At 52.4% G+C, this 57,671-nt stretch carries 52 protein-coding genes (2 of these 52 only partly in view); 25 read left to right on the forward strand and 27 right to left on the reverse strand.

Features of this window, described 5'->3' with window-relative positions:
• The 5 genes from FCN45_RS21355 to FCN45_RS21375 form a co-directional block, all read right to left on the reverse strand.
• On the reverse strand, window positions 1-170 hold the start of the coding sequence (locus tag FCN45_RS21355) for a cytochrome c (RefSeq protein WP_137387183.1). Its footprint begins 1,144 nt before the window's first position; 170 of the gene's 1,314 nt are visible here — the first part of the coding sequence; it begins with the start codon at window positions 168-170; its stop codon lies off the left edge, out of view.
• Between the two features lie 2 nt (window positions 171-172).
• Entirely contained in the window at window positions 173-1,942 is a 1,770-nt protein-coding gene (locus tag FCN45_RS21360) for a GMC family oxidoreductase (protein ID WP_137387184.1), read from the reverse strand.
• An 18-nt stretch (window positions 1,943-1,960) separates the two neighbouring features.
• On the reverse strand, window positions 1,961-2,689 hold the full coding sequence (locus FCN45_RS21365) for a gluconate 2-dehydrogenase subunit 3 family protein (protein ID WP_137387185.1): 729 nt from the start codon (window positions 2,687-2,689) through the stop codon (window positions 1,961-1,963).
• Window positions 2,690-2,897: 208 nt separating this feature from the next.
• Entirely contained in the window at window positions 2,898-3,722 is an 825-nt protein-coding gene (locus FCN45_RS21370) for a sugar phosphate isomerase/epimerase (protein WP_101761125.1), read from the reverse strand.
• A gap of 17 nt (window positions 3,723-3,739) precedes the next feature.
• The gene (locus FCN45_RS21375; RefSeq protein ID WP_137387186.1) at window positions 3,740-4,753 is read right to left on the reverse strand and encodes a LacI family DNA-binding transcriptional regulator; all 1,014 of its coding nucleotides are present in this window, start codon (window positions 4,751-4,753) and stop codon (window positions 3,740-3,742) included.
• Between the two features lie 405 nt (window positions 4,754-5,158).
• On the opposite strand from FCN45_RS21375, the gene FCN45_RS21380 reads away from it, so the two are divergent.
• The 3 genes from FCN45_RS21380 (at window position 5,159) to FCN45_RS21390 (ending at window position 7,728) form a co-directional block, all read left to right on the forward strand.
• The gene (locus tag FCN45_RS21380; RefSeq protein ID WP_137387187.1) at window positions 5,159-6,337 is read left to right on the forward strand and encodes a Gfo/Idh/MocA family protein; all 1,179 of its coding nucleotides are present in this window, start codon (window positions 5,159-5,161) and stop codon (window positions 6,335-6,337) included.
• An 8-nt stretch (window positions 6,338-6,345) separates the two neighbouring features.
• Window positions 6,346-7,287: a sugar phosphate isomerase/epimerase gene (locus FCN45_RS21385; protein ID WP_101761122.1), complete on the forward strand. Its 942-nt coding sequence runs from the start codon at window positions 6,346-6,348 to the stop codon at window positions 7,285-7,287.
• Between the two features lie 96 nt (window positions 7,288-7,383).
• Window positions 7,384-7,728, forward strand: coding sequence for a helix-turn-helix transcriptional regulator (locus FCN45_RS21390; RefSeq protein ID WP_137387188.1), 345 nt, complete (start codon window positions 7,384-7,386; stop codon window positions 7,726-7,728).
• Here FCN45_RS21390 and FCN45_RS21395 read toward each other — a convergent pair.
• From FCN45_RS21395 to FCN45_RS21405, 3 genes are all read right to left on the reverse strand, one after another.
• Window positions 7,721-8,911, reverse strand: a complete 1,191-nt coding sequence (locus FCN45_RS21395) for an MFS transporter (protein WP_101761120.1) — start codon at window positions 8,909-8,911, stop codon at window positions 7,721-7,723. The genes FCN45_RS21390 and FCN45_RS21395 overlap by 8 nt on opposite strands.
• Before the next feature lie 131 nt (window positions 8,912-9,042).
• Window positions 9,043-9,351 (reverse strand): CcdB family protein, encoded by a 309-nt coding sequence (locus FCN45_RS21400; protein ID WP_137387189.1) that lies wholly within the window; start codon window positions 9,349-9,351, stop codon window positions 9,043-9,045.
• 2 nt (window positions 9,352-9,353) lie between these two features.
• Window positions 9,354-9,593: a type II toxin-antitoxin system CcdA family antitoxin gene (locus tag FCN45_RS21405; RefSeq protein WP_137387190.1), complete on the reverse strand. Its 240-nt coding sequence runs from the start codon at window positions 9,591-9,593 to the stop codon at window positions 9,354-9,356.
• A 184-nt stretch (window positions 9,594-9,777) separates the two neighbouring features.
• Between FCN45_RS21405 and FCN45_RS21410 the strand changes: the two genes are divergently transcribed.
• Window positions 9,778-10,311: a sterol desaturase family protein gene (locus tag FCN45_RS21410; RefSeq protein ID WP_101761117.1), complete on the forward strand. Its 534-nt coding sequence runs from the start codon at window positions 9,778-9,780 to the stop codon at window positions 10,309-10,311.
• Here FCN45_RS21410 and crtB read toward each other — a convergent pair.
• Genes crtB through FCN45_RS21435 form a run of 5 tightly spaced genes read right to left on the reverse strand, consistent with a single transcriptional unit; the run spans window position 10,250 to window position 16,017 of the window.
• Window positions 10,250-11,179 (reverse strand): 15-cis-phytoene synthase CrtB, encoded by a 930-nt coding sequence (gene crtB, locus FCN45_RS21415; protein WP_137387191.1) that lies wholly within the window; start codon window positions 11,177-11,179, stop codon window positions 10,250-10,252. The two genes, FCN45_RS21410 and crtB, sit on opposite strands and share 62 nt — an antisense overlap.
• Window positions 11,176-12,657 carry a phytoene desaturase gene (locus FCN45_RS21420; RefSeq protein WP_137387192.1) on the reverse strand — a complete coding sequence of 494 codons (1,482 nt, stop codon included), beginning with the start codon at window positions 12,655-12,657 and terminating at the stop codon, window positions 11,176-11,178. Before FCN45_RS21420 ends, crtB begins: the two co-directional genes overlap by 4 nt.
• The gene (crtY, locus tag FCN45_RS21425) at window positions 12,654-13,820 is read right to left on the reverse strand and encodes a lycopene beta-cyclase CrtY (RefSeq protein WP_101761114.1); all 1,167 of its coding nucleotides are present in this window, start codon (window positions 13,818-13,820) and stop codon (window positions 12,654-12,656) included. Before crtY ends, FCN45_RS21420 begins: the two co-directional genes overlap by 4 nt.
• Window positions 13,820-15,097 carry a glycosyltransferase gene (locus FCN45_RS21430; protein WP_137387193.1) on the reverse strand — a complete coding sequence of 426 codons (1,278 nt, stop codon included), beginning with the start codon at window positions 15,095-15,097 and terminating at the stop codon, window positions 13,820-13,822. Before FCN45_RS21430 ends, crtY begins: the two co-directional genes overlap by 1 nt.
• 14 nt (window positions 15,098-15,111) lie before the next feature.
• Window positions 15,112-16,017, reverse strand: a complete 906-nt coding sequence (locus FCN45_RS21435) for a polyprenyl synthetase family protein (protein WP_101761112.1) — start codon at window positions 16,015-16,017, stop codon at window positions 15,112-15,114.
• Window positions 16,018-16,273: 256 nt separating this feature from the next.
• Here FCN45_RS21435 and FCN45_RS21440 point away from each other — a divergent pair, with 256 nt between their 5' ends.
• The 4 genes from FCN45_RS21440 to FCN45_RS21455 all read left to right on the forward strand — a co-directional run bounded on the left by FCN45_RS21440 (window position 16,274) and on the right by FCN45_RS21455 (window position 19,693).
• On the forward strand, window positions 16,274-16,735 hold the full coding sequence (locus FCN45_RS21440) for a helix-turn-helix domain-containing protein (protein WP_137387194.1): 462 nt from the start codon (window positions 16,274-16,276) through the stop codon (window positions 16,733-16,735).
• Complete coding sequence (locus FCN45_RS21445) at window positions 16,735-17,310, forward strand: PIN domain-containing protein (RefSeq protein ID WP_137387195.1); 576 nt, start codon at window positions 16,735-16,737, stop codon at window positions 17,308-17,310. The genes FCN45_RS21440 and FCN45_RS21445 overlap by 1 nt, the downstream gene beginning before the upstream one ends.
• A gap of 141 nt (window positions 17,311-17,451) precedes the next feature.
• Window positions 17,452-18,393, forward strand: a complete 942-nt coding sequence (locus FCN45_RS21450; RefSeq protein WP_137387196.1) for a 2-hydroxyacid dehydrogenase — start codon at window positions 17,452-17,454, stop codon at window positions 18,391-18,393.
• Window positions 18,394-18,511: 118 nt separating this feature from the next.
• A complete protein-coding gene (locus FCN45_RS21455; protein WP_137387197.1) occupies window positions 18,512-19,693 on the forward strand; it encodes an FAD-binding oxidoreductase in 1,182 nt (393 codons plus the stop codon).
• Window positions 19,694-19,733: 40 nt separating this feature from the next.
• On the opposite strand, the gene FCN45_RS21460 is transcribed toward FCN45_RS21455, so the two are convergent.
• Window positions 19,734-21,161 (reverse strand): trehalose-6-phosphate synthase, encoded by a 1,428-nt coding sequence (locus FCN45_RS21460; protein WP_246862568.1) that lies wholly within the window; start codon window positions 21,159-21,161, stop codon window positions 19,734-19,736.
• 442 nt (window positions 21,162-21,603) lie between these two features.
• On the opposite strand from FCN45_RS21460, the gene FCN45_RS21465 reads away from it, so the two are divergent.
• Window positions 21,604-22,095, forward strand: coding sequence for a GNAT family N-acetyltransferase (locus FCN45_RS21465; protein ID WP_137387198.1), 492 nt, complete (start codon window positions 21,604-21,606; stop codon window positions 22,093-22,095).
• Between the two features lie 102 nt (window positions 22,096-22,197).
• Here the strand turns inward: FCN45_RS21465 and FCN45_RS21470 are convergent, their stop codons facing one another.
• Window positions 22,198-22,905, reverse strand: a complete 708-nt coding sequence (locus FCN45_RS21470) for a phage antirepressor KilAC domain-containing protein (protein ID WP_192235489.1) — start codon at window positions 22,903-22,905, stop codon at window positions 22,198-22,200.
• Window positions 22,906-23,242: 337 nt separating this feature from the next.
• On the opposite strand from FCN45_RS21470, the gene FCN45_RS21475 reads away from it, so the two are divergent.
• Window positions 23,243-24,235 carry a glycosyltransferase family 32 protein gene (locus tag FCN45_RS21475; RefSeq protein ID WP_137387200.1) on the forward strand — a complete coding sequence of 331 codons (993 nt, stop codon included), beginning with the start codon at window positions 23,243-23,245 and terminating at the stop codon, window positions 24,233-24,235.
• Between the two features lie 4 nt (window positions 24,236-24,239).
• Here FCN45_RS21475 and FCN45_RS21480 read toward each other — a convergent pair whose 3' ends face one another.
• On the reverse strand, window positions 24,240-25,094 hold the full coding sequence (locus tag FCN45_RS21480) for a helix-turn-helix transcriptional regulator (protein ID WP_137387201.1): 855 nt from the start codon (window positions 25,092-25,094) through the stop codon (window positions 24,240-24,242).
• A gap of 115 nt (window positions 25,095-25,209) precedes the next feature.
• Between FCN45_RS21480 and FCN45_RS21485 the strand changes: the two genes are divergently transcribed.
• Both FCN45_RS21485 and bamA read left to right on the forward strand, forming a co-directional pair.
• The gene (locus tag FCN45_RS21485; RefSeq protein ID WP_137387202.1) at window positions 25,210-26,619 is read left to right on the forward strand and encodes an MFS transporter; all 1,410 of its coding nucleotides are present in this window, start codon (window positions 25,210-25,212) and stop codon (window positions 26,617-26,619) included.
• A gap of 214 nt (window positions 26,620-26,833) precedes the next feature.
• Entirely contained in the window at window positions 26,834-29,266 is a 2,433-nt protein-coding gene (gene bamA / locus FCN45_RS21490; protein WP_137387203.1) for an outer membrane protein assembly factor BamA, read from the forward strand.
• Between the two features lie 205 nt (window positions 29,267-29,471).
• Here bamA and FCN45_RS21495 read toward each other — a convergent pair whose 3' ends face one another.
• From FCN45_RS21495 to FCN45_RS21520, 6 genes are all read right to left on the reverse strand, one after another.
• Window positions 29,472-30,548: a glycosyltransferase family 9 protein gene (locus FCN45_RS21495; protein WP_137387204.1), complete on the reverse strand. Its 1,077-nt coding sequence runs from the start codon at window positions 30,546-30,548 to the stop codon at window positions 29,472-29,474.
• A 256-nt stretch (window positions 30,549-30,804) separates the two neighbouring features.
• A complete protein-coding gene (locus FCN45_RS21500) occupies window positions 30,805-31,890 on the reverse strand; it encodes an ABC transporter ATP-binding protein (RefSeq protein WP_137387205.1) in 1,086 nt (361 codons plus the stop codon).
• 3 nt (window positions 31,891-31,893) lie between these two features.
• Complete coding sequence (locus tag FCN45_RS21505; RefSeq protein WP_137387440.1) at window positions 31,894-32,838, reverse strand: carbohydrate kinase family protein; 945 nt, start codon at window positions 32,836-32,838, stop codon at window positions 31,894-31,896.
• Complete coding sequence (locus FCN45_RS21510; protein ID WP_064739810.1) at window positions 32,838-33,677, reverse strand: carbohydrate ABC transporter permease; 840 nt, start codon at window positions 33,675-33,677, stop codon at window positions 32,838-32,840. Before FCN45_RS21510 ends, FCN45_RS21505 begins: the two co-directional genes overlap by 1 nt.
• Complete coding sequence (locus tag FCN45_RS21515) at window positions 33,667-34,575, reverse strand: carbohydrate ABC transporter permease (RefSeq protein WP_064739811.1); 909 nt, start codon at window positions 34,573-34,575, stop codon at window positions 33,667-33,669. Before FCN45_RS21515 ends, FCN45_RS21510 begins: the two co-directional genes overlap by 11 nt.
• Window positions 34,576-34,584: 9 nt before the next feature.
• A complete protein-coding gene (locus tag FCN45_RS21520) occupies window positions 34,585-35,832 on the reverse strand; it encodes an extracellular solute-binding protein (RefSeq protein ID WP_137387206.1) in 1,248 nt (415 codons plus the stop codon).
• Between the two features lie 799 nt (window positions 35,833-36,631).
• Between FCN45_RS21520 and FCN45_RS21525 the strand changes: the two genes are divergently transcribed.
• The 4 genes from FCN45_RS21525 to FCN45_RS21540 all read left to right on the forward strand — a co-directional run bounded on the left by FCN45_RS21525 (window position 36,632) and on the right by FCN45_RS21540 (window position 40,419).
• A complete protein-coding gene (locus tag FCN45_RS21525; RefSeq protein ID WP_137387207.1) occupies window positions 36,632-37,069 on the forward strand; it encodes a VOC family protein in 438 nt (145 codons plus the stop codon).
• A gap of 869 nt (window positions 37,070-37,938) precedes the next feature.
• Window positions 37,939-38,745, forward strand: coding sequence for a hypothetical protein (locus FCN45_RS21530; protein ID WP_137387208.1), 807 nt, complete (start codon window positions 37,939-37,941; stop codon window positions 38,743-38,745).
• Between the two features lie 75 nt (window positions 38,746-38,820).
• Complete coding sequence (locus tag FCN45_RS21535; protein WP_137387209.1) at window positions 38,821-39,732, forward strand: phytanoyl-CoA dioxygenase family protein; 912 nt, start codon at window positions 38,821-38,823, stop codon at window positions 39,730-39,732.
• A gap of 48 nt (window positions 39,733-39,780) precedes the next feature.
• A complete protein-coding gene (locus FCN45_RS21540; protein WP_137387210.1) occupies window positions 39,781-40,419 on the forward strand; it encodes a LysE family translocator in 639 nt (212 codons plus the stop codon).
• Between the two features lie 419 nt (window positions 40,420-40,838).
• On the opposite strand, the gene FCN45_RS21545 is transcribed toward FCN45_RS21540, so the two are convergent.
• The 3 genes from FCN45_RS21545 to budA are packed head-to-tail and all read right to left on the reverse strand — an operon-like array spanning window position 40,839 to window position 44,105.
• Window positions 40,839-41,612 (reverse strand): (S)-acetoin forming diacetyl reductase, encoded by a 774-nt coding sequence (locus FCN45_RS21545; protein WP_137387211.1) that lies wholly within the window; start codon window positions 41,610-41,612, stop codon window positions 40,839-40,841.
• 16 nt (window positions 41,613-41,628) lie between these two features.
• On the reverse strand, window positions 41,629-43,308 hold the full coding sequence (gene alsS, locus FCN45_RS21550; RefSeq protein ID WP_137387212.1) for an acetolactate synthase AlsS: 1,680 nt from the start codon (window positions 43,306-43,308) through the stop codon (window positions 41,629-41,631).
• 14 nt (window positions 43,309-43,322) lie between these two features.
• A complete protein-coding gene (gene budA / locus FCN45_RS21555) occupies window positions 43,323-44,105 on the reverse strand; it encodes an acetolactate decarboxylase (protein ID WP_137387213.1) in 783 nt (260 codons plus the stop codon).
• Between the two features lie 104 nt (window positions 44,106-44,209).
• Between budA and FCN45_RS21560 the strand changes: the two genes are divergently transcribed.
• Window positions 44,210-45,088 carry a LysR family transcriptional regulator gene (locus FCN45_RS21560; RefSeq protein WP_137387214.1) on the forward strand — a complete coding sequence of 293 codons (879 nt, stop codon included), beginning with the start codon at window positions 44,210-44,212 and terminating at the stop codon, window positions 45,086-45,088.
• Between the two features lie 91 nt (window positions 45,089-45,179).
• Here the strand turns inward: FCN45_RS21560 and FCN45_RS21565 are convergent, their stop codons facing one another.
• The gene (locus FCN45_RS21565) at window positions 45,180-45,419 is read right to left on the reverse strand and encodes a transcriptional regulator (RefSeq protein ID WP_137387215.1); all 240 of its coding nucleotides are present in this window, start codon (window positions 45,417-45,419) and stop codon (window positions 45,180-45,182) included.
• A 347-nt stretch (window positions 45,420-45,766) separates the two neighbouring features.
• Between FCN45_RS21565 and FCN45_RS21570 the strand changes: the two genes are divergently transcribed.
• Both FCN45_RS21570 and FCN45_RS21575 read left to right on the forward strand, forming a co-directional pair.
• Window positions 45,767-45,973: a DUF3606 domain-containing protein gene (locus tag FCN45_RS21570; protein WP_101761078.1), complete on the forward strand. Its 207-nt coding sequence runs from the start codon at window positions 45,767-45,769 to the stop codon at window positions 45,971-45,973.
• Between the two features lie 645 nt (window positions 45,974-46,618).
• On the forward strand, window positions 46,619-48,928 hold the full coding sequence (locus tag FCN45_RS21575; protein ID WP_137387216.1) for an FdhF/YdeP family oxidoreductase: 2,310 nt from the start codon (window positions 46,619-46,621) through the stop codon (window positions 48,926-48,928).
• 179 nt (window positions 48,929-49,107) lie between these two features.
• Here the strand turns inward: FCN45_RS21575 and FCN45_RS21580 are convergent, their stop codons facing one another.
• Entirely contained in the window at window positions 49,108-50,517 is a 1,410-nt protein-coding gene (locus tag FCN45_RS21580) for an amidase (RefSeq protein WP_137387217.1), read from the reverse strand.
• A 131-nt stretch (window positions 50,518-50,648) separates the two neighbouring features.
• Here FCN45_RS21580 and FCN45_RS21585 point away from each other — a divergent pair, with 131 nt between their 5' ends.
• The 6 genes from FCN45_RS21585 to FCN45_RS21610 form a co-directional block, all read left to right on the forward strand.
• A complete protein-coding gene (locus FCN45_RS21585; protein ID WP_137387218.1) occupies window positions 50,649-51,212 on the forward strand; it encodes a TetR/AcrR family transcriptional regulator in 564 nt (187 codons plus the stop codon).
• A 368-nt stretch (window positions 51,213-51,580) separates the two neighbouring features.
• Entirely contained in the window at window positions 51,581-52,243 is a 663-nt protein-coding gene (locus FCN45_RS21590; RefSeq protein ID WP_137387219.1) for a glutathione S-transferase, read from the forward strand.
• 606 nt (window positions 52,244-52,849) lie between these two features.
• Window positions 52,850-54,103 carry a sensor domain-containing diguanylate cyclase gene (locus tag FCN45_RS21595; RefSeq protein ID WP_137387220.1) on the forward strand — a complete coding sequence of 418 codons (1,254 nt, stop codon included), beginning with the start codon at window positions 52,850-52,852 and terminating at the stop codon, window positions 54,101-54,103.
• 548 nt (window positions 54,104-54,651) lie between these two features.
• On the forward strand, window positions 54,652-56,196 hold the full coding sequence (locus FCN45_RS21600) for a methyl-accepting chemotaxis protein (protein ID WP_110866706.1): 1,545 nt from the start codon (window positions 54,652-54,654) through the stop codon (window positions 56,194-56,196).
• Window positions 56,197-56,464: 268 nt separating this feature from the next.
• The gene (locus FCN45_RS21605) at window positions 56,465-56,731 is read left to right on the forward strand and encodes a hypothetical protein (RefSeq protein WP_137387221.1); all 267 of its coding nucleotides are present in this window, start codon (window positions 56,465-56,467) and stop codon (window positions 56,729-56,731) included.
• 145 nt (window positions 56,732-56,876) lie between these two features.
• Window positions 56,877-57,671 carry the 5' portion of an ROK family transcriptional regulator gene (locus FCN45_RS21610; protein ID WP_137387222.1) on the forward strand. It continues 375 nt past the right edge of the window, so 795 of the gene's 1,170 nt are visible here — the first part of the coding sequence; it begins with the start codon at window positions 56,877-56,879; its stop codon lies off the right edge, out of view.

Genomic DNA, 57,671 nt, shown 5'->3' on the forward strand with positions numbered 1-57,671 from the left:
CGTTTAATAGCGGCATCGTCGTTGCTGTGGAAATCGGCCAGCTGCACGTTGTCATCGGCAACGTTGGAGCGCGCGCTGTCTAACACCACCCACAAACGACCCGACGCCGCGATGCCCGCAATCACCGCCAGTGCGGCGAGCGTATAAGTCATCTTCTTTGCTTTCGCCATGATTACGCCCCCACCAGCGGTGCCGGATTATGGATGTACTTCTGGTGGATTGCCTGCGCAGCACGCACCGCCAGCGCACCAATGGTGATGGTCGGGTTATAACCGCCGTTGTTCGGGAAGGCGGAGGCGCCGACCACAAACAGGTTGTGCGCATCCCAGCTTTGCAGATAGGGATTGAGTGCGGAGGTGCTGGGATCGCTGCCCATCACCGCGCCACCAATGGTGTGCGAGCTGTGCTGCTGGTACGGATTCCAGCTCTTCTCCGCCTGGTTATCCACCACGATATGCTGGCCGCCGGTCTCTTTCATGATGTCGATGGCGCGATCGGTAACGAATTTCGCCATGCGCACATCGTTCTGGTTCCAGTCGAATGTGGTGCGGATCAGCGGCTGGCCGTGACGATCTTTGTAGTTGGGATCGAGATCGAGATAGGCTTCGCGCATCGGCATCGAGGTGCCCTGACAGAAGATGGTACCGGCGGTTTGGTAATCGCGCTTATAGCCCGCTTTCCACTCGCTGCCCCAGCGTTTGGTGCCGGGACGCAGGCCGTTCATGTTCTGAATTGGACGACCGTTGGTTGAGAAGCCCATGATGCCCGCGCCGCCGATGAAATTGAGATCGCTGTGGTCGAAGTTATCGCCGTTGAAGTCATCAATCTGCACCGCCAATGCGCCGCCGCCGATGAACGGGTTCATGTATTCGTTATCGAAGAAGCCGGTGACGCTGGAGCAGGTTTGATAGTTGTAGTTACGGCCAATGGTGCCGCGACCGGTCAGCGGATCGTATTGTTCGCCCACGCCGGAGAGCAGCATCAGGCGCACGTTATCCATCTGATAAGCGGTAATGCAGACGATATCCGCCGGCTGGAAGCCCTCCACGCCATCCTGGGTGATAAATTTCACACCTTTCACCGTTTTACCGTCGTCATGCTTTACGGCGTGCAACACTTCCGTTTCGGTCAGCAGCGTGAAGTTTGGACGGCGCATCAACACCGGCAGAATGCACGCTTGCGGCGATGACTTGGAGAAGTTGCCGCAGCCGTGGAAGTCGCAGAAGCCGCAATAGGTGCACGGACCCATGCTGACGCCGAGCGGATTGACATAAGCTTGCGACAGATTACCGGCCGGCACCGTGAACGGGTGATACCCCATGCTTTCGGTGGTTTTGCGATACTTGCTCATCCAGTGCGTATCTTTCAGCGGCGGGGTTGGATAGTCGCGTGAACGCGGGCCTTCGAAGATATTGCCGCCTTTTTGCGGCTGGCCATTAAGATTGCCCGCGATACCGGAAGTGCCCGCAATACGCTCGAAGCGATCGTAGAACGGCGCCATTTCGTCGTAGGTCACGCCCCAATCCTGCAGCTGCAAACCCTGCATCTTCTTCGCGCCGTAACGTTCGCGGGTTTGCTTCGCCACTTCAAAATCCCACGGCGTAAAGCGCCATGACATGCCGGCCCAGTGCGTGCCTGCACCGCCAACGTTCCAGCCAAACTGAAACGCTGACCAGTTACGTACCGGCGCTGCCAGCTGATCGCTGCGGTTGCGGAAGGTGGTGGTTTCCACGCTCATCGGCTGCAGGATTTTGCGACGCGTGTGGAAACGCAGTTCATCGGCATCAATGGCGACCGGGAAATCGGTCGAGGTATCGCGCCAGGCACCGCGTTCAATGGCGACCACGTTAAGTCCCGCGCGGGTGAGCTCTTCCGCCATCACCGAACCGGCCCAACCTAAGCCGACGATGACCACGTCAGCTTTATTTCTTACTAATGACATTGACTCAGCTCCGGCTATTTAATCGTTAGGAATGAGGCTGACGGGAATAAGCGCCAGATTTTCGTTGCGGCGTTCGATATAAGGGCGATAGTCATAGCGTGCGCCGGGAAAACCGATCATCTTCCAACCCACCATATTTTTATTTCCGCCATAAATCGGATCCGCTAAATAGCTTTCGCGCGCGTTTTGCAGCATTAATTCAAACAGCGCCTGGCTATTCACGTCTTTTCCTAAATCGATCTTGCCGTCTTCCATTGCTGTCAGGAATGTATCGATCTGTTCAGCTGATAAGGTATGTAATGAAGCCTGATGCTGTTGCTGCGCCCACTTTTCCAGCGCGGCTAAACCGGTTAAGTAGCGCGCTTTTGGCGGGGTAAGAAATTGCGGGCTGCCCATCAATGCCGCTTCATTTTCCGGATGCAGCGGCGCCTGCAAATAGAGCGCCGCGCCAGAGCCATAATCACCGGCTAACTGGTTATCGAGGAATTCAATCGCGCCCGCTTCACTGGCGGACGGGCCAAGGTCATCGGCGGGGATTAGGCGGTCAAAGATGGCTGCCAGATTCTGGCGATCCAGCGGATTGGTGAGCACCTGATAACCATCTTGCCATGCCGGTTGCGGCAGGTGATCGGTGCTGAGTTGGGTTTCCAGCGGCACATTGTGCAGCTCTTTCGCCCGTAGCTGCGGCGCGACGGCGAGGGATGCCACAATTCCACTGAGCGAAAAGAGCGCTTCTCTTCGGTTCATACTTTTTATCCCTTAAACTTCAACAGATGAATATTGACAGAGCACGACGTTCAGATATTTCAGACGCAATGACCGTGCGCAATTAGCGCGCAGGCGCTAGCGACGAATCTGCGTTCGTTATTGTTTTTTTCAGAGATAGGGTAAATATACGGTCGCCATTTATGGTGAACGTATTTACGGGAAACCCGTTTATCGGGCTCCCTTTATGTTAATGAATATATTTATTCATATCTTCATAGCAGTGACGGGAAATATCCCACAAATCGTCTTCCCAGTTTTGCGGGCTTAATAGTTCCGGTGACCAAACGCCGTCGTAGCCGGTAGCTTTTACCGCCGCCACCCAGGCGGCAATATCCACATCGCCCTGGCCTGGTGCGTAGTCGCGCTGTACCCACTCATCCCAGGCTTCACCCGGCTTGGCCGCGCGGCCATCGCAGAAATGCACGCCGTAAATCAGGTCTTTATCCATGCGCGCCACTTCAGCAGGCGTGGTGCCGCCGCCGGCATGCAGGTGCCAGAAATCCACCACCACGCCAAGATTGTCTTTGCCGCTCTGTTTAATCAGATCCAGCGCGTGTTGCAGCGAATTGAACGCGGTGAAGGCGACGACTTCAATCTGGAATTTAATGCCGTGTGGTGCGCCGATATCTGCGATGGCGGAGATATTCTCCAGCAGGATGGCATCACGCTCGGCGGCGGAAAGATGATCGAGTTCGGTCAGCGCCATGATTTGCACCACCGGACAACGCAGTTCCACCGCGGCCTGGCAGATTTTTTCCGCTTCGCGCAGCAGCTCAGCTCGCGCTTCCGGCTCATGGCGGCCAATACGTTTCAGCGCATTGATGCAGGTAATATCGACGCTGTATTTCGCCATCAGATCGCGGTAGGCAGCATAGCTGCCACCGTTATCCAGATAGCGATACAGATGTTCTGGCAGGATCTCCAGCCCGCTAAAGCCAGTCTCATGGGCGATGCGTAACTGAGTGACGGCATTGCTGTACCAAACAGACACGCCATGCAACGACAACTTCATCTCTCCTCCTTGTTACCTCATGGCTTCAGGTGAGAGCGTCGAATACGCAATTCTCCCTGAGACCAAACGCCACCCGGAGTGGCACGTTCATCAATCAGCCGGTTCAGAGCTTCAGTGATGATCAAATCAATACGCTGGCTGAAGGTGGTGAGCTGCCAGCTGGGCAAGCTGGCTTCATCGATGTCATCGAAACCCACCACCGCCATGAATTCGTTGCCTGCACCTTCGCGCAAGGCCGCCAGCGCGCCGAGCGCCAGCACATCGTTTTCGCAAAACAGCGCTTCAACCCGCTGATCGGGCGCGTGCGCGTTGAGATACTCAGTCAACGCCGCGTAACTGCGTTCGCGGGCGTATTCACCGGCGGTGAGCAGCACTTCCAGCGCCAGGCCAGCTTGGTTCAGCGCAAGTTGCAGACCTTCCAAACGCAGCGTGTGATGGCTGCTGGTGGCCGGGCCCATCATGTACCCGATGCGCGTATAACCTTGCGCCAGCAGCAGTTCGCCCAGCTGTTTGCCCGCCTGCAAGCCATCGATATTGACCACTTCAATATCCGGCTCGTCATTGTTACGGCACACCTGCACCAGCGGAATGTGGTGCATTTCACGCGCCACGGCGACCAGCTCATCACTCAGCACCGTGCCGAGAAACAGCATGCCATCGACCTGCAGCTGATCGGCCAGCGACAGCACCGCGCGGTAGTTTTCACCGCTACCAATATTCAGCAGCAGCGCCATATAGCCGCGCTGCTGTAGCTGGCGGGTGACGGTGTCGAGCATCAGCATCGAGTGCGGATTTTTAAGCTCGTCGATCACCACGCCAATAATCTGTGTCTTCTTCTGCGACAGGCTGCGGGCCAGCAGGTTAGGGCGATAACCCAGCTCGGTGGCAATCGCGATTACGCGTTCGCGCGCTTTCTCGGAAATTGACGCGCCAGGCGTAAAGGCACGCGATACCGTCCATTTCGAGACGCCAGCCAGTCTTGCCACATCGCTGGCGGTGGCTTTGTGGGATTTTGCGGTTGGTTTACTCATAGCACCTGCATAGGGGAAAAAGCGGAGACCCACAGCATTGAACGTGAAACCCAACGGAAAATAAACACCTAAGCGCACGCAATTGGCGTAAAGCGCGACAAATAACCCTGTTTTTAGGATGTTGCGATTATGTTTGATCTTTGCACCCGATTGCAACGTTTTTTGCAATCGGGTGCATTTCATTAACTTTTTGTGATCGATTTCGCTGATTTGCACTTTGCCAGATTGACTAAAAAGTCGTCTTAGCTGACATTTTGCTCACCAGTACAAAGCAAATCTCGTTTTTACCTATCGTGTGCAGCTTATTTTGCACCCGGTAGCAAAAAAGTAAAACGCTAAAAATTAATCTCTGATCTCTTACCTCAAACCATTTTGCACCCGAGTGCAAAGTAAACAGGAGTTGTTATGCTCATCGGTGAAAAGAGTATTCCACGCCCACTGCGCTGGGCCATGATCGGTGGCGGCCGTCTCAGCCAGGTGGGTTATAAACACCGTTGCGGTGCGCTGCGTGATAACACGGCGTATCAGATGGTGGCCAGCGCCTTTGATATCAATGCCGAGCGTGGCCGCGATTTCGGTGTCAACTTAGGGCTCGATGCGGATCGCTGCTACGCCACTTATCAGCAGCTGCTGGCCGAAGAGGCGAAGCGTGAAGATGGCGTTGAAGTGGTGTCCATCGCCACGCCAAACGGCACCCATTTTGAGATCACCAAAGCGGCATTGAATGCCGGTATTCACGTCATTTGTGAAAAGCCGCTGTTCTTCACTACCGCCGAAGCGCTGGAAATTAAAGCATTAGCGGCGGAAAAAGGGCTGATCGTTGGCGTGACCTACGGTTTCTCCGGCCATCCGCTGCTGATGCAGATGCGGGCGATGATCGCCAACGGCGAAATTGGTGATGTGCGCATGGTGGAGCTGCAATACACCCACGGCTTTAGCGCTAATGACAGCGCCGACAAATTTAGCGAAGCGCAAAAATGGCGCGTCGATCCGAAGATTGCCGGTCCGTCTTTTGTGCTCGGCGATATCTCGACGCACACCTTCTACATCTCCCAGCTGGTGTTGCCAGAACTGAAAGTGAAATCGCTGCTGTGCGATCGCCAAAGCTTCATTCCGTCGCGCGCGCCGTTGGAAGATAACGCCATGGTGCTGATGCATTACGACAACGGCGCGGTAGGGCGTATGTGGGCCTCATCGATTAATGCCGGTTCGATGGACAGCCAAAGTATTCGTGTGATTGGTTCGCGTGCAAGCCTGGAGTGGAGCGACTACAACCCAGGCGAGCTGAAATATGAAGTGCAGGGCCAGCCGAATCAGATTATGCATCACGGCATGCCGTACCTGCATGAAAGCGCCCTGGCCGATGAACGCCTGGGCGCGCTGCACACTGAAGGCCTGGCGGAATCCTGGGCCAATATCTATCTGAAATTTGCTATCGCCATCCACGCCACCCAACAGGGCGACCAAACCACGCTTGATAACCTGATCTATCCCGATATTAACGCCGGAATTGAAGGTGTGCGCTGGATTGAAAACTGCGTGCGTTCTGCGGACAACGGCGCGAGCTGGGTTAACTACGAATAAGGATTGCCATGAAACTTTCGTTTTGTACCGATAGCCTGGGTCATCTGCCGTTTGAACAGATGCTGGATAAGTTGCTGGAGCTAGGTGTTTACGGCGTTGAGATGACGACCGGCGGCTGGTCACCAGCGCCGCATCTGCGTACCGAAGCGTTGCTTGGCAGCGCCACGCAGCGTCAACAGTTGTTGCAGGCGCTGGAGAGCCGCGGCATGTCGATTGCGGCGCTGAATGTGTCGGGTAATCCGCTCGATCCAGGCGAATTAGGCAACAAACATAAGCGCGATACGGAAAACGCGCTGGCGCTGGCCGGAGAACTGGGGGTGAAGAAAATCGTCATGATGAGCGGCTTGCCGCCCGCCAGCCCGCACGACACCATTCCAAACTGGATCACTTACACCGTAAGCTGGCCGCCGACGCTGAAAAACTGCCTCGATTATCAGTGGAATGAAGTGGCAATCCCTTACTGGCTAGGGCTGGTGCAACGCGCTAAAGAGAGCGGTGTGGAGAAATTCGCGCTGGAGAATTTCAGTTCGATGCTGGTGTGGAATCCGGAAACCTTGTTCCGTCTGCGCGACGCGGTGGGTGAGATGGTGGGACTCAACCTCGATCCCAGCCATCTGCTGTGGATGGGCGCGGACCCGATTGCAGCAGCACGAGCGCTCGGCCCGGCAATTCATCACTGTCACGGCAAAGATGTGCGTCTGGAGCGCGGGCTGGTGGATATCAATGGTCTGTTGGAAACCAAACCGGTAGAAGATGTCGCCAATCGCGCCTGGAACTATGTTGCCGTTGGTTGCGGCCAGGATCTGCAGTGGTGGAAAGAGTTCTTCTCGGTGGTACGCATGATGGGCTACAACGACTGGGTATCGCTGGAAATGGAAGATCTCACCATGTCGGTGGAAGCGGGCGTAACCTCCTCAATTGCGGCACTCAAGCAAACCCTTAGCCAGTAATGTCAAATTCACGGCGGGCAACCGCTCGCCGTGTTCTGTACATCGAGCCTTGCCTGCCTGATAATCCGTGGTTCACCCACTATTAAGAGGCACGCCATGCTGGAAAACCATCCACCGCGCGACGAAATCAGGCTGGAGAATGTGCTGGCGGCGTTGGGCAACCCGATGCGCATGACGGTAATCAGCATTCTGGCGGACGGCGGCGAACATACTTGCGGATCGCTGCTGAAAGGCGTCTCCAAATCCACGTTGACCCATCACTGGCGCGTACTGCGCGAGGGCGGCATTATCTGGCAGAAACCCTCTGGACGTGAAAACCTGCTGTCGTTGCGACGCGACGATCTCGATGCCCGTTTTCCGGGTCTGCTCGATTCGCTGTTAAGCGCCACCCAGCAAGATCCCCTGACCCGCACCACGCTGGATGATTTCCAGATTAAATAACCCGCGCACGCCCAGCCAGCGTAGCCACAATCATCTGCAACCCCGCAATCACCAACAGCAGCATCAGCGGCCACTGCCAGTTGCCGCTGACATCATGCAGCAGGCCAAAACAGAGCGGGCCCAGCGCCGCTAATCCGTAACCGACGCACTGTGCCATGCCCGACAATTTCGAAGCCTGCAAATGATCATGGGTGCGCAGATTAAACAGCGACAGGCAAATCACCATTGATGCACCGGCGCCCAGTCCCGCCAGAATCAGCCACGGCAGCGCGTATTGCGGTGCCATTAACAGTCCCGCGACGGCGATAAAAATCGATAGCGATGCGAGAAAACCAATCATCCGCTGGTCGTGCATTTTTTTCAGTGCGCTCATGCAGGCCAGGTTCGAAACGATGGCCACAATCTGATAGACAAACAGCATGCCACCCGCTTCCAGCTGGCTAATGCCGCTGTCTTGCGCAAAAGGCGTAAACCAGCCGATCAAGGTGTAGAACACCAACGACTGGCAGGCCATAAACAGCGAAACCTGCCAGCCTAAGGCCGCGCGCCACGGTGAGCGCGTTGATGCGCCGTTGGCGCTGTTTTTGGTCTGAGGCGCAGGTTTTTTCAGGTACGGCAGCCAGGCCAACAGAGCGATAATCGCCGGAATCAGCCACACCGCTAATGAGAGTCGCCAACCCGCGCGACTCAACTCTGCCAGCGGCACCACCACGCCCGATGCAATGCTGGCGGTGATCGCCATGGTCATCGCGTACAAGCCAACATATCGCGCGGTGTGTTCGGTGAAATCACGCTTAATCAGCGGCGGCAGCAGCACGTTGGCCGCCGCAATCCCCGAGCTCAGGATGATCGTTCCCACCCACAACGCATTTTCACTGCCGCTGATACGCAGAATCGATCCCAGCGTGATGAGCAGCAATGCGCCCCATAAACTGCGCTCAAGACCAAAACGGTTGCCGAACCATGCTGCGGGTGGCGCTAAGGTAGCGAACATCAATAGCGGCAAGAAGTTGATCACGCCCGCCGCACTGGCGCTCAAGCCAAACGTCAGACGGATGTTTTCCAGCACCGGGCCAACCGCGGTAATAGGCGTGCGCAAGTTGGCCGCTGTCAGCAGCAGTAAGAACAGGAAAAAACCAGAACGACGCAGAGCAGGATTCGCAGATAAAACGGTATGGGTCATATTTTCGCACCATAGCAATGAGGCAGAGCGAGTCTGCTTATGGTGCGTTGGTTGACGTTAACGCTTACGCAGCGGCGATTAACTGCTGAAAGGAGGGCAATACTAACGAGGGGCTTTTAGGATGTAAAGTATCAAAACCCATCAAAGACAAAATCAACCGAGTCTTTAATCCGCTGGCGATACACACGTGCATCCATCACCTGATCGCCTAGAAGCGACACGCGCACACTGGCCATTTCGTGAGTCATGACCAGAAATTCCTCGCCTTCAACCTTGATTACCGGATTAAGTCGTTCAACTTGCTTTTTTTTAAACTGGTTTAGAGGGTAGAGCGGGATAACGATTCGTGACGCCAGTTCGCCGATAATCTCACTTTGAACGTCTACCAGATAAGGGTACTCGCTGTTCCTATTGGTATTGCGATAAATAAAATATTGCATGTCTAAAACGTCCTGTATTCATCCGACAATAAACCGTGTTCTTCGGTTATGCGATTGAGTTCCTGCAAACCTTCACTGTTTTCACGCTTCCATCTTTCCGCTTCGGTTGTGCGAATTTCATAATGTAAAGCTTTAGATAGGATGGCGGATAAATTGAGCCCTGCTTCTCTAGCCTGCTCGAGTAATGCAGGTTCAAGTGTCACGCTGACAGTTTTTTTTTGTCTTACGGCTGTAGAAGGCATAAATCCCCCGTGTAGTTAACACGTGTATAAATCAGTGTGGTGAGTATGGGTGAAATCTGCGCTTTCTGCAATGCAGCTTTCTAACGAGTTGTGGACTTTTAAAATTTCTAAACATGGTAAACCTTGCGCCATCGCTCATCCGCGTCCACCTTTAGTATTTCCCTTTTCCACAAATGGACGAACAATGATCTGGTTATGGAACGTGCTTATCTTGCTGGCAACCGTGGTGGTGATGGAAATCGTCGCGGCGCTGTCGCATAAATACATCATGCACGGTTGGGGTTGGGGCTGGCATTTGTCGCACCACGAACCGCACAGCGGCAAGTTTGAACTTAACGATCTGTATGCGGTGGTGTTTGCGGTGCTGGCGATCGTGCTGATCTATGTCGGCGTGCAAGGCATGTGGCCGCTGCAGTGGATTGGTGCCGGGATGACGACCTACGGCGCGCTCTACTTCATGGTGCACGATGGCCTGGTGCATCAACGCTGGCCGTTTCGCTATATCCCGCGCAAAGGCTATCTCAAGCGCTTATACATGGCGCACCGCATGCATCATGCAGTGCGCGGGCGTGAAGGCTGCGTGTCGTTTGGTTTCCTCTACGCGCCACCGCTCAATAAGCTGCAAGCCACGCTGCGTCAGCGCCACGGGAGAAAAATCAACGAGGACGCTGCCACAGACCAGCCGGACGTGGCGCCGGACGAGCCACACGCGAAGTGATCGCCAGGCCGGCCCCTTTCACCAGCAGCGCCAGTTTTTCGCCGCGGCTGGTGCGCTGTCGTGAATCCCAGGCGTGAACGCCAGCGTGCTGAACTTTTACCCCGATTTCGCGATAAACGCCGCGTGCCGTCGCGATGGCCCACGCCGAGCGCAGCGGCAAACCCGGCAAGCCGGACCGCGCCGAGTGATAATAGGGTTCCGCTTCTGTCACTAAACGCGCAGCCAGCGTGGCCAGCGCAGCACGATGTTGCGGTGCTGTCAGCGTATCGGCGCGTAATCCCGCCTGATCGAGCCAGGCTTGCGGCAGATAGCAGCGACCATTTTCGGCATCTTCGACGATATCGCGCGCAATGTTAGTAAGCTGGAACGCCAGCCCTAAATCGCAGGCGTGATCGAGCACCGCTTCGTCGCGCACGCCCATTACGCGCGCCATCATCAAACCGACTACGCCCGCGACGTGATAGCAGTAACGCAGCGTGTCGTCGAAACTCGTATAGTGTTCGTCGCGCGCATCCATGGCGAAGCCTTCCAGATGATCAAACGCCAGCTGTTGCGGCAGTTGATGAATAAGCGCCACTTCCTGAAACGCCTTAAACGCCGGTTCATCCATGTGCGCGCCGCTGTAGGCGCGGCGGGTTTCAATCTGCAGATGCTGCATGCGTGCCTGTGCATCTTCGACCGCATGCTGCGTGCCGCCTTCGCCCAGCGTTTGCCCATCAATCACATCGTCACAATGACGACACCATGCATACAGCATCAGCGTGCTGCGGCGTGTCGGTGCATCAAACAGCCTGGCGGCGGTGGCGAAACTCTTCGAGCCCACCGCCATGGTTTGTGTCACTTGCTCGAGTAAAGGCTGTCGATTCATTCAGCGCGATCCTCCAGCATCAGCTGAGCGGTGGCCTTGGCGGAACCAATTACGCCGGGCACGCCCGCGCCTGGATGCGTACCCGCACCCACCAGATAGAGATTGCTGATATCGGCATCGCGGTTATGCGGTCGGAACCAGGCGCTTTGCGTCAAAATTGGCTCCAGCGAAAACGCCGAGCCGTGATGGGCATGCAGCGTGTCGCGAAAATCAAACGGCGTAAACATTCTGTGTGTTACTAATTGCTGACGTAATCCCGGCATGTAGTGCTGCTCCAGATAAGCAAAAATTCGATCGCGCAAGCGCGGTCCTTCCTGTTGCCAGTCGATGTCAGCGGTGCCGAGATGCGGCACCGGCGCTAACACATAAAAGCTGCCGCAGCCGGGTGGTGCCAGCGACGGATCGCTGCTGCAGGGCGCGTGCAGGTAGAGTGAAAAATCCTCTGCCAGTTGGCTGCTATTAAAAATCTCATCAATCAATTCGCGATAGCGCGGACCAAAACAGACGGTGTGATGCGCGAGCTGTTCATGCGGCTGATTGAGGCCAAAATAGAGCACAAACAGCGAGTTGCTCATGCGCTTACGCTTGAGCGATGTCGCACGTTTCTTAGCCTTCGGATGATGGCGTAGCAGCTTGTCGTAGGTATGCACCACGTCGGCATTGGAGGCTACGGCTGCGGCATCGAAGCGTCGTCCATCCTTTAACTGGACGCCGCTAATACGATTTTCATTGGTTTCCAGCTGGCTCACTTCGGCATTCAGTAACAGCTCGCCACCCAGATCCTCAAACAGTCGCGCCATGCCCTTCACCAGCGCGCCGGTGCCGCCGCGCGGAAACCACACGCCCCATTCACGTTCCAGCGCATGAATTAAGGTATAGATTGATGACGTTGCAAAAGGATTACCGCCCACCAGCAATGAGTGGAAGGAAAACGCCTGCCGCAGGTGATCGTCCTGAATAAATTTCGCCACCATGCTGTAGACGCTGCGCCACGCCTGCAAACGTCCCAGCTGCGGTGCAACACGTAGCATGTCACGCACCTGCAGAAACGGCACCGTGCCGAGTTTCAGATAACCCTCTTTGAATACTTCGCGCGAATAGGCGAGGAACTGACGATAACCGGCGACATCCTGCGGATTGAAGGTCGCGATCTGCTGCTCCAGCAGCGGCTGATTGTTGTCATAGTCGAGCTGTTTGCCATCTTCCCAACACAGGCGATAGAAGGGCGTGACCGGCATCAGCTCGACGTAATCGCTGAGCGATTTTCCCGCCAGCGTGAACAACTCTTCGATGGCGCTGGGATCGGTGATCACCGTGGGCCCGGCATCAAAGGTAAAACCGCTATCTTCAAACACATAGGCGCGTCCGCCCGGCTTGTCGCGCTGCTCGAGTAAGGTGGTTGGTATGCCCGCCGCTTGCAGGCGAATCGCCAGCGCCAGGCCGCCAAAGCCTGCGCCAATCACATAAGTGCGTTTCATTTTTTCTTCCCTGGTTCGACAGAATTCAACAGCGCGTGCAGCGCTTCACCGATGGGCACCGGCGGCTTGCCGCACAGAATCCGCGCTTTATCATGCAGACGAAGTTGTCCGGCGTAAAAGCGGCTAATTAACCCGGCATTGAGCCGGTAAAAACGTTGCATTACACGCCAGCGCTGCTGCGGCTTACCGGCCAAAAACAGCATGCGGTTCAGCAGGCGGAAAAATCGCTGCTCGCGCCACTGCTGACGGGCAAAGCGTTCGATGTGTTGACTGAGCGTGCGGGCATCGGTGGGCAACAGCGTGGCTATCAACTCCGCCAGCGCCACGGCGGACGGTAAAGAATAACCGGTTGTCGCGTGAAACAGTCCGGCGCGCAGGCCGCTGCATGGCTGGCCGCGCTGCTGTTGCCAGAATCGATCAATATCGCCGCTCAGGGTAATCGGTAATATGCCATGCTCTTCACGCAGCAGCGTGCCAGGCCGCCAACCTTGCTGTTTGGCATAGTCAGCGATGTGCTGACGAGCGGAGTTCTCCGCTAGCGTAGGTTGATTAACGTAATGCGTATCTTCAATCAGTAACCGATCGGCGCTGAGCGGTAGCGTGTAGACAAAACGGTAGCCCGCTTGCTGATCGACGGTGGCATCCATCAGGATCGGCTGCTGCAGGCCGTGCGGCTGCGCCAGCTGCCACTCTTGTCCAAGAAACACCTGATAACCCAGTTGCAGATGCGGCGTTGGCTGCAGGCCGCGGCCATCAATCACCACCTGCGCATCAAGTTCACGGCCATCCGCCAGCGTCACCTGTGTGGGTTTTACCTGTTTAACGGCAGCATTTGTCCACAGATCGTCACCCATCGCCGCGAGTAGATGCCGGGCAAAATCGCCTGACGCGATGGAACAATAATCCCCGTCCAGGTTGCGGCGCAACGCGGGAAAACGCACCTGATAGCCAGGCCAACGCGCCGTGATCAGCGGTTGCAGCCAGCGCAGCTGATCGGCGCTAAGATCGCTCTGATGAAATGACCAGGTATGATTGCCTGCCGGATGTGCGTCGCTCTCCAGCAACAGGCATTTGAGCTGCGGCTGCAGTTGGCGCAGACGCAGCGCAATCAAACCGTTTGCCAGTCCGGCACCGACCAGAATCACATCGTAGTGCGCACGCATCAGGTGGCCTCCGCCAGCACAACTTGTTGCTGGCACAGCGCTTGTTCGACGATGTCGGCCGCACGCTGGCAACCGCCTGCGCGCTGCAACTGTGCCTGTATCGCTGACATCCGTAACGCGTAGCGATCGTCGGTAAGTAATTGTCGCAGATGCTGCTCCAGTTGATGAACGCGGTTAAAGCGCGATGCGCGCCGTCCAACGCCATGCCACTCAATGCGCGCGGCCACGCCGGGTTGATCAAAGGCAATGGGCAGCGCCAGCATCGGCGTACCGCATTCCAGCGCTTCCAGCGCGCTGTTTAATCCGGCATGAGTAATAAAAAGCTGCGCGTGTTGCAGGGCGGCACGTTGATCGACAAAATCCGTCACCCACGCTGCACCAGCCAGTTGCAACTTGTGCACCTGATCGGCGTTCAATCCCCCACAATGAGCGATCACCAGCGAAAGTTGCTGGCGGCGGCACGCCTGTGCCAGATGCAAAAACAGGCGGAAGCGATGGCCTTGCAGCGTACCCAGCGAGGCGTAAACCACCGGCTGGCGCAGCGCCGGCCAGGGCGCATTGAGCGGCGCTGCCGCAAGCGGCGCGCGCAGTTGTCCGACGGCGTGATAGCAGGCCGGCAGTTGCTGACGCGGAAAATCAAAGGCGGGCACCATCTGGCTGATTTGTGCCAGCGGCGAAAGGCACTGATGCAATCCGCGCCGCTCCGTCAAATTGAACGCCCGCGCGTGTTTGAGGATGACGTCGCCGTGGCGACGCATGATGCGATCATAGATATCGCTGCTGGCCTGAAAACGTTTCAGCGCTTTTTCATCCTGAGCGTAACGGAAGGGCATCACCGCCAGCGGAATGCCGGCTTCACGGTTGACCGGCAAGGCGCAGGCCACCGAAACAAACGGCAGATGCAGCGCTTCAGCGACTAATCCGCCTGCTGCTTCCATTTCATCAGCGATCACACCATCAATGTTCAACGATTTCAGTACCGCTGGTAGTTCTCGGCACAGCATATCGGTGCAGGAGGCGAGATCGTTGATTACGCGGAACAGCGACAGGCCGCCCGGCGAAGCCAGCCGATGCAGCACGGGCGCCAGCGAACCGGCCGGATGCGTTTGCTGGCCTACTGCAACGAAATTAATGCGTTCGTCGCTGAGCAAAGTGCGGGCGTCGGCTTGCTGGATGAAGGTGATGCGATGGCCACGCGCCAGCAGCGTTTGTGCTAACGCCTGCAACGCGTGAAAGTGGCTGTAAAGCGGCGGCGCGATCACCGCAAAGTGGCCCAACGGCTTAGCCGCGCTCAGTTGAACATCGCTAGCTGTTGATTAAACAGCGCGTGCATGTATTGGCGAGTGGCGATGCCGCGATGGCAGGCGCAGGCAAGGTGTGCATCGGCACTGCGCAGATGATCGCGCAGACGACGTTCTGCGCCGTCAGCCCCGAGCATCTGTACCAGCGTGGATTTACCCTGATCCTGATGCACATCTTTGCCGGTGTGTTTGCAGCCGTCGGCGAGGTCGTCGAGCAGCTGAAACGCCTGGCCCAGATCCTGAGCAAAGAAGCTAAGACGTTGCCGCACCTGCGGTGAAGCGTCAGCGGCAATCGCCGCCATTTGCAGCGTGGCGCGAAACAGCACGCTGGTTTTCAGTTCATTGGTCAAGGCGATCGCTTCCGGACTGCGGCTCTGGGTGCCGTCGTGCAGATCCTGAAACTGCCCTTGCACTAATCCCTGCAGGCCCACGGCGGCGGAGAGTTCGGCAATCGCTTCAGATTTGTGCACCGCAGGCAAATCGGGTGCGATGGCAATCACTTCAAATGCGCGGCTCAGCAGCGCGACGGCGGCGAGAATCGCCACGTTTTCACCAAACTCACGATGCACGGTAGGGCGACCACGGCGCATCTGCGCATTATCCATTGATGGGATGTCATCCAGAATCAGCGATGCCGCGTGCACCATTTCCACGGCACAGGCGAGATCGAGAATGCCATTTTGCGTCAGCTCGCAACCCATATCGCGCGCTGCCAGCATCAGTAATAAAGGACGGATGCGCTTGCCCTGCGCCAGCGTACCGGCACGCATCGCGGCACGCACGCGATCGCTTTGCTGTCCTGCAGGCAGTAAATGTTCGAGATGCGCCTGTAAAATTTGCTGCAGCTGAAGCAGTTCGCTTGTCTGATGCGCTGTGCTATCGACATGGGTGGTCATAATGGCTATCCATGGTTGATGAAATTATTATGCTTTTTGATTAACCGTAGACTGCGTAAGGTAAGTTTGCCAGCGAGGGCAGCGTGGTTAAACCATTCCAAACCCGATAATGCATGAGAATTACGTAGAGAAGTAATGCTCAAGCGTCAGCTAAAGAGAGATTATTTCGTTTATTTCGAATATTGATGGTTTCGTTTATTGCGATTATCATTCGGTGACTGCAATTTGAAACCACAAACTATCAATTGGAAAACGCATGAAACACTCAATTCTGGATAGCTTGAGCCTTCCGGCTCCGAAGGAGATTGAGGCCGCTTCGCGCGGGCAGAGGGAGCTCGCAACTTATCTATCCACCAAGCAGGAAACGCAAAAAATATCGATTCAGGATGCGCACAACGAAACGCATCAGATTGAGCTGCCAACGTCTGCCCTGACACTACTCATGGCTGTTTTGGGCGAGTTGGCGGTGGGAAATGCGGTTCAGGTTGTGCCTGTACACGCTGAATTAACTACGCAGGAAGCGGCAAATATTTTAAACGTTTCACGCCCACATTTGGTGAAACTGTTAGAGCAAGGTCAGCTTCCGTACCATAAAACAGGTCGCCATCGTCGCGTGCTTTTTGCGGATCTTATGCAGTTTAAAGACAAGCGTGCGCAAGATAGCAATGATGCAATGCAGGAATTGGCAGACCAGGGACAGGATCTCAATTTCTACTGATGAACCATTCACCCTATGCCGTGGTACTGGATGCATGTGTGTTGTATCCATCCATACTGCGCGATGTACTGCTTCGCCTCGGTCTGACGGGGCTCTACCAGCCAAAATGGACTGCCACCATTCAGGATGAATGGAAGCGTAATTTACGCACTAACAGACCAGATATTGCTGAAGATCAGTTGGCGCGCACGCAGACATTGATGAATAAAGCGCTTCCAGATGCAATGGTATCGGGATTTGAACCGCTTATTTCTGGCATTGCATTACCTGATTCCAATGACTGCCATGTTGTCGCTGCCGCTATACGGTGTAAAGCTGAAGTGATTGTCACAATGAATCTGAAGGATTTCCCGAGAAACCTCATGGCTGAATTCGAAATTGAAGCTCTTCATCCTGACGAATTCATCATGGATCTGTTCGACTTAAATCAGGCGCTGGTTTTGAAGGCAGTGAATGCGCAACGCGCGAGTTTTAGACAACCAGCAATGGGCGTTACGGTTTATCTGGATTCGTTATTACGCCAGGGTTTACCGATGACAGTAAGCGCATTAGATAAGTTTCGTTTTCTCATTTAGCAACGATTAAATCATTACGCTGCTGCACGGCATGCCATCTATTTCCGCGTGATCTTATCAGCGAAAAAAGTAACAGCAACGCCGTAACATAAATAACTCCGTTAGGCTGGTGGTCAATAAATACCGCTAATGGAACATAAAATGACGAATACCAAACCTGCCGTGCTGATTATTCAGCCGCTAATGCCGCAGTTAGATGAAAAGCTCACGCAACATTTCCATTGCCATCGTTTATATGAGCAGCATGACGCAATGCTATTTATCCAGCAGCATGGCAAAGCGATCAATGCCATCGTTACGCGCGGCGATGTCGGGGTGGAAACGGCACTGCTGGAGCAACTGCCGGAGTGTAAAGTCATTACTGTATTCGGTGTCGGCACCGATCGTATTGACCTGAAATACACTGCCGAAAACGATATTCAGGTCAGCATTACCCGCGACATTCTGACTGACGATGTTGCCGATTTGGCAATGACAATGACGCTGGCGTTCTCGCGTAATTTGGTGGCTTACCATCAGTTTGCGAAATCCGGGGCATGGGAAAATAACGGCGTCGAACTCTCCAGCCGCGCCAGCGGAAAAAGAATTGGCATCGCCGGGTTGGGCGCGATTGGCTTAGCCATCGCGCGCCGTGCCGAAGCCTTTGGTATGGAAGTGGCATATACCGCGCGTTCGGCGAAAGACGTCAGCTATAAGCGCTGCGATACGATCGAACAACTCGCCACCTTTAGCGATTTTCTGGTGCTGGCACTGCCGGGCAGCAAAGAGAATGTGCAACTGGTCAACGCGAAGGTGCTGGCGGCGCTCGGCCAAGAGGGCGTAGTGATCAATATTGCGCGTGGCACAGTAATCAATGAACCCGACTTGATCGCTGCACTGCAGCAGGGAATCATTAAAGGGGCTGCGCTGGATGTGTATCCGGATGAGCCAAAAATTAATCCCGCGCTGCGTGAACTAAATAATGTGCTGTTAACGCCGCATATTGCCAGCGCAACTCACGAAACGCGTGCGCAAATGACCAATAATGTGCTGGAGAATTTACGGGCCTATTTTGCCGATGGGAAGATTCTGACATCGGTATAATTTAAGCATCCGGATTAAGACGAAATTCTTATATCCTGCGTAATAATCCCTATTTAGCGATAGCAATTTTCGTTCAGCCAGGCTGTTATGATATCGGCACTTAATTCAGGAGCCCATTATGACAGCACAGAAAATTGCAATTATTGGCGGCGGCGTTATCGGATTAGCGGTGGCGCGCGCCTTAGCGTTGCAGGGCGTTGAAGTCACCGTTTTCGAACAGCAGCACATTGGTGCGGGCACCAGCAGCACGACGTTTGCCTGGGTGAACTCCAATGGCAAACAGCCGCGCAGTTATCACCTGCTTAATGCGCTCTCGATGGAAGAGCACCTCAAACTGCAGCAAGCGCAGCCGAACGGATTGCGCTGGCTGGAAACTGGCGGTACATGGGAGTGGGCCGCCGAGGGCGATGCGCAGCAACGTTTGCTGCAGCGTGCCACGTCGCTGCAATCAGCAGGTTATGCGGCGCGTGAAGTGTCGCCAGCAGATGTGCTGCGCGATATTCCGGAGCTGCGGGCGCAGGCCATCAGCGGCAGCGTGTGGCATTTCCCGACAGAATCGGTGCTGCATCCGGCGCTCTATCTGGCGCGCTTATGGTCAGAAGCCAAAGCGCGCGGTGCGGTGCTATACCAGCATCAGCGCATCAATAGCATCAGTGAAAGTGCCGATCGGGTTACGCTGCAGCTGGAAAATGGCGAGCAGTGGCAGGGCGATCGTATTGTGTTAGCCACCGGACGCTGGGCCAATCAGCTGCTAAATTCACTGGGACTCAATCTGGCGTTGCTGGATACCAGCAAACCGAACGCGGTGGCTTGTAGTTTCCTGGTGCGCACCGCGCCGCAGCCGTTATCGCTCAATGCCAATCTCATCTCTCCGCAACTTAACGTACGCCCGGACGGCGGCGGACGTTTGCTGCTGCAAGCCTTAGAGTTGGATCATCTAGCCGATTCTGCTGCGCCACCCTTAATCACCAGCGATATCGCCGCGCAATTCCGCGCGCGTTATCACGCGCTGTTTGCGGATGCGGGCGAGTTGCAGATTGAACAAATTGTGGTGGGGCAACGTGCAAGACCTGCCGATGGTTTACCGGCGCTGGGCTATGTCACCGCGCATCAGCGCGTGTATGTGGCGGTGACACACAGCGGTATCACGCTTTCGCCATTGATTGGCAAGCTGGTGGCTGAAGAGCTGATCGGCGATGTGGCAAGTGAGCTGCTGAGCGATTTCCGTCCGCAGCGTCTGCTGGGGAAAAGCGTGGAAGCGTTTGCGCCCATCAAGCGTAATTTCCCGGCGGCGCAATAACGCTATGATTGCCGTTCGCAGGCGGCCTCATCCATTTGCATCAATAACGCAGTCGCCCACTGAAACCATTCGAAATTATCGCACCTGATTTCAGGGTTAAATCGCATTCCTGTTCTCGCGGCTGCAGCGCGTTGATGAAGCTATCGGCCCATTTGTGGCAATCATGCAGATGCAGGTTTTTTAGCAGGCTGGCGTGACGTTCGCGACGCACCGAAAGCGGCATGATAAGCGCGGTATGAATGGCATCGGCGATGGCATCGGGATCGTAGGGATTGACCAACAGTGCGCCCTGCATCTGTTCGGCGGCGCCGGCAAACTGCGACAGAATCAGCACGCCGGGATTAGCGTGATCCTGCACCGCCACATAGGTTTTCGCCATCAAACTCATCCCGGCTATCAGCGGTGTGACCAACGCCACACGCGCTGCACGGTAAAATCCGCACAGTTCTTCATGTGAATAATGGTTGCTCAAATAACGCACCGGATACCAGTTCAGCTCGCCATGCACGCCGTTCATTTCGCCACAGCGGGTTTCCAAATCGCGCGATAACTCTTTAATGCGATGGCTGTAACCTGACGCCGCTGAAGCCAGCTGCACCATGGAAAACTTGTGGTGATACTCCTCGTGTTGACGCAGTAAAACTTCTATGGCGCTGATGCGGTAGGGCGTGCCGGTGCTGTCGTCAAAATGGCCACCGCTGAGGATCAGATTCTCCGGTAAGGTTGCGCGACATTGCTGCTCCATATACTGGCAGCTGTTGCTTTCAGCTAGCGCGCTGGTTTCCACGGTATCAATGCCTACCGGGAATACGCCTACGCGAATATGACGGCCGTGGATACGCAGCGTGTAAGGCGTTAGACGCTCGCAACGGAAGCGGGATTCAATCCAGGCGGTGAAATTGTTCATGTCTTGGGTGGTCTGAAAGCCAATTAAGTCGGCGCACAATAATGCATCGGCCAGATAGCGCCAGTTCGGCACCGATTCAAAAGATTGTCCTGCTGGGAAAGGCTGATGGAAAAAGAAGCCGATACGATTTATCAGGCCGGCATCGCGCAGCATTTTAATGCTGGGAATCAGGTGATAATCCTGCAACCAAATATCATCATCGGGCATGGCATATTCACTAATGGCGCGCGTATAGGTTTCATTCAGTTTCATATAACCGATTTGGCTGCTGGTGGAAAAACGCGCCATGTCGGGGCGCTGATGAAATACCGGCCACAATCCCTGATGAATATATTGATGATAACCTTCTTCATATTCTGCTTTGGTTAAGCGAAATGTCAGCGTGTCGAATGCTTTGCCGCTAGTAAAATTCAGCTCACGATGAGGTTCAGTGGTAAATGATTCAAACTCGCCACTCCATTTCACCCACATGCCACCGCGACGCGTCAATATGCTTTCATAAATGTTAGAAAGCGTTGAGTGATTATTTTGATTGTGTGATACCAAAATCAAGCCTGACATAGTTTTGACCCGTTGCTTAATCTGCCCATGAATCGTTGGCAGAGAATTTATAAAATGTTGGCGCAGTATAAATTGCAGCATGCCGCTCATGATTTACGCTCACAGGCGTTAATGGACCGGTGCGTGTTGACCGCTGACGTTATGCGGATGAACCGCTATTAGTGAGTTCGATACTTTTCATCTCGCGCTACCTCTCCGAATCCTTCAGGGCTGTCGATGAAATTAATCTAACCGACCAACCCGTAAAAATGTCGTAAAAAAGACGCTGAGAGTTATAAAAATTTAATAGATTTTATTTAGAACCCAGATAAATGTTGGCATTAATTTTTTTTGATCACTTTAGATAGCGACTTTAATGGTTTGAGGGGGGTACTTATGCGCAAAGACACATTCGGCCTGTTAGAATGACCGCCGTTCATAGAGGAATCTAAGAGGTTTAATCGTGTCAAAGTTAGTATTTAGAGAAGCCAGGCTGGCAGATGTGGATCGCTGTTACGCGATTGAAATTGAGGCTTACGAAGGTGATGAAGCCGCCACGCGTGAAAAAATTGCTACCCGCATTGCGCAGTATCCACAAGGATTTTTATGTCTGGAAACCGATGGCAAGGTGATTGGTTTTATCAACGCCGGTTGTGCGTGGGAGGTGGTGATGTCGGATGAAGCGTTCAAAGAGTTAATCGGCCACGATCCGGCAGCACCCAACGCCGTGATTATGTCAGTGGTGCTTGATCCCGCGTATCAGGGCAAAGGTTATGCGTCGCTGCTGATGCGCCAGTTTATCGAGCTGATGAAGAAAATGGACAAGCGAACCATTCATCTGATGTGCAAAACCCAGCACGTTGAGTTGTATAAAAAATGGGGCTATCAGTACGTCAAACCGTCTGAGTCAGACCACGGTGGCATGGCGTGGCATGAGATGCTGATGAAACTGTAATTCAACAGGTAAATATAACGCTAAGCATTCAATGATCGCACATTCCCTGGCGGCGCGATTTATCGCGCAATAAATTACGCCGCTAGGACACCTGCGCACACTTTATGCAGCCACACCTTTCGGCTGAGCCGACAGATGTCCCGCCCATAAACTGGCCACCCATTTCACGCCTTTGGCGGTGAAACGCGCTTGGGAGAAAGCATGCTGATTCTCGCCACGTCCGGAGCGCAGGGTGAAATATCCCGCCTGTATATGGTGCTGCTGCGGTGCCAGCGTGCCTTTTTCGCGATACATGATGTTGCGTTCTAACAAAAACTCACGAAACTCAGTTTCCTTTACCTTCAACATCTTGCACAGCTGACGAAAGCCGAGCGAATCTTCGATCTCGACAAAGCGATCAAAAAATTCAGCCTTAGGGGCCGACAACGCAAGTTGCTGCTCAGCCGCACGGCGCTGCTCAAATTGCTCCGCCCAGGCGCGGGCCGCTTCCGCCGGATTGGTGAAATCAGGCAGATGGGTAAACTGTTCACGCTGCTGCCAGAGATCGAGTAATTCCGCAGTGAAGCCAGGCGAAAGCCGGGCAACGGCAAGTAATGAATCGCGCTTGTTAAGATGAAACTCCTGACGCACTTCACCCTGATGCTCATAGAGATTCACCGTCAAAGGCTGGGAAAGACGCTGTGCGGTTTCCAGGCTTTTCACCAGGCGCTTCACTTCGCCGTGCGTAATGCCCGTGACATGGGCAATTTCGCGGCTGCTCATCATCATTGATGCATTCAAAGCAGACAGACTTTCCGTTGAGATCATTATCATTATCACCTCTTGCAGACTTACTCAGCCTCGTGGCTGTTGAATAAGTATACGCAATACTGTTTATATATCCAGTATTATTTTTAACCGTTCACCTAAGATGTTCGGCTTTGCGTAACGTTTCACAAAGCCAGATCCCGCACACCCGGCGTTCTACGTATTCTCTTAAAGTGAGGTTTTAGCGGTTTATTAAATTGTCGCGCTGAGTGCTGTTTGATAATTTTGAGCCAATTTTCCGGGCTTTTGTCGGCTTTCTGCAGCATTAGGTGCAGGGCTGATGTGTGCCTTTTTTAACAGCAATAAGTAGTTAACTGGCGGCTGTGCTGCTGGAGAAACGATGAAAAAGAATAAATTTAAAACCCATTTGGTTTCACTAGGTTTACTGGCGGAAAAAAAGCTGACCAAACGCAGAACGCTGCCCGATTACAATCCTGCCGCAGAACAGGATATCAATTTAGTTGCACGCCAGACCGCGCCCGCTGCCATTCCGCGTCAGATTTGGATGTACTGGGAAAGTGAAACGCTACCGGAGGAAGTGCAGATTTTTGTCGATAAAATCGTGCGCGAAAACCCCGGCTATCAGGTAACCGTCATCAATAACCTGAATATTCAGCACTATCTGCCCGATCTGCACTTCGTGCATCAGGATATGCGTCCTTCACATAAAAGTGACGTAATCCGGCTGGAACTGCTGTATCGCTATGGCGGAATCTGGATGGATGCCACCATCATTCTCAACCGCACGATGGACGAATTGTTAGCGGTGAATGTTAACGATGGTTATGACTTGATCGCCTTTTATCGCGACAGTTCGACGCTGGATAAAGCCTATCCGGTGATTGAATCCTGGTTCCTGGCCGCGCCGAAAAATAACGCCTTTATTGCGCGCTGGTTGCACTTTTTCCGCCCGATTGTTGAAGTGGGCGCCGACGAGTTTTTCCGTCGTTTGCTCGCGCTGCCCAATTACGAAACTATTGTTCAGGGCATCACGCCACCAGATTATTTGGTGGTGTATATCGCGCAGCAGCAGGCGCTGCGTGAGAACAATCAGTACAACTTCTATCTGCGTAAATGCGAAGCCAGCGCGTTGCTATATCAAAGCCTGGTGGAGTGGCGTCCGGTGAAGCTGAGCCGCATGCTGATGGTCGATCGTCTGCCGGCCGTCTTGCCGCCGCTGACCAAACTGACGGGATTTGATCGTAAATATCTCGACACCAACCTGAAATATGGCGTGGTGAACAAAGACAGCTTATTGGGTCAGATTCTTTTAAACAGCCAGAAGGGCGCCCACCCGCAAACACCGCTTCCGGCACTGACGAGCAAGGCATAACGCATCACGGATTGATCAACTGCTGGAGTGCTGCGGCGCTGATTTCATCGTCCGGCACATATACCAGCAGGCGATCGCCGTTGCGTGACGCGGACCACCAGTTATTTTGCCGCAGCGTCATTTCACCCACTTCGTCGCGGTAAAAACGTTTAACGCGATTCTCCACCTGGCCCAATTCATAGCGCTGCCAGGTGTGCGCAAACTCATCTGAACTGTTTAGCAAGCGGGCAAGAAAGCTTTCCCAGTGTGGATCGCCAAGGTGCTCGCCCATCTGCCCGCGAAACATCGCCACCATCTGCGGCATCACTTCATCCCAGTCATTCAGCGCTTTGCGCCAGGTTGGGTGGTTGAAGGCCAGCCAGATGCAGTTGCGATCTTCAGGCGCGATCTCGGCTAGATCCACGCCCATCAAGGCACACCACGCAGCGTTGTAACCGAGAATATCAAAGCGCGGCGTCTCAATAATCGCCGGTAACTGGATCGCATCGAGCATCTGCTGATTGTGCGCGGCAATTTTGCAGCAGGCGGCTACCACGCGCACCGAGGGCAATGCGTGCCCGGCGAGCGAAAACAGGTGCTGCGTTTCCACATCGTTGCACTGCAACGCGCTAGCGATCGCCGTCAGGGTTTTCGGCGAGGCTTTGATATCGCGTCCCTGTTCCAGCCACGTATACCAGGTCACGCCAACATCCGCTAACTGCGCGACTTCTTCACGGCGTAAACCCGGCGTGCGACGATGGCGCATGCGGGGTAAACCGAGTCGATTGGGATCGAGATTTTCCCGGCGCGTGCGCAGAAAGGTGCCGAGTAATTTACGGTTGTTTTGTTCGGTGGTAACAGGCGCGGATGCCAGGCTCATAAGCAGATCCTTCGACAAGACGGGTAGTGTTTATACCATGATAATCAAGAACTGGTACCCGTTTAACGGTTAGGTGATGCTATGCCGTACTGACAGCAAAAACAAGGTAAAACCGATGCAGACATCGCAACTTCAACGCACAGGATTGATGGTCCTGCTTGCCGGGCAGCTGCTGCCCATGATTGATTTTTCTATCGTTAACGTAGCGTTAGACGCGATGGCCCACACGCTGCAGGCCACGGCGATTGAGCTGGCGCTGATCGTCGCGGTCTACGGCATTGCCTTTGCCATCTGCCTGGCGATGGGCGGACGGCTCGGCGATAACTACGGCCGCCGTCGCGTGTTCCTTGCCGGAGTAGGGATCTTCGGTATTGCATCGTTATTATGCGGCATCGCCAATAGCGTTGGCCTGTTGATGTTTGCCCGCGCGCTTCAAGGCGTGGGCGCGGCCTTTATCGTGCCGCAAATCCTCGCCACGCTGCACATCACGCTGAAGGGCAGAGCGCATGCGCGCGCCATCGGTTTGTACGGCGGCATTGGCGGGCTGGCCTTTATCATCGGTCAGGTGTTGGGCGGATTTCTCATCAAAGCGGATATCGGCGGCTACGGCTGGCGCAGCGTTTTCCTGATTAACCTGCCAATTTGCCTGTTTGTGTTGATCACCGCGCGCCGCTTTGTGCCGGAGACGCAGAACACGCAGCGCGTACCGGTGGATATTAGCGGAACCTTGCTGCTGGCGGGCGCGATTGGTTGCCTGATGCTGGCACTGGCGCTCGGTCCGCTGCTGCATTGGTCGTGGCCGTGCATCCTGCTGCTGGTGCTGTTCCCGCTGTTTCTGCATCGTCTGCGCCAGAGTTCGCTGCGTTTGGAAGCGGCCAACGGCGCGCCGCTGTTGCCGCCTTCACTACTGCGTCTGCCGAGCGTGCGTTTTGGCCTGACGCTGGCGGTGCTGTTCTTCTCCTGCTGGAGCGGCTTTATGTTCTCTGTGGCACTGACGCTGCAGGCCGGTTTAGGGCTGACGGCGTTTCAATCCGGGAATGCGTTTATCGCGCTGGGCGTGGCCTATTTTATCGGGGCGATGCAATCCACGCGCATCGTCGAGCGTTTAGGTAAGCGCGGCGCCTTATTAATGGGCTGCGGTATTCAGATGGTTGGATTAGTGGCCCTTATCGCCACGCTGCAACTCGCCTGGCCGCAGGTCGGTATTTTCACCCTAATTCCCGCCACGGTGCTGATTGGCTTTGGTCAGTCGTTTATCGTCAGCACCTTCTACCGCATTGGCATGAGCGGCGTGCCGCATCATCAGGCGGGCGCGGGCAGCGCGGTGCTGTCGACGGTGCAGCAATCGGCGTTAGGTCTAGGCCCGATGCTGCTGGGCGGTGTATTCACGCAGATCTATACGCATGGCAATCATCTGGCGGCGATCACCGGAACGCTCGGCGTTGAGCTGGTGATGATGGCATTGCTGGTGATCTTCACCAGCCTCAATCGCCGTACGTTTCAGCCGGTAACGGTAGAAGGGTAATTCTTATGCGGAGATTTTGGCAGGAGCGATGCAGCTTATTGTAAAACAACCGAAAATCCGCGAGTCGCGCTGAATTTACCTTTGGCTCAGCGGTCTTTTTTCCGGAACATATCGCCGCAGTTAACGGGCTGAACCGCGTGTTCAGCCCGTTTTTATGTGGTGCGGAAGCAAGACGCTTGAATCAGGCACAGTAAAAACGGCAGGCTCACAACAGATGAAGAAGATGTTAACCGGGTTGCTTTTAATGGTAACCACCACTGCCTTTGGTGCAGATGATTTCACCCTAAAGGATATTCACTTTGCTGGGCTTCAGCGCGTCGCACCCGGCGCGGCGTTGCTGCATATGCCGCTGCGTGTTGGCGATCGCGTCAATGATGATGATATTCGCAACAGCATCCGCGCGCTGTTCGCCACCGGCAATTTTGACGATGTGCAGGTGCTGCGTGACGGGGATGCGCTGCTGATCAAAGTCAAAGAGCGCCCGGCGATTGCCAGCATCTCATTCTCTGGTAACAAAGCGATTAAAGAGGATCAGCTCAAGCAGAACCTTGATGCCTCGGGCGTGCGCGTGGGTGAAGCGCTGGACCGCACCACGCTATCGGATATGGAAAAAGGGCTGGAAGATTTCTACTACAGCGCCGGGAAATATACTGCCAGCGTCAAAGCGGTCGTCACGCCGTTGCCGCGCAACCGCGTCGATCTGAAGTTTATTTTCACCGAAGGCGTGTCGGCGAAAATTCAACAGATCAATATTGTTGGCAACCACGCTTTTTCCGCTGATGAACTGATTTCGCATTTCCAGCTGCGCGACGATGTGCCGTGGTGGAATTTGATCGCCGATCAGAAATACCAGAAACAGAAACTCTCGGGCGATTTAGAGACGCTGCGCAGTTATTATCTCGATCGCGGTTACGCACGCTTTAACCTCGATTCCACACAAGTCAGTTTAACGCCGGATAAAAAGCATATTTACGTCACGATAAATATTCATGAAGGCGATGTTTATCATGTTAGCGGCCTAACGCTGAGCGGAAATATGGCCGGCTATTCCGCCGAAATTGAAAAACTGGCGCACATGCCGGCGGGCAGCTTATACAGCGGGGCAAAAATCAGCCAAAACGAAGAGGCGATTAAAAGCCTGCTCGGTCGTTACGGCTATGCGTTCCCGCAGGTGAATACGCAATCGGAAATAGACGACAGCGCTAAAACCGTGCAGCTACACGTGAATGTCGATGCCGGGCGGCGCTTCTCGGTGCGACAGGTGCGTTTCTCGGGCAATGACACCTCTAAAGATGCGGTGCTGCGTCGTGAAATGCGCCAGATGGAAGGCGCATGGCTGGCGAGCAATCAGGTGGAGCAGGGCAAGGCGCGCCTTAATCGTACCGGTTATTTCGAAAGCGTAGATGTTGATACGCAGCGCGTGCCGGGCAGCCCGGATCAGGTGGACGTGGTGTACAAAGTGAAGGAGCGCAATACCGGCACCTTCAACGTTGGGGTGGGTTATGGCACCGACAGCGGCATCAGTTATCAGCTTGGTGTCAGCCAGGATAACTGGATGGGCACCGGTAATACCGTGAGTTTTAGCGGCACAAAAAACAGCTATCAAACCTATGTCGAAATCGCCGCTACCGATCCCTATTTCACCGTGGATGGCGTGAGTCTTGGCGGCAAACTGTTCTACAACGATTACAGCGCGGAAGATAACGATCTTTCCGAATACACACTGAAGAGCTTCGGCGCGAGTAGCACGTTAAGCTTCCCAATCGGCGAAAACAGCAGCGTGAACAGCGGGCTGGATTACGTCTATAACCGCGTCAGCAATATGGCGCCGCAGGTAGCAATGTGGCGCTATCTGGGTTCGCAGGGCATTCATCCAAAAGTCATCACCAGCAATGACGACGATGACGATGCCACCGTGGCGGACAAATTTACCGCCAACGATTTCTTCTGGAACATTGGCTGGAGCTACAACTCGCTGGATCGCGGCTTTTTCCCCACCTCGGGCGTGAGCGCCGGTTTCAACACCAAAGTGACCATTCCAGGTTCCACCAACAGTTATTACAAAAGCACGCTGACCGCGAACGGCTACTTGCCGCTGAGCAGCGACCATCGCTGGGTGCTAATGGGCCGTAGTAAAGCCGGTTACGCTGACGGTTTAGGCGGCAAAGAAGTGCCTTTCTACGATAATTTCTATGCCGGCGGTTCAAGTTCGGTACGCGGATTTTCTTCCAATACCATCGGGCCAAAAGCCGCCTATTACCGCTGCAGCGGCAGCGAAAGCAGTTACGGTGCTTGCCCGGTGGAGAAATCGGATGATGCGGTGGGCGGCAATGCGATGGCGGTGGTGAGCGCGGAGCTGATTGTGCCTACGCCGTTTATCAGCGAGCGTTACGCCGATGCACTGCGCACCTCATTCTTCGTTGATGCAGGCACCGTGTGGGATACCGGCTGGCAGAATACCGCTGCCACTAAAGCGGCGGGGATTCCTGATTATGGCGATCCCAGCCAGATTCGCGTGTCGAGCGGCGTGGCCTTGCAATGGCAGTCACCGCTGGGTCCGCTGGTGTTTTCGTATGCGTTGCCGATTAAAAAATATGAAGGCGATAAGTCGGAGCAGTTCCAGTTTAATATTGGTAAAACCTGGTAGATGTATTTAATTCGTTAAAGGTTGAGAGGGGTTTTACATTATCTTTAAACGCTGAAGACAGAATAAATTAGCCAGCAGGGTAAAATAGCCGTCGTGAAATGCTTAAGGAATGAGTGTTCGCCAATATCGTTGTTATGCATGTGATTAACTTTATTTCGCCACCCAATGTTGGGTGGCTTTTTTTCATTAGAGATGATGAAAGTGTTTACGAAAGCTTAAGCATACTTGCTGCCCGGATTGCAGTCTCAACTGCCGGAAAAATTGTGTTGATTGAACAATGACTAATGTAATCATTTTCAACCACTATCTGATTACCCTGAGGATAATTTGGTGCCCAGGTTTTATAGCCGATCAAGCCGGTATCCTTGAGCTTCCTCTTATTATAAAGTGCCACTAGTGGACGATTTAGCGCGTTAGCAATGTGGACGATGGAAGTATCCGTACTCACTACCACGTCAGAGATGCGGACAATTTCAACTGCGGTATTTATGGTACTTTCTGACATAATTAAAGCACCATGCGCACTGAATGAACGTACTTTGTTGCTCTGCCCGATTACCACAACTTTTATCTCCGGATTAATCGAGTGAATAAAGTAGATGAGAGAGATGACCTGTTCTTCGGAGAAATCTTTATCCGTGGCGCCAGAGAAAGGATTCACAGAAACGACAATATCGCTATCTGTAATTCGAAGGGCATTCTTGACTCTGTTTTGTTCTTTAGCACAGTGCCCAAGTTTATAATGAAATGAGGTTTCGTGGATATCGAACAGTGCCAGCACCCGCTTATGGCGTTCAGTGATATGCTTCTCGGCATCAAGATAACGGATGGATGCATTATAAATACCCGGAAGATTTTTATTAAAGCCAACATGGTGGCTACGTCTCATCAGCCATGCCAGCTTCAGACGTTCATAATCCTGAACATCGTCAAAATCGATGACAACATCAAATTTCTGAGCGTGTAACAGGTCAAGTGACATCCGATTTTTATATTGAATAATCTGATCAAAATAGTCGCAGTTATGGAGCAGTTGCCCGCATACCGGACCAGTGAGCACTGAGACTCTGTAACCTTTTTCTGCGAGTTTAAATGCAGTCCCAGTCGTCACGACCATGTCACCAATCTTGTCGTCGAGACGAAGAATCAATATATTACGCGCTTTAACAGGTGCAAAAGCATCTCGGGTGCGTATAGTCCGGATAAGACACAACAACACTGTTTTTTTTATTTTTCTAAGCAGGTTGTTTTTATTTCTATTAATCGTTTTCAGGAACCGCATAACAATACCCGCACATATGAAAAGGCCACATTGAAAAATTTAAAAGATGAAACGATGCGGCAAGGATGATCATTGGATGCTTATGTTACCGTTTTCAGTGATTAAAAAAAATCTTTCTGACAGCTCACGAGAACATCCTATTCAGCGCAATGTACGCACTCCAATACGGAAACTAATGATTGGGCGAATAGGATGCTCATGCGCTCCCTAAACAGCAATGACAATTTTAAGGGCCTTTTCTGGCCTGAGCACCGACTTAAAGCGACTCAACCAACCTTAATCCCGTCTCCGCATCAAACAGATGAATCTTCTCGGCGTTGAAGCCGAGCATAATGCTCTCGCCGCTCACCGCCGTGTGGCGACCGGCAATCTGCATATGCAACGGCTGACCGTGCCATTCGAGATGCAACAATGTGGATTCGCCGGTGATCTCCACCACTTTCACCAATGCTGCGGCGTTGCTGCTGGCTTCCAGCAGATCGTGCGGGCGCACCCCGAGCGTCACGACTGCGCCAGCACGTTCGCGCGCTGCCGCTTGCCAACGCGCGGGCAACGGCTGCCACAGATCCTGGCACTGCACGCCGGGCACGCCATCGCGGGCAATCAGCTGTGCCGGTAACAGGTTCATCGGCGGTGAGCCGATAAAGCGTGCGACAAAGGTATCCGCCGGACGGTCGTAAATCGCCAGCGGCGCGCCTTGCTGCACGATGCGGCCATCCTTCATCACCACAATTTGGTCGGCCAGCGTCATCGCCTCAACCTGATCGTGCGTCACATAAACCATGGTGGTTTTGAAACGCTGATGCAGCGATTTGATCTCGGCGCGTAGCTCCATACGCAGCTGCGCATCGAGGTTCGACAGCGGCTCATCGAACAGGAACACTTTGGGATTTCGCACCATCGCGCGGCCCATCGCCACGCGTTGACGCTGTCCGCCTGATAGTGCACGCGGATAGCGTTGCAGCAGCTTATCGATGCCAAGAATCCCGGCGATGCGCGCAATTTTAGTATGCTGCTCCTCGCGCTTCACCTTCTTCACCTGCATGTGGAACGCCAGATTCTCCGCCACGGTTAAGTGCGGATAGAGCGCATAGCTCTGAAACACCATGGCGATATCGCGATCGGCTGGATCGCGGTCGTTGATTTGCACTTTGTCCATCAGGATCGCGCCATCCGACAAGCTCTCCAACCCGGCCAGCAAGCGCAACAGCGTCGATTTTCCGCAGCCGGATGGGCCAACCAGCACGGTAAAACTGCCGTCAGGAATGGTGAGATCGAGCGGATGCAGCACCAACTGTTTTGCGTAGCGTTTGGCCACTTTTACGAGTTCAACACTGGCCATAATTTAAAACTCCTGGGAAAGTTGCAGTTGATGCCAGTCGGGGTAACGACGCGGCAAGGTGCTGATAGCCAGTGACGCCACCGAAATCCCCCATTGCAAAGCCGTGGTGAGATCTTGCTGATGCAGCAGGGCGGTGAGAAATCCGGCGTTGAAACTGTCGCCCGCGCCGATGGTATCCACCACCGTGACCGGACGCGCAGGCTGACTTACTGAATGATCTACCTGCCAGCAGCGCGCGCCCTTCGGGCCACATTTCACCACGCAGCCGCCGCGTCCGCTCAGCTGTTGCGCCAGCATTTGCGCGCTGGCGGGCAAGTCGTCTGACGCCGCTAATCCCAGCGTTTCCACTTCATTGAGCAGCAGCCAGTCGCACAGCGGCAGCCAATGCGTGACCTGCTGACGCACTTCGTTTGTCCAGCCCTGCGGCGGCCAGCCGGTATCGACGGCGGTGACAAAGCCGCGCTGCTGTAACTCGGCGAGCAGCGCAGGATAATCGTCATACAGATGCAGACACAAAAAGGTGCCGCACAGCAGCACGATATCGCCGTCAGACGCGGTAGCCGGCAGTTGATCCAGCACATCCTGCGCGGTGAGTTGCACGATATGGCCGAGATTACTCAGGAAAGAGCGTTCGTGATCCGAATGCGTCACGCCAACGGTAAGCGAGGTTTCGCAGCTGTAGCGCGTCCAGTGCGCAGCGCTGTGCGGAAAATGACTCGCCAGCCAGGCGCTCAGGCCATCATTGCCCTGATTGGCGACCGCGCGATGGCGCACCTGCATCGCTTCCAGCGCCAGCGCGCAGTTGCCCGCCGAGCCGCCAGGACGCAGTTCGCTGTGATTCAGCATCACTTCAGTACCGCGCTGCGGCCAGTTATCCAGCGTGCCCATGATCAAATCGACATTAATGTTGCCCACCACATACAGCGTGGCGGTGAGTTTCTGCTCCATCATCCTTTGCTCCCGCCACTGGCAAGGCCGCTAACCAGCGTCTTCTGCAGCCAGATGGCAATAAACAGCGGTGGCACCGACGCCAGAATGCCAACGGCAGCGATCAAGCCATCATCGGTGGCGCGTCCGGCGGTAAATCCGGCAATGGTGACCGGTAAGGTTTGTGCGGCGATATTGCTGGTAAACAGCAGCGCATAGAAAAATTCGTCCCACGCCAGCAGCCAGCCAAACAGTGCGGCGGCCCCCAACACCGGCTTCGCCAGCGGCAGCGTAATGCGTAACAGCACTTGCCAGACGCGCAGGCCGTCGAGCCGCGCCGCCTGCTCAATATCCTGCGGCAGCGTATCGAACTGGTTTTTCAGCATCCAGGTAAGGAACGGCAGAATCAGCGAGCAGTAAACAATGATCAATCCGGGCCGCGTGTTGAGCAGATCGAACTGCTGCAACAGGAAGTAGAGCGGCAACACGAATGCCACCGGCGGCACCATATAGATGGCAAGTGAGGCAAACAGCCAGCCGTCGCGCCCGCGGTAGCGCGAGAAGCTGAACGCTGCCGGAATGGCCAGCAGTAAGCAGATGATTGTCGCGCCGGTGGCGACTAAAAGGCTGTTGCCGAGTGCATGCAGAAACAGTACGCCCGGCTGGCCCGGCTCCAGCGACAGCAGCTTGCCGTAGCGGGTGAAATCCCACTGGCGCGGCAGCCACTCCAGCGGTACGCGGGTGAGATCGCTGGCGGCGCTGACGCTCATCAAAAACAGCCAGCCCATCGGCGCTAACACTGAGAACGCCACCAGCAGCGCGGCGGCGTATTTACCGACATGGCGCAATTTAACCTTCATGAGCGCTTCCTTTGCGGCGCTGGCGCCACAGTAACAACATGTAAAGCGTGATCAGCACCGCGCACAGCAAGGTCATCAACATCGCGTAGGCCGCGCCGCTGCCAGCACGCAGGTAGCTAAACGACTCCTGATACACGTAAAAACTCAGGGTTTTGGTGCTATCGACCGGACCGCCGCGTGTCATTACGTAGATAATGTCGAAAATTTTGAAGGCGTCGATGGTGCGCAGCACCAGCGCCACGCTGAGCGGGCCAACAATCGCCGGGAAGGTGATAGCACGAAAACGCCGCCACGCCGATGCACCATCCAGCCGTGCGGCTTCGAACAGATCGTCGGGGATCGATTGCAACGCCGCCAGCACCAGTAAGGTCACCAGCGGATAGTTTTTCCAGATATCGGCGAACATCACCGCGTTGAGCGCCGAATCCGGCGAACCCAGCCAGCTGCGATAGCCATCAATGATCCCTAACTGCGTCAGCAGGGCGTTGATGCTGCCGTAATCCGGGTTGAAATTCAGACGCCACATCATGGCGTTAACGATGGTCGGCAGCGCCCACGGCAAAATCACCAGCACGCGCAGCACGTTGCGGCCGGCAAATTTCTGGTTTAGCAACAGCGCTACCAGCACGCCGATCACGCCTTCAATTGCCACCGATACCACGGTGAAATAGAGCGTGCGCCATAGCGAACTGCGGAAATCCGCATCGGTGATGGCGAACAGGTAATTTTCAAAGCCAATCCAGCCCGGCGCTTCACCGCTGCCGATCAGGGCGGCATCGGTGAAACTCAGCCAGATGGTGCGTAACAGCGGCCATGCGGTGAGCAACAGCATCACCAACAGCATGGGTGCCAGCAGCACCCATGCCTGCCGTTGTTCGCGTTGACGCAAACTCAGCATTGTTGCCCCTTAGCGCAGACGCGCCGCACTCTTATCTACCGCTTGCAGCGCGGCATCTGGCGTTGCACTGCCCACCAGCACCTGCTGCAACTGCTGCTGCAGCGTGTTGGAGAGACGCGAATAGTCAGCCGTTTCCGGACGCGACAGCATCACGTTAAGCGACTTATCCGCCGCCGCGATCAGGCTTTCCTGGTTTTTCAGCACCGCCGGATCCTGATACGAGCTTTTCCAGATCGGCAGACTCAGCGTGGCGTATTGGTTCTGTACCGGCTGTGAAGTCATGTAGCGGATGTATTGCCATGCCTGATCCGCATGCGTGCTGCCTTTAGTGATGCCAAGGCCCATCGAACCGTTTACCGCACCGAATTTGCCCGGCGCATCGCCTGGCGCGGGAACGATGCCCACCTGGCCGGCGACCTTACTTTGTTTAGGATCGTTGGCCATGTTGTACATGTAGGTCCAGTTGAGCGCGAAAGCCGCATCGCCATTGGAGAAGGCTTTACGCACATCCTCTTCCAGATATTCGCGTGAAGCCGGATTGCTCAAGCCTTCATCCAGCGAGCTTTTCATCAGCTTCACCGCTTGCAACGAGGCCGGGGAGGAGAAATCGAGTTTGTCGTTGTTATAGAACTTGCCACCGAAACCTGATACCAGCGTGGTGTAATCGCACACCAGCGCTTCCGCCTGCGACCAGCTCCACACCAGCGGATATTTCACGATGTTTTTCTGCTTGATGATGCGCGCGTCATCCATCACCTGCTGCCAGGTTTGCGGCGGGGTGGTGATACCGGCTTTTTCCAGCATCGCTTTGTTGTAATAAAGATATTTGGTATCGAGGATCCACGGCATGCCGAGGGTTTTGCCTTTGAACTCAACGGTGTTCATTGCGCCGGAGAAAATCTGGCCTTTTTCATCAGCGCTGATGCGGCTGCTGACGTCCTGCAACAGATCGAACTTAGTGAATTCTGCCGGCCAGATGGCGTCGAACAGCACCACATCGTAGCCGTTACCGCCCGCGCCACGCGCCGCAACAATTTTGTCATGCAGCGCTTCGTACGGCACAAACTCAAGATTAACCTGCACGTCTGGGTGCGTTTTCTGAAACGCCTGCGTCATGGCGCGGATATCATTTTCGCTATACGCCGCCTGCGTCATAAACAATGCATTCAATGTGGTTGCCGCTGCCGCGCTGCCTACGCTGGCTAACAGCACCGCTGCAAAACATCCTTTTATGACTGGGTTGAATCGGATTTTCATGGTGTTTTCCGCCTTAATGCAAAAAGAGGGTGTTTTATTAAATCAATTTGATGGATTTAATAACGCGCACAGGTTGTCAGGTTGCTGCGGCTGACATCGGTTAGCTAAAGCAATTGACGTGCCAGGGCATAAATCTCGTTTGCCGCTGGACACTACTTTGCACAGATTTTCGCCGCTGTCAGGTAAACAGATTGTAAAATGTGTGGCCGATCATAGATATTCATGTGGTTTTAAAAAGGAGGACAGTTGTGAAAAGTGCCGATCAGCTTTTTGCCGAATGCATTGTTTAGGTGCAGTTGCGTTGGGGCTTGCTGCATGAAAGCGCATCTCTTAACGGCGAAATGCCGTTATCAGTAGCTGGTTAGGATGAGATTTTCGGCTGATAATACAGCCAAAAGCGGACGTCAAAATGATGACGGCTTAGGTAGTTCTGTCACATCAAACATAACACCGCATCTTGAACCTAAGCACCATCTGCTGCTGGCGTTCCCTGGTGAAAAACCAGAATTCACTGTCCTTCCTCCGAACTTAAAGCAACCTGAGCTTTTCCAGAAGCATTCTGCTTATCCTCAAGTGATCCTACCGTATGCTCTCTTCTAACATAATAGTGCTTCACTGAATTGCCGCAGCCCTTCTTTGCGATTGGAAATTAGAGACAGCTTCGAGCGAAAAGAGGATATTCGCAATTTATCGATAAAAGATGCAGGCTTGTAAAACGTTCGCGCATTTATGGTGTAGAAATAAAGCAGGCTTTTTATATAGTTGGCTGATGAACTTTCAAAAATCAGTAGGTAATCACATGATCTTAAGTGTCAATCACGTTGGTTTTTCAGTTAAAAATATTGAAGACTCATTATTATTCTGGACTCAGATTCTTGGCGGTAAATTATTACGTGAAGGAAAAATGTCTGGGCCTATAATCGATGAGGTTACAGGTGCAAGGGGAGCTGATGTACGGATGGCTTTGCTTGAACTGGCTGATATCCGAATTGAATTACTCCAATACAATAACATTGAGCAGCCAGAAGAACCTTCAGCGCCCTATATCCCAGGCTACGCTCACCTTGCTTTTATGGTTGAGGATCTTGATACGCTCTTAGGCAAAGTATCGGACTACGGTTGGAAGACGCCGGGTAAACCTCAAACAGTGTCGTCAGGACCCATGCAGGGTACCAGAGTAATATATTTACAAAGTCCTGATGGTCAGACGCTTGAATTGATGGAACGCAGCCAATGAGACCCACATATTATTAGCTGTTATCCTTTAATTAAAACCGTGATGTTTGCAAAGCCCGCTTAGTGAAAAGAGTGGACGACGCCAAGCCCAATGTCCTCTTTGAGCGAGCAGCGGATGTTACTTCACGTTTAGGGCGGGGCTAGGGGTTTAAGATCTGATTGTTCACTTTGCAATGTTGATAAAAATTTCTTTGCTTTTGTGAATAAGTTTCCGCACATATTGATGTGTAGAACTCCTGTCTGTGCTATCGAGTCAGCCTCGCAACTAAAGTGAACAAATCAGCGATGCTGGTAAACCTCGACTAACCGTTAATGGATGTGACTTTAGCCTGACGGCAGGATCACAGCTGTCTGGTTAGATGGATTTAGATGATTAATTGATTTGGTTCTATTTTATCCAGATGGTCTGTACAGACTTAAATTCAATCCATCATAAGTATTTTGATGGTGGTTTAAAAAATAAAGATAAACATTGTTAATAATTCTATTCTTTTCATAACTAACTCTTCTTTCATACTGATTGGTTTCACTGCGTTTCTATTTTCGTATTAATAATGACATAGTGGAATATTGTCGTAAATTAGTCACAGAGCTATGTTCGGAAAAATATATATATATTTTATGATTGGATTTAATTTAGATTGATTTATGATCAATTTGGTTAATTTAACTGAATTGATTGCCTCAGGTAGAGATTTATATGTTAGCGGAATTCAAAAGCCCCGAAAACAGTGTGTTTTTTAAGCGTTTTAAGTCGGATTCCATGTTATTTATAAATATCATATACTTATAAGTTTGGTGACATGTAAATTCAATGCAGTTAAAGTAAATGTAATGTAAATATCTGGTTGAAAATTGAGCATTTATGGAATGAATCTACGACAAAAATGGATATCAATTATCTCTTGCCTGGCACTGAACCCTTCACTTTTATTACATGTTTGTGAGGGTGGAGCTAGATCCAAATCCACCTCTGATGAAAGCTGGTTGAAATTAAAGCGCATTAAGAATGTGAATGGCGATAATAATTTAAATAACTTCCCTCATACTCTTATTAGCTTATGCCTAAGGCATAAAGCCTCTAATCATATGTTGTTTTTGAAAGTCAAAAAATCCATAAATTTACAGATTTTTGATAGACTACTTGAAGCATCGATTTGTATTGATGAATTCAATTTACATTCTGGATTGCACATATATGGAAATCAGGAAAAATACTTCGCGTTGAAAAAACTCTGGCTCAATTCTGGAGAGATGTACCACAACGCATTGATTACCTTGCTAGAAATGCGAGATGTTAAATCCTACCTAAACAGCAGTGACGATATTGGCATTGGTTGTGATTGTCCTCAAGACGTGCTTTTCATTGAGGCCGATTATGAAGAGTATTTTTATCAATTAGTCGGCATCATCGCTGCGCAAAAATTAACAATGCCGCTTTTGATTGAAAAGGTAATGCAAGGAGCGCTACGGCTTGGAATAAAAAATAAAAAAATTCTGATGATTTATGAAAAAATAAAAAATAATATTGATTATTCAGATGGGTGGGTTCAAGAAGAACTCATTCCATTATTAGGTAACAAAATAAAAAATAAGAAAGCTGTTATGCTCGGAGCTTCAATTTATTTAGATGCGCGAGCTGATTATTATGATGCGCTGCTGAATATTACAAATTAATCATCAAAGGGAAAAGTTTTATCTCAACCTAATGGTTGTTCTTGCCCTAATGGGCTTTAAAAATGGAGTAGTGAAGTGATTAATAAAAAGTTCAGCTTAACGAAAGATCAAATTTCTGATTTTCAAGAGAAAGGTTTCCTTTTGTTAAAAGGTTTTTATTCTCCAGAGTTTGTTAGTTATATCAAGTCAACTATTGGTCAGTACATTGATAAACCTACTGATAAGTATCAGACCGGGTTCAGTCGATTAGCTTTTGACATGTACGATGGCGATGAGGTAGTGATTGGTCTGTTGAAAGATCCAGCATTTAAGAAGGCAATGAAAGACCTGACTGGAAGGAATATGTTTTATGCACAAGCATTATCTTTTGAGCTTGAAAAGCTCAAAAATAAAGGCTTTCCATGGCATATCGGTACACAGAGTTTTGGCTACCATCATGCTGAAGATTTTGGATGCACGATCTGGGCTCCTTTAGTTAATATTAATCCAAAAGGGCAACGTGGGGGTATGGCTTACGTACCAAAAAATCGCGTAAACGGTGACTATCTTTACAGTCATATAGATCCCTCCGTGTTCAGTATGCTGCAGCAAAAAATTGACGCGAATGAGAATCCTACTACAGACGATTTCGTTCAGTGGCGTGATGGTCCTCTTAACGATAACGCACAGATGGCTATTCTTAATCACTTTGGAGTAGAGGATGAATTTGAAGTAGGAGATGCGCTTATTTTTGACAAATACGTTATCCATCGAAGCATAATGCTTGGCGAAGGAGAGGTAGATATCCGTGCAGCGTTTGTTATGCGTTTCTTCTGCTCTGAAAGCACATATGATGCCAAACGAGCCAGCGATTTGGAAATCCCAAGAAATTACTTTAAGTATGCAGGTCCAACAAAATTCCACTTGGAAGTAGCTAAGAATGAGGGCGATCGCCTTGTTGACAGCGCTCTATTTGCCGGGCAGGAATACAGAGATCTTTCAATCTAATCGATTAACCGCGGGGGGGGATGCCCCCCATTTATGCAGGGCAAGTTTATGTCTCAGATTTACCTTTACATCTTAATTGCCAGCTTAACCATAGCGAGCCCGGGACCGGGTGTATTGCTCACGTTAACGAATACACTTAATTACAGTTTACGTAGTGCCTTAGCTGGAATTATTGGTGTGGCAGCAGGTATGGGTGTGATTTCTATTATTGCAGCTAGCAGCTTGGGAATAATTATAACAACTTCTCAGTTTGCGTTGATTGTGGTCAAAATTGTAGGTGCTGCTTATCTTGCCTATCTGGGCGTTAAGCTGTTTCGTTCTACTCCAAAAAAAATGAGTGAATCTGGAAGTGAGAGTATTTTAATTCTTCCATCAAAATCATCAAGGTTTCGTCAGGGTTTTTTTGTTTCTTTGCTTAATCCAAAACCCATCGTGTTTTTCATGGCGCTATTCCCTCAGTTTATAAACGCTGAAAAGCCTTTTATCAGCCAGTTCTGTATTCTTTCTATGATTTTTTGTGTGTTGGTGGTTATTATCCACTTCATATATGGTGCTTCGGCTAGTTCAGTGAAGAAAAAACTGGCCACTGGTAAAGCCTTTTCATATCTAAATAAGACTGGTGGTAGTGTGTTTATGGTTTTTGCTATTGGCCTAATAGTCTCTGTTTTTACACCATATTTTCATTGAGTGCTGGTGTTGAATTAAGGTGGCCAAAGTTGTTGTGGCCGCCTTTACTTTCTGAAGACGTATGTTCTTAAGCAGAGAAGGTGACATTTTTATCCTGGCACGAGAAAACATTATCAAAATACACGTTTGTACAGTGGGTAGGGTTCACCAGTGCCCAAGACGAAGCAGCGCTCCAGAATATTTACGTTTTAGGCGTTACTGTCAGCGCGGCATAATTATTTTCATAGTTAATGTGTAAGTATCCTGCATGATTTAGGCATTCAATATCAAATACTCATTAGTGCTTTAACTTCCGCTTTTGGCACAGAAGTGCCTTTGGCGAATATATGTCCACTGTGGGCGAAACCCGATATATGCGGGAAACAGTGCATGATTAATAGCTTACCCACACGGCAGTATGGGTAAGCACGATCCGCGAATCAGTTAAATACCATTCCGCCGTCGATCAGTAGCGATTGGCCGGTCATGTAGTCGGAATCCGGTCCCGCCAGAAATGCGACGCATGCGGCTACATCTTCCGGTTCAGATAGCCGGCCCAAAGTAATACGTTTTGCAAATTCCTGCGTCCCAAAGCCAGCCGGTTTACCTGCCGCTTGTGAAATTTGCCTGTCTATCGATTCCCACATGGGGGTTTTGACAATACCCGGACAGTAGGCATTGACCGTAATGCCTTTCGACGCAAGATCTTTAGCCGCTGTCTGCGTCAGCCCGCGAACGGCAAATTTGCTGGAGCTATAAACTGCCAGCTCCGGATTGCCGACGTGTCCTGCCTGAGAGCAGGCATTAATGATTTTGCCACCGTGATTTTCCGCGGAAAAAGCGCTAATCGCCGCTTGCATCCCCCAAATCACACCCTTAACGTTGACGTTATAAACCTTATCAACAATCTCCTCGGTGATATCGGTAATCGGTGTTGATGGCGCAATACCGGCGTTGTTCACAATGACGTTGAAATCCCCCAGCGCATGGCGCGCTTCTTCAACGGCGTGAAGAACGTTATCGCGTTGGGTGACATCAACCTGCAGCGCGATGGCCTTTCCTCCTGATGTGACAATCTCATCAGCGACATGCTGCGCCGTTTCAAGATTGAAATCCGCGATGGCTACGGAAAAGCCGTCTTTTGCCAGGCGTAAGGCAATGGCTGCACCAATGCCCTGTCCGGCGCCGGTTACAAACGCAACTCTGTTTTTCATAATCATATCCTTTCAATTAGAGAATTTGACTCAGGTGTAACTGACTCATCAGTAGCGGGTTATCGCTGTAGTCGACCGGAATTGCGACCACAGCAGGGCCGCTGACATCCATTGCTTTGCGCAATGTTGGCTCAAGTTCTGCCGCACTGTTAACGGAGAAGCCGGCTGCGCCAAAAGCTTCGGCATAGGCTTTAAAATCCACCGGACCGAAACTGACGCCTGAAATGCGCTGATACTTTTTCTCTTCCTGCATGGCGACCATGTTGTAGGCGTTATCAACCCATATGATGTGCAGGATATTGGCCTTCAGCCTGACGGCAGTTTCCAGTTCCATGCTTGATTGCAAAAATCCGCCGTCCCCGGACACCGATACCACCTTGCGTGAAGGATCAACCAGCCAGGCACCAATAGCCCAGGGTAGGGCGACACCCATGGTCTGTTGACCATTAGAGATCATGATTTGGCGCGCACGGAAGCTATACAGATAGCGCGCTATCCAGATATGAAAGCTTCCCATATCAACGGTAAGGCTGATGTCAGAGTTAATGATGTCTTGCATCGCATGCACGATGCGCAGGGGATGCAGCGCAAATTGATTTAAGCTGGCACCTTGCATCGCCAGTAATTGCCGTTGCTGCTGGCGGTCTTCCAGTACAGCGGCCGCAGCGTGACTTAGCGTTAATGGTGAGAGGATACGGGCGGCAATCTTGCATACGGTCTGCGCAATGTCGCCTACCAGTTCAGCGTCGGGCTGGTAGCGGTTATCCGTATCAGCCGGTAGCACATCAATATGTACCAGAATGGCTTTGCCGCTGTTCCACATTGCCGGCTCATACTCAACCGGGCTATAACCGATAGTGATGATCAGGTCCGCCTGCTGTAATAGCCGGTCTCCAGCCTGGTTGTTAAATAATCCAACCCGTCCGGCAAACCTTGAGAAGTGCTCCTGTCTGACTGCGCCTGCAGCCTGGTAAGTACTGGTCACGGGGATCTGGCTTTTTGACAGCAGTTCATGGATTGCGGCGCTGTTTTCTGGTTGGCTGGCCATCAGGCCCAGCAGGATGACCGGATTTTTCGCCCGGCTAATTTCCTGGCTGACAGCCTCAATTAGGGCATCGGGGGCCGCGCCCAACTTAACGTGTCCACTGTTTTGCAAAGCGCTGCCGGAAACCGGCTGATCAACAATATCCTGCGGCAGGCTGATAAAGGCACCTCCACCGCGTCCGTTTTCTGCATAACGAAATGCGTTAGAGACACATTCGGTCAGCGCGGAGGAGGCGGTGACCTCAACAGCATATTTCGTTACCGGACGAAACATCGACACGGTATCCAGGCTCTGGTGAACCTGTTTGGCGCTATCCGATCGTTTCACCGCTCCGCCAATGGCCACCACCGGATCGCCTTCGCTGGTGGCGGTTGCCATGCCGGTAACCAGATTTGAGCAGCCTGGTCCGGAGGTCACAAGTGCAACCCCGGCATGTCCCGTAAGTCGGCCTACCGCTGCGGCCATAAAGGCAGCATTTGCCTCATGCCTGACAGGGATGAGTTGAATGGGAGAATCCACTAATGAATCAAACACTTTGTCGATTTTGGCTCCGGGGATGCCAAACACGTGGTTTACGCCTTGTGCTTCAAGCTGCGCGACCACGAGATCCGCGCCGCTGTTCCAGTGAGTGTGGGTTTTTAACGTTTTCATATTGCCCCCTATTGTTAGCTTTCGACGGCGCGAATGGCTTCATCAAGATTGTGCGGCGTGAGCTCTGCCTGAAGAAATTCGGTATCCCGGGGAAGATCAATGACAAGCTTGTTGATGGAGCCAAAGGTTAGCGTTCCTTCCTTCAGCACATAATCAAGGATGTGCCCACCGCCTTGCCGGTCATCCGTAATAAAGTGCTCGTGATAACCCGCCACGTTGATCCCCTGCATGTACTGCGGCGTACGGAAGCCAATCAGTTCACCCTGCGTCTCTTTAAATGCGAAGGTTGGCTGATCGCCCAGCACTTCCGGCATCGAGCGATAAGGGCGACATTGGCAGGGAACGGTTCGAGTCCGTACGGCATGAAAGCGACCACTGATACGCATGGCACAGAATTGGTTATCTGAAGTGATTTTGCTGTCGATAACCTGATGAACCTCTTCTCGCGTGGCGGTTTCGGTAAAGCGGTAGCGATTTTCAGGTTTGAAAAAAGTCATCACAGCAAACGGCGTTTGTTGCTCGGGCTGAGCAGGATTGGCGCTGCCATCGGAGCGTAACTGATAGACCTTGCTGTCGAAGGCAATGAGTTCTCCATCCAGCTGGTTGAACGTACCCAGGCCAAAATCGCCTTTCTTTAACAGATCGGACACCGTGGTGGATCCGTCATAAACACCGCTCAGCAGCGCGCTCATCAGTGAAGTCTGATAGATAACCTTTTCTGGTGAATCATCATGGAGTTTAAAGACGGTTTCTCTCAGCTGTTCCTCGCATGAACAGGCAGATACAAAATTACACATTTGCCACCTCGCAAACCAATAGTTAAGCCGTGTTAATATCATGGTGGGCTTTTTGGCTTAACGAATCCAATAGCGAAACCTGTTAACTTTGAGACGTTTTTGATATGGAACTTCGCCATCTGCGTTATTTTGTTGCTGTCGCCGAGACGCTTCATTTCACCCGCGCTGCAGAAATGCTCGGCATTTCTCAGCCACCGCTGAGCCAGCAAATACAGCGGCTGGAACATGAGATTGGGACACCATTACTGAAACGCCTGACGCGCGGCGTAGAACTCACCGAGGCGGGAAGGGCATTCCTAAATGACGCCACTGAGATTGTGCAGCTGGCCGACCATGCGCTTGAGAAAGCCCGTGGTATGGCGCGGGGTATAAGCGGACAGATGTCGCTCGGGTTTGCCAGTTCTGTCGCTTTCGGGGCACCCGTGTTTGACCTTCTTCAGCGTTTTAGAACGCGTTATCCAGCAATGGAACTCATTGCCAGGGAAGAGAATATGGCTTTGCTGATGCAGGATCTGCGGGATGGGTTGCTTGATGCGGCGTTTATTCGTTTGCCGTGTGAAAGCAGCAAAGCGTTCAATTTGAAAGTCATCGCTACCGAAAGAATGATGATTGCGTTACCTGCAGGCCATGCATATAGCTCCCAAGGCACCATTGCATTAGCACAGCTGGTGAACGAAACATTGATTATGTTTCCGCGCGAAGTCGCTCCCAGCCTGTATGAGCTCATCGTCAGCACCTGTCTGCGCGCGGGGTTCATCACAACACGATTTATTCAGGCTCCCCAAATCACCTCGTCTCTCGGCATGGTCGGAGCAGGTTGTGGCATCGCGTTGGTACCAGAGTCCATGTGCTGTGTGACCAACCCGCATGTTACGTTTTGCGAAATAGAGAATAACACCCTGTTTACCGATATCGCCTTTGCCTGGCGGCGCAGCAATCCCTCCAGGACGGTGATGCACCTACTCAGTTTGATTAGCCAGTGATACGGCTAACTCTTTGACATTGATGCAGTGCCTGACCATCGAAATGAAATACTCAGTCTCTTTTGTGCAAAACGCGTGAGGCCATCGCAGCTTACTTTTTTTGGTGCGACACCAGTGCAAAGTAAGGATGTTGACCAGCCAGCAACAATAACAATTCATATTCGCCTTGGCTGAGCTGCCCTGGATTCTTCGCAGACTCTTTCGACTGCCAAACACGCAGGCTAAGATCGAAACGCTCAGCGGCACTCTGTTGTGAAAGGCCAGCGGCAAGCCTGAGATCACGGATATTATGCTGTACGGCCACGGGCCGCTCTAAAAGTTGATTTCTCAAAGAAAACTCCTTAAATACGGGATGGAGTGAATTTGGGTGTATCGCTCACCCGCCTCTAAACATCACGTTAACTTGACCTGGATGCAGTGTTTTAATTTTCTCATTTATCAGAGGCTTATTAAGAAGAAATGAAAATAATTATTTTTTAGTTTAATGAAAAAGATATTGTTGACACATTTCAGAATAAATCGCTGGCCTCGCCAGGATTACTCTCCTTTTTTATCCCCACCTCAACAGCAGGAATATTCCTCTATTTTATCCAGGGTGATTGTTCAATATAGGGAATGTATTGCGCTGGCAAGCCTCATGCCGGGCGTTCCTGCATAAAACAGAAAAGGATAAAAATAATGAAAAACCGTCAATACATTCAGCGGCGTATTCCCGCAGACCTCAGTCAGGTAGAGATACGCGAGCAGTGGCAAATCACGTTCTGGACTCTGAAGTTAAGCACCACACAAGACCGACTGAGTCAGGCCCTGCGCGAAGTCGGGCCGGACCTGGAGAACGTGCGCGCGTGGCTTGAGACAACCCCCACTTCTCGCCCAAAACGTTAGTGCCGGTCAACCGTTAACCACCCCCGTGAGGGTGGCGAACGGACCTTGTGGTAGCGAAGTGCTGCTTATAAACGCCCGCGATAACCTGCGGTGCGTCGTAAACCTGCCCAACAAAAGCGTGTGTGCATAAGGTTTTCCCCGGTGTTGTCACTATAAATAAGAATTTTTATCATTTATATATATCGCGTGCTTTATAATAGCGCGCTATTTATGTAGCTTTTTTATTGTGACAGTTAGCTGGAAAAAGTAAAACGTTTGCACGATGAAATAAATGTATCGTCATTAGATAATTATTTCGTTAAAGAAAGTACAAATGACGGCTTTCCCGACGGGACACTCTTTACGTTCCAGAATAATCATTCAGGTACGCCTTCCTTAAGCGGCAATACACTTCCAATGAGTGGATAGATCGAAATTCCGGTCGTTACTCTTTGCTAGCCAGATAAAGGAATGAATTTAAAAAGTAACCAATTGATAACCAGCGTGGGAGATCTGTTTTTTTTTGCTACCTTCAAACTATCCATAACACCAGTGGATGAAGGGATATTCAGGCTCAGGTAACACCTGCACATATCGCTGTTACGTTAAGCAACCTCCACAGGGGGCTGCAGCATCATAAATTACATTCACGTGAGCCGAATTTGTATGAGCAAAAAAAATCATCGCACAGTACCAGGCGTACACCCCTATGATGGCCCGGCAGGCGGCTGGGGAGCACTTAAGGCAACCGCAATAGCCGTTAAAAACCAAATGGATACCTTAAAAGCGCCGCCTACGCTGATGCGCACTAATCAGCCCGATGGGTTTGATTGCCCCGGATGTGCCTGGCCGGATAAGGATCATGGTTCAACCTTCCAGTTCTGTGAAAATGGCGCTAAGGCGGTCACATGGGAAGCAACCACCAAGCGCGTTACGCCGGCATTTCTTGCCGAAAACACTATTACGTCGCTGCTACAGCGTTCCGATTATGAGCTGGAGGGATACGGCAGGTTAACCACGCCGCTGCGCTATGATGCAGCAAGCGACACCTTCATCGAAGTGAGCTGGGAAGAGGCTTTTACGCGTATTGCTAATAAGTTAGCTGCACTGCCGCCAGATGAGGTTGAGTTCTATACCTCCGGTCGCGCATCAAACGAGGCGGCCTATTTGTTCCAGCTTTTTGCCCGGGAGTATGGCACTAACAATTTTCCTGATTGTTCAAATATGTGCCACGAGGCAACCAGCGTAGGTTTGCCTCAGTCGATTGGGATCGGTAAGGGCACCGTATCACTGGACGATTTCGATAGCGCAGAGCTTATTCTCTCAATGGGTCATAATCCAGGAACCAATCATCCGCGCATGATGGGAACGCTGCACGAGCTGGCGCGCCGTAACGTACCGATTATCGTGTTTAATCCGCTGCGCGAACGCGCGCTTGAGCGTTTTGCCGACCCGCAGAATGTCATGGAGATGGCAACCAACAGCTCAATCGATATCGCGTCAACGTATTATTTGGTCCGTGCCGGTGGTGATTCGGCTGCGCTTAAAGGTATCGCCAAAGCGGTGCTGGCGATTGAGGCTGAAACCGGTACGGCACTGGATCATGCCTTTATCCGCGAGCACACAGAAGGGTTTGAGCGCTTCGCGGCGGACATCGAAGCCACATCCTGGGCATTAATCGAGCAAGACTCAGGCCTGAAGCAGGCAGATCTCAGGCGCGTCGCTGAAGCTTACGTCAAATCGAATGCCACTATCCTGACGTATGGTATGGGCATTACACAGCACAACCGCGGTACGGATAATGTGCGCCTGTTGGTCAATCTGCTGCTAATGCGAGGCAATATAGGTAAACCCGGCGCAGGCGTTTGTCCGTTACGAGGCCACTCCAACGTGCAGGGTAACCGTACTGTGGGGATCACTGAGAAACCGTCGTCCGATTTTCTCAATAAGCTGGAAAACGTGTTTGGATTTACACCACCGTCGCATCATGGTCATGATGCGGTGCAGGCGATGAAAGCGATAGTCGATAAGCAGGCGAAGGCGCTCATTTGCCTCGGAGGAAATTTTGCCGTGGCGCTGCCCGATTCAGACGTGACCTTTCCGGCGATGCGTGAACTTGAACTCAGTGTTCACATCGCGACCAAGTTGAACCGCACTCATCTTCTGACCGGGAAAGAGACACTACTGCTGCCGTGCCTTGGCCGCACCGAACTGGATGAGCAGTCTGGCAATCGCCAGTCGATCACTGTTGAAGATTCTATGTCGATGGTGCACGCCTCTTCCGGAAAGTTGAAGCCAGCGTCGCCGCTGCTGCGTTCTGAACCGGCCATTGTTGCCGGGATGGCCAGCGCGGCTCTGCCGAGAACGCGGGTTAACTGGAATGAGTTGGTAGCCGATTACGATCTCATCCGCGACCTGATCGAAAAAACCATACCCGGATTCAATGATTACAATGCCCGCATTCGCCAACCCGGTGGTTTTCAGATGCCACTGCCGCCGCGGGATCGCATCTGGCCGACCCCGAGCGGTAAAGCGATGTTTTCGCTTTATCAAGGCACGCATGAAGACTTGACGGTGCCGGGCGACGACGTGCTACGTCTGATTACACTTCGCAGTCACGATCAATACAACACGACGATTTACGCCATGGATGATCGCTACCGCGGAGTATTCGGCCGCCGTGATGTCCTGTTTATGTGTGACTTTGATCTGGAACGTCTGGGGCTTGAGCACGGGGATGTTGTGGATCTGGAGTCAGCAGTGCCGGGATACCGTATGCGTCTGGAATCCATGACGGTGATTCGCTATGCCATCTCACAAGGATCGATTGGAGCCTATTATCCGGAGGCTAACGTCCTGATCCCGCTGGATTACATCGACAAGGAGAGCGGTACGCCATCGTATAAATCTGCGCCGGTACGTATCACGCTGCGGTCACGCGACGTTGTCACTCCGCAGGCTGTTGAATCCCATTAAAGTGAAAATGAGGCAGGCTTGCCTGCCTTCTGATTGCTACAACCGCGGCAAAAGGGGCGCCAGTTTGCAATGTCTTGAGGTCTGCTATGAGTGAATATCGGACATGCTGATCAATCTCGCTATTGCACACTGAGCAACTATTTCACATGCCCCACAGTTATCGTGGGGCATGGCCATATTCACAGTGACGGATGAGAACCTTTAACGGGGCTCACTGCTTCGAGCAGAGAAGCAATATGGAGAATAACGTGTTCATCATGCCATTTACCTACAATCTGCACGTTGATGGGCAACCCCTCACGACTCTTACCGAACGGCAGCGCGATCCCCGGCAGGCCGGTTACGTTCAGTGGAACCGTGGCGCCCTGCAGATAGGTGGCATCGACGCTCTGACCGTCGATAACAAACCTGTCTGCGCCGTGTTTGTGGGCCGGGATGGGGAGTACGTGCATAATAAGCGCGTCGTAACGTGAAAAGTATTCCGCAAATCCATCACGCAACCTTTCGGCGGCCTGCTCCGCATCAATGAAGTCCGACATCGGCGTATCAGGCAGTGACAGCATGGTTTTTGCCATTTTATAGATTTCATCGGGGCGGCGACCGGCCGTTGCCGCTGCAAAAGCCGGCTTCATCTCCATAACGTGCAGACGGTTGAAGACGTCCAGCGCAAAATCCTGCTCCAGCGCGGGAATGCCGACGTGCTCCACCACAACGCCAGGCTCTTTCAGCGCATCCGCTGCCGCCTTAACTACCGCTGCGACTTCCGGATCAACCGGACCGAAGCCCGGGCCTGTCATCCAGCCAATTCGTAAAGGACGTGACGGCACCGTCGGCAGACCGCCGGAATGCAGTGGAGCGGCGCTGGAGAACGCATCATGGCCATCAGGTCCGGAAAGCTGAGAGAAGGCCAGCGCAATATCGCGTACCGAGCGGGCCATTGGGCCGACATGCCAGAAGCGACGCGGCGCGCGCGGCCAGATGCCTGTCATGGGCACGCTTCCGTGGGTGGCTTTCATTGAGGTGATGCCTGTCTGCGCGGCGGGTCCACGCACTGAAATGGCCAGGTCCGTTCCCAGCCCCAGCGGGGACATGCCTGCGGCTATTGCAGCAGATTCGCCGCCACTTGAGCCGCCGGGCGTGCGGGTCAGGTCCCAGGGATTGTTAGAGCGGCCGGACAGCAGATTGTCGCTTTCAATCCAGTATGAAAATTCCGGCAGGTTGGTTTTTGCCAGCACGATCCCGCCCGCTTTTTTAAGGCGCGCCACGCTGGTCGCGTCTGCATCCGGCAGGCGACCTTTGAAGATGGGTGAACCACGCTGAGTCAGCACGCCGGCAGTATCGATGGAATCCTTTACGGTGAAGGGAACGCCGTGAAGGGGGCCAAGTTTTTCACCCTTCATCACGGCGGCCTCTGCCGCTTCGGCCTGTTTCAGTGCGTCTTCTGAGAGCGTGACTATCGCGTTGACGTCCGGGTTGGTGGCTGCGATGCGATCGAGATGCGCCTGCATCACTTCAACCGGCGAAACGTCGCGGTTACGTATCATGGTGGCCAGGTCGGTAGCGTCTGAATAATAAATTTCGTTGCTCATGATAAACCCTCGATTTGATAAACTAACTAACTAACGGTTGGTAGGTGAAATCTAGACCTGTTAAATCAGGCTGTCAATACCTACCTAACAAATGTTAGAATTGATACCTCAGCTACCGGAGAAGAGAAATTATGAGCAAAACATCCCGTGACGAAATTCTTAACGCAGCCCGGCTGGCGGCGCAGGCGCACGGCTACACCGGCCTGAACATACGCGGACTGGCCGACGAGGTGGGAATTAAGGCTGCCAGCGTTTACTACCACTTCCCCAGCAAGGCCGAGCTGGGTGCAGCGGTAGCCCGGCGTTACTGGGAGGACACCGCACGTGACCTTGAAATGATGAGGGAAAGTGAAGGTGATGCGCTGAAAAGTCTGCGCCGCTACCCACAGATATTTCGCCGATCTCTCGAGAGCGGGAACCGGCTCTGTATGGGGAGCTTTATGTCGGCTGAGTACGATGATCTGCCGCAACCGGTCAGGGATGAGGTGCAAAAGTTTGCTGACATCAACATCGGCTGGCTGGCAGGGCAGCTGCATGAGGCCGGTATTGCCGAGCCAGGAGAGAGCAGAGTCCGTGCCGGCTCCATTTTTTCTGCCGTTGCCGGCGCGCAGCTGATGGCCAGAAGCCGTAACAATATTCAGCTGTTTGATGAGCTCATTGAGGGCTACAGGCTTGCGGGTCTGCTACCGCAGTAAAAACCAGGCGGTCGTCCGCTTCAGCTGGCGCTGCCTGAACCTCTTTCAGAAAATCCATACGAGCGCGCTGCGGTCTGGCATAAAACGGCTGGCCCCCCTCTGCCGCACAGGCGGGCAAGTTAACTCAGGCGCCTCACCGGGCATACTCGCGGCTTGTCGTGCTATCGCAACAACAGTACTCCTCCTGAACTGAACCCCTTAATCGAATCAGGGGCGTCCCGGAAAGATCGATAAAAAAAACTAACAATCGTAAGGTAGGTATTGACAGTCACCCGAAACTGCCTCAATCTTAGCTGCATAACTACCTACCGTTAGTTAGTTTTTATTGCTTTGACCTGAACTCAATCACACAAAGGAATTATCCGCTGATGAAAATTTACGACTGGTATGACGGCCCTTATCCCGCACGCGTTCGCATTGCACTTGCGGAGAAAGGACTGCTTTCTGATACAGAGTTTGTGCCTGTTAACTTATGGACGGGCGAACACAAGAAAAACGAATTTCTTGCCATCAACTACTCTGGCACGCTTCCCGTTCTGGAGCTTGATGACGGTACGCTCATCGCAGAGTGTACGGCCATCACGCAGTATCTGGACACTCTGAGTGCACCACGTTCTCTGACGGGCACCACTCCGGTGGAACAGGGCGTCATCCATATGATGACCAAGCGCGCTGAAATTGAGTTCCTTGATGCAGTGAGCGTGTATTTCCATCACGCCACTCCGGGTTTAGGCCCTGAGGTTGAACTCTATCAGAACCCTGAGTGGGGCAACCGGATGCGGGACAAGGCGGTCCGCGGGATGCATTATTTTGACCGCGTTCTGCAGAAACAACCTTATGTAGCCGGTGAGAACTTCTCAATGGCGGATATAGCGGTAATCGGAGGGATGATTTTCTCTGCGTTAGTGAACCTGCAGGTACCTTCAGAGTGCGCCGCGTTACGCGAATGGTATGAGCGCATGCAGGCAAGGCCGTCCTTCCAGCAGTGGAAGGCGCTGGTAGAAGAGGAGCGCTTACGCAGAAAGGTGTGATTATTCTGCCGGGCAAGTCCGTTTAATCCTCCACACCATCGGTGTGCAGTGGCTGGAACAGGACCGACTAAAATGTCACGGTAACTAAAAAACCGTCCTAAACCACGTCACTGTGCACCGATTATGTCCGCTCTTGGCACAAAGCCGACATGCACACTGCACGATCCACTTTAACCACGAAGCAGGTCATGTGTTTACAGCTCTGAGAGCGATGAGAAGAAAGCAAAGTGTGATGACTCAATACTCACCTATATTTGCCCGACTGAAGACGGAGCGGTGAATATTGCCTATGCATTTTCAGTCGCGCCCAAGCGTATGGCATGAACATCAGATGTCGCTGGATAATACCTGCTCGGTAAAAAGCACGAAGCGAAACGCCGTGTCGAGATCGGCGATGTTTAATGCGGGTCACTAAAGATCCTGAACTCATCAGCCGATAAAAAGAGATCAGCTCTTGCGGCCCTAAGATGCCTCATAACAGGCTCTGGCAGTGCTGCGATGGAAAGCATGACGTTATCATTATCAGGCACTTTTTTAGCACCTGATGGGTTTTAGCAGCAGAAATAAATGTGTTCAGCATCATCGGCAAACAACGGAATCACCAGCATGAATATCGCGATCAAACCTACACTTTCTGCCGTTTGGTCGACGGATGCACATGGCATTTGCATTGCCAGCCAGGAAAGCCCTGAAGGCTTATTGCCACTACTTAAAGGCATAACGCTTTGTGAGTGGCTAAGCCTCGCGCTGGTAGAGGAAGATGCAAAAATCGCGATGCAGCTGACAGCGGCATTAGAGTTTAAGACGCCTTTTAATATAGAAGTGCCGATCAAGTGTCTGGATGGAACGATGCGCCATGTGATTGTTTCAGGTCTGCCGGCATGCCAACCAGGTGATTCTCATTCACAGTTTAGCGGCTTCGTTTTAGATGTTACCGGACAGCGCAAAGCCCTTCAGGACGCGCTGCGCACGGCGACAGAATATCGTTTGTTGATTGAAAACAGTACTGATCTGATCGCCCACTGTGATGCGGATGGCCGGTACGTTTCGATCTCTCCTTCGTATAGCGAAATGATAGGCTGGTCAGCCGATGAAATGGTGGGCCAGCTGGTGGTGGACTTCCTGCATATCGACGATCAAAAGCCTGCTGCGGCAGTTCTGGCAAATATCTTCAACGGTGCTGAGTTACCAGACGTCGTCGAGGTGCGTAAAAGGCATCGTAACGGTCACTACATTACACTTGGCACTAAGGCCTGCGGCGTAAGCGATCCCTCTACAGGTAAAAATATCGGAGCAGTGCTGGTTTCGCGTGACATCACCCGTGATAAAGAAAAGATGTTGATGCTTGAGCTGCTCGCGACCCGCGACACCTTAACCGGACTGCCAAACCGAGCCTGGATCAACGACAAAGTGCAATCCATGCTTACGCACGTAGAAGATCCTGCGTATACGACTGTCCTGTTTATCGATCTGAATGGATTCAAAGCAGTTAACGATTCGATGGGGCACGCAATAGGGGATATGTTGCTGCAGCAGGTAAGCGAACGGCTACAAAGTTGCATGCGCCAGGGCGACTCGTTAGCACGCCAGGGAGGAGACGAGTTTGTCGTGGCAGCAAAGTGCAGTAGTCATGATGCTGCAGCCGCTATTGCACTGCGCCTCATAGACGGCCTGAAAGATCCTTTTGCTATCAATGGCGTGGAAGTAAAGATCGGCGCATCGATTGGCATCAGCCTGGCACGATTTGGGACAAAAACGGTAAAAACCTTATTTGAAAATGCCGATACAGCGATGTATCAGGCTAAAGCACGACGTGATGGATCATATCAATTTTTCCAACCTGATACGCTGCCAATGTGAGATTAAGCAAGCCCGTTTCACATGCTCTCTTCGGCGCTCAACTTCTTTTCCATTTAGCATGATCTTCAAGTATGTGATGAAGTTGGCCAGAGGAGGGCATGCCGGTCGCCGTTACCACGGTTAGGGCAAAATAGACCAGACTTTCAGCATGATTATGGCGTTTGCTGGTATTACAGGAAGCTGTCGTTTCCTTTTCAATCCAATCTGAGTAATGGTAAGAGCGTAACATGAGTTAAATTTTCTCGAAGTAAGCGTGTTTTTAAAACACGCTTCGTTTTTAAAATAATGTAACTAAAAAAATAAAAATATTTTCCCTAAAATAAAGGTTAATTTAAATTGAGTTATTTACGGAGTTAAATTAATCCAAAGCATTTAAAAATGCCAAATTTAACTTAAGTAATCCGTGATAACTCAAGCAGTTCTTATATTTTCCGTGCGTGATGAATTTGAGTGAAGCCCTTATTAATTTGTCGCGCAGGCAGGGTTAATTTCACTGTCTATAATTCCTCTTCTTCGGCAAAGCATCTTGAACTTTTAGAGAATTATAAATGAAAATATCTACACGTCTGGCTGCGGGTTTCAGTCTGCTCATTATTCTTTTCGTATTGTGCACGGGGATTGCTCTGAACGCATTATGGCAGGCGCGGGATGGGATGGAAGATACGGTCAATAACAAGATGAAGCGCTTTACGCTGGTTCAGGATATGCGGGGAATTGCTCGAGATATGGCCATTGCCGTTCGCAACCTGGCTTTACTGAGCGATCCCGTAGAAATGCAGCCTGAATGGCAAAGATTAATCTCGCAGCAGAAAAATTATATTGAGAAGCGCCGTGAGCTGGTGGATAGCATGAGGATCAATGTTTCCTCTCACGGGAAGGAGGCTCTTGAAAAAGTTGTTGCCTCTGAGAGCGCCGCGATGGAGACATTAATGATCGCAGGGCAGATGGGACTCGATAACCGTCAGCAGGAAGCAACGGTTTACCTCATGAAAACGGCGCGACCGGCGCAACAGGCATTAATGGGATCGCTGGATGCGCTAACAAACATCGAAATGACACTCAGCAAGGATACGATGGCTGAGAACAGTGCATCCACGACACGTACAGCGTTTATTTTATTAATAATGGCGGCGCTCTCGGTGATTATTTCTGTGGTGACCGGTTATTTAATCGTACGTGTACTGATGCGTCAGCTAGGCGGCGAGCCCGCCCAGGCACAGGCACTGGCGGCAGCCATCGCCGCGGGGAATCTGACAACCTCAATAACCTTGCGCCGTAACGATAAACACAGCCTACTGGCATCGTTAGATCGTATGCAGGAGAGTTTACGTGGACTGGTATCACAAATTAAAGACTCGGCTGGATCCGTTGCTTTAGCCGCTGATGAGATATCAAAAGGCAACACTGAACTTTCATCGCGTACTGAACAGCAGGCCGCTGCGCTTCAGGAAACGGCCGCGAGTATGGAGCAACTCACGGCAACGGTGAAAAGTAATACTGCAGGTGCACAGCAGACGGCACAAGTTGCACGTGGGACAGCAGAGCTGGCGCGAGCTGGTGAGGCGGATGTGCAGAAAATGTCGGATACGATGAACGAGATTTCTCTCAGCGCGACAAAAGTGAGGGATATTACTTCCGTCATTGAAAGCATTGCCTTCCAGACCAATATTCTTGCACTCAATGCCGCCGTTGAAGCTGCTCGCGCCGGTGAAGAAGGAAGGGGATTTGCCGTGGTTGCCGGTGAAGTCAGAACGTTAGCACAACGAAGTGCGACTGCTGCACGGGATATCAAACAACTCATTGAGCAGGCCGTAGGGCAGGTGGAAAGTGGTGTGAACGTGGCGACTGGAACCGGGCAGAGCATCATGAAAATCGTCAGCATGGTAGGTGAACTCGCGGATGCGATGGACGAGATATCTCTGGCTTCTTCTGAACAAATGCAGGGAATTTCACAGGTCAGCATTGCCGTCAGCCAAATGGATGGCGTAACACAGAACAATGCTGCATTGGTTGAAGAGTCCTCCTCTGCGTCGCAAGAGCTTTCTGCTCAGGCACATGCGTTACGAGGCATGGTTGAAGCGTTCCAGGTTTAATATTTTCATTTACATTGGGGCTCTTATTTAATCTGGGCCCCGCATTGTTTGAATTCTTTTCGTTCGACTCCGTGTGAAAACAGCCTTAGGCAAGCTTACTCTGTGGCTCTTCGCGCGTTGACTAATGCCTTGCTGCATCTTCAAGTCATAATTATATTTGGGCGAAATTTTTACCTAAGTTGCTTTGGGCACTGACCGGACTTACATACGCGGTCGTACCGGTTCCGATAAGTTATTTTAGACTTCAATTTTGTCCTCGGAGGATCTCATGCCGGAATACTGTTTTTTTAAAAAGGGTAACCACATCACCGCGCTGGAAAGAAGGGATATTGCAGGAGCTTCCGACCTTACAGAAAAGGGCTTTGAAAAGCAGTTTGAAGAATTAAATGCCGCGAATGTAAAGCGCGCGCTGGCCAGATTTATAGACATCCGTAAGGAAGAGCAGACGACAACTCATTCATTCGTAACAGGCGCGGTTTTCGCATCGTTGTTAATTGGCCTGGTAGCCGTGTCAGGTTGGTTTTTTATCAAATAACCGTTGGGATGGTCACCAAGAGTTAAAATTATCGACATCCCTGCCTCAACCATTCACCTGCCCGAAAGGGTTGTAAAATGTGTGTGCGATCAGAGATATTGATGCGGCTATTCGCAGCGCAGGTGACGAAAGGGAAGGGAGCAAGGTGAAAACGTCGGGAACCAATCTGGAACACGCACGGGCGCACAATCGCCGCGTGATCATTGAAGCCATTCGCCTGCACGGCGAATTGACCCGCGCCGAGCTGGCTCGTCTCACCGCCCTGACGCCGCAAACCGTGTCGAATATTGTGGCGGAGCTGGAGCAGGCCGAACTGCTCACCAGCCGCGCGCCGCGCAAACAAGGACGCGGGCAACCGGCAATTCCGGTGACGCTTAATCCCGCCAGCGCCTTTTCGATCGGCATCCATCTTGATCACCAAACGCTGCTGATTGTGCTGGTGGATCTCACCGGCGAAATTCATTTTCGCCGCCTGATTCTGGTACAAAAGCCCCAGCCGGATGCCACATTAGCGCGCATCGCCGACGTGCTCAGCGAAATTAAAACGCAGCTGGGCGATCGCTGGCAGAAAGTGCTGGGCATTGGCGTGGTGATGCCCGGTCCGTTTGGTGTTGAGGGCATCTCTTCAATGGGGCCGACCACGCTGCACGGCTGGGAACAGGTGGATATCGAAGCCAAACTCGCCGCGATGAGCGGCGTGCCGGTGACGTTGGAAAACGATGCCACGGTGGCAGCAATTGGTGAGCGCTTTCATGGCGTCGCGCGTCAGCTCAATTCGTTTGTCTATCTCTACATCGGCACCGGTTTAGGCGCGGGCATCATCATGGATGGCCACGTCTATAGCGGCCATGCGCATAACGCCGGCGAAGTCGGGCATGTGGTGGTGGAGCCGGGCGGACGCGAATGTTACTGCGGCAATCACGGCTGTTTAGAACGCTAT

Origin of the sequence: Pantoea sp. SO10, from assembly GCF_005281435.1 — a bacterium.
Taxonomy (GTDB): Bacteria; Pseudomonadota; Gammaproteobacteria; order Enterobacterales; family Enterobacteriaceae; genus Pantoea; species Pantoea leporis.

Excerpts from the sequence above, each read along its gene's own strand:
- crtY (WP_101761114.1), bottom strand. The coding sequence starts at position 13,820 with ATGCGTGCGCACTACGATGTGATTCTGGTCGGTGCCGGACTGGCAAAC.
- crtB (WP_137387191.1), bottom strand. The coding sequence starts at position 11,179 with ATGAATCGACAGCCTTTACTCGAGCAAGTGACACAAACCATGGCGGTG.
- FCN45_RS21520 (WP_137387206.1), bottom strand. The coding sequence starts at position 35,832 with ATGAAAATCCGATTCAACCCAGTCATAAAAGGATGTTTTGCAGCGGTG.
- FCN45_RS21420 (WP_137387192.1), bottom strand. The coding sequence starts at position 12,657 with ATGAAACGCACTTATGTGATTGGCGCAGGCTTTGGCGGCCTGGCGCTG.
- FCN45_RS21435 (WP_101761112.1), bottom strand. The coding sequence starts at position 16,017 with ATGACCACCCATGTCGATAGCACAGCGCATCAGACAAGCGAACTGCTT.
- FCN45_RS21570 (WP_101761078.1), top strand. The coding sequence starts at position 45,767 with ATGAAAAACCGTCAATACATTCAGCGGCGTATTCCCGCAGACCTCAGT.
- FCN45_RS21410 (WP_101761117.1), top strand. The coding sequence starts at position 9,778 with ATGATCTGGTTATGGAACGTGCTTATCTTGCTGGCAACCGTGGTGGTG.
- bamA (WP_137387203.1), top strand. The coding sequence starts at position 26,834 with ATGAAGAAGATGTTAACCGGGTTGCTTTTAATGGTAACCACCACTGCC.
- FCN45_RS21500 (WP_137387205.1), bottom strand. The coding sequence starts at position 31,890 with ATGGCCAGTGTTGAACTCGTAAAAGTGGCCAAACGCTACGCAAAACAG.
- FCN45_RS21495 (WP_137387204.1), bottom strand. The coding sequence starts at position 30,548 with ATGCGGTTCCTGAAAACGATTAATAGAAATAAAAACAACCTGCTTAGA.
- FCN45_RS21485 (WP_137387202.1), top strand. The coding sequence starts at position 25,210 with ATGCAGACATCGCAACTTCAACGCACAGGATTGATGGTCCTGCTTGCC.
- FCN45_RS21400 (WP_137387189.1), bottom strand. The coding sequence starts at position 9,351 with ATGCAATATTTTATTTATCGCAATACCAATAGGAACAGCGAGTACCCT.
- FCN45_RS21590 (WP_137387219.1), top strand. The coding sequence starts at position 51,581 with ATGAAAATTTACGACTGGTATGACGGCCCTTATCCCGCACGCGTTCGC.
- FCN45_RS21375 (WP_137387186.1), bottom strand. The coding sequence starts at position 4,753 with ATGAGTAAACCAACCGCAAAATCCCACAAAGCCACCGCCAGCGATGTG.
- budA (WP_137387213.1), bottom strand. The coding sequence starts at position 44,105 with ATGTGTAATTTTGTATCTGCCTGTTCATGCGAGGAACAGCTGAGAGAA.
- FCN45_RS21575 (WP_137387216.1), top strand. The coding sequence starts at position 46,619 with ATGAGCAAAAAAAATCATCGCACAGTACCAGGCGTACACCCCTATGAT.
- FCN45_RS21580 (WP_137387217.1), bottom strand. The coding sequence starts at position 50,517 with ATGAGCAACGAAATTTATTATTCAGACGCTACCGACCTGGCCACCATG.
- FCN45_RS21480 (WP_137387201.1), bottom strand. The coding sequence starts at position 25,094 with ATGAGCCTGGCATCCGCGCCTGTTACCACCGAACAAAACAACCGTAAA.
- FCN45_RS21360 (WP_137387184.1), bottom strand. The coding sequence starts at position 1,942 with ATGTCATTAGTAAGAAATAAAGCTGACGTGGTCATCGTCGGCTTAGGT.
- FCN45_RS21450 (WP_137387196.1), top strand. The coding sequence starts at position 17,452 with ATGACGAATACCAAACCTGCCGTGCTGATTATTCAGCCGCTAATGCCG.
- FCN45_RS21600 (WP_110866706.1), top strand. The coding sequence starts at position 54,652 with ATGAAAATATCTACACGTCTGGCTGCGGGTTTCAGTCTGCTCATTATT.
- FCN45_RS21515 (WP_064739811.1), bottom strand. The coding sequence starts at position 34,575 with ATGCTGAGTTTGCGTCAACGCGAACAACGGCAGGCATGGGTGCTGCTG.
- FCN45_RS21475 (WP_137387200.1), top strand. The coding sequence starts at position 23,243 with ATGAAAAAGAATAAATTTAAAACCCATTTGGTTTCACTAGGTTTACTG.
- FCN45_RS21445 (WP_137387195.1), top strand. The coding sequence starts at position 16,735 with ATGAACCATTCACCCTATGCCGTGGTACTGGATGCATGTGTGTTGTAT.
- FCN45_RS21605 (WP_137387221.1), top strand. The coding sequence starts at position 56,465 with ATGCCGGAATACTGTTTTTTTAAAAAGGGTAACCACATCACCGCGCTG.
- FCN45_RS21510 (WP_064739810.1), bottom strand. The coding sequence starts at position 33,677 with ATGAAGGTTAAATTGCGCCATGTCGGTAAATACGCCGCCGCGCTGCTG.
- FCN45_RS21390 (WP_137387188.1), top strand. The coding sequence starts at position 7,384 with ATGCTGGAAAACCATCCACCGCGCGACGAAATCAGGCTGGAGAATGTG.
- FCN45_RS21585 (WP_137387218.1), top strand. The coding sequence starts at position 50,649 with ATGAGCAAAACATCCCGTGACGAAATTCTTAACGCAGCCCGGCTGGCG.
- FCN45_RS21540 (WP_137387210.1), top strand. The coding sequence starts at position 39,781 with ATGTCTCAGATTTACCTTTACATCTTAATTGCCAGCTTAACCATAGCG.
- FCN45_RS21395 (WP_101761120.1), bottom strand. The coding sequence starts at position 8,911 with ATGACCCATACCGTTTTATCTGCGAATCCTGCTCTGCGTCGTTCTGGT.
- FCN45_RS21370 (WP_101761125.1), bottom strand. The coding sequence starts at position 3,722 with ATGAAGTTGTCGTTGCATGGCGTGTCTGTTTGGTACAGCAATGCCGTC.
- FCN45_RS21505 (WP_137387440.1), bottom strand. The coding sequence starts at position 32,838 with ATGGAGCAGAAACTCACCGCCACGCTGTATGTGGTGGGCAACATTAAT.
- FCN45_RS21525 (WP_137387207.1), top strand. The coding sequence starts at position 36,632 with ATGATCTTAAGTGTCAATCACGTTGGTTTTTCAGTTAAAAATATTGAA.
- FCN45_RS21380 (WP_137387187.1), top strand. The coding sequence starts at position 5,159 with ATGCTCATCGGTGAAAAGAGTATTCCACGCCCACTGCGCTGGGCCATG.
- alsS (WP_137387212.1), bottom strand. The coding sequence starts at position 43,308 with ATGAAAACGTTAAAAACCCACACTCACTGGAACAGCGGCGCGGATCTC.
- FCN45_RS21455 (WP_137387197.1), top strand. The coding sequence starts at position 18,512 with ATGACAGCACAGAAAATTGCAATTATTGGCGGCGGCGTTATCGGATTA.
- FCN45_RS21595 (WP_137387220.1), top strand. The coding sequence starts at position 52,850 with ATGAATATCGCGATCAAACCTACACTTTCTGCCGTTTGGTCGACGGAT.
- FCN45_RS21385 (WP_101761122.1), top strand. The coding sequence starts at position 6,346 with ATGAAACTTTCGTTTTGTACCGATAGCCTGGGTCATCTGCCGTTTGAA.
- FCN45_RS21365 (WP_137387185.1), bottom strand. The coding sequence starts at position 2,689 with ATGAACCGAAGAGAAGCGCTCTTTTCGCTCAGTGGAATTGTGGCATCC.
- FCN45_RS21530 (WP_137387208.1), top strand. The coding sequence starts at position 37,939 with ATGAATCTACGACAAAAATGGATATCAATTATCTCTTGCCTGGCACTG.
- FCN45_RS21440 (WP_137387194.1), top strand. The coding sequence starts at position 16,274 with ATGAAACACTCAATTCTGGATAGCTTGAGCCTTCCGGCTCCGAAGGAG.
- FCN45_RS21460 (WP_246862568.1), bottom strand. The coding sequence starts at position 21,161 with ATGTCAGGCTTGATTTTGGTATCACACAATCAAAATAATCACTCAACG.
- FCN45_RS21560 (WP_137387214.1), top strand. The coding sequence starts at position 44,210 with ATGGAACTTCGCCATCTGCGTTATTTTGTTGCTGTCGCCGAGACGCTT.
- FCN45_RS21545 (WP_137387211.1), bottom strand. The coding sequence starts at position 41,612 with ATGAAAAACAGAGTTGCGTTTGTAACCGGCGCCGGACAGGGCATTGGT.
- FCN45_RS21405 (WP_137387190.1), bottom strand. The coding sequence starts at position 9,593 with ATGCCTTCTACAGCCGTAAGACAAAAAAAAACTGTCAGCGTGACACTT.